Source organism: Faecalispora jeddahensis (assembly GCF_000577335.1).
Classification (GTDB): Bacteria; Bacillota; Clostridia; order Oscillospirales; family Acutalibacteraceae; genus Faecalispora; species Faecalispora jeddahensis.
Genome location: NZ_CBYL010000032.1, coordinates 1 through 42578 on the forward strand (window position 1 = coordinate 1; position 42578 = coordinate 42578).

The following is a 42578-nucleotide window of genomic DNA, read 5'->3' on the forward strand; positions in this document are numbered from 1 at the left end:
TGCGCGGCAGAAATACGCACGCCCTCGCGGCAGCCCTTTTTTCCGATGACCGCCAAAATAATGGATTTGCCCCTGTTATTGAAATACACCTTATCGCCGGGGTGATATACCGCATCGGAATCCAGCTCGCGGAAACCGCGTTTTTCAGCCTTTTCGATGGCGTACGTTACGCATTCGCGCTCTGTTTTGCACAGATCTAGAAATTCTTTATAGCCCTCACAGTATTCGTCGGCCTCTTTGATCTGCTCGTCGGTTACGGAGAAAAAGCCGTTCTTGCGGTTGATCAAAAGCTCCTCGCGCAGACGGTCTACCTCAGTTTTTTCCTCTGCGGCGGATTTTTTTTCAGGCTTTCCGTCTTCTTTTTTGCTCGTCTTTTTTTCTTCTTTCTTCGCCATATCAAAAACCTCCTTCGTCATATTAAGCCGTATCGCTTTTCAAATGGGATTGATTTTCCTCCCGCAACGGCGGAGAAGAAATCGCCTTTTTAGGCAACATGCTTATTTTGTCATTGGATTGCTGCATTTCAGGGGATCTATCTGAAACAGGACTAAAAATCATATAATTCCTGATAGATTTCATAATTCTTGATCACGGCATCGGTGTAATGTGCGGTTTCGGGATAAGGGATTTTACTGAGCGTGACCCCATCCGGAGAAACAGATCGGTCAGAAAGCCAGCGGTCTACCGTTCCCATTCCGGCATTATATGCACACAGTGCCGTCGTTCGGTCTGAATAAATCGAGCTGAGCATCGACAGCAGATAGCAGCCGTATTTGATGTTGGTTGCCGGGTCTAACAGCGAGGTCTCATCCATGGCGTCCTGCTCTGGGAGCTTTGTCTGCAGCCACTCAAACGTTGCGGGCGTCATCTGCATCAGCCCCACGGCTCCCGCGCGGGATTTGGCGTCCGGGTCGAAATTGCTTTCGGCCTTGACCACCGCGTACACCAAAGCAGGCTCCAGATGATAGTTTTCCGCTTCTTTCTCTATGATATCCTGATACCCCAGCGGATACTGGCGTTTCATAAAAATTTCGTAGCCGTTTGCCAGAAAAAAATATCCAACTGCCGTTAAAAAAAGCAGAATCAGCGAGGCACCCACTATTTTTTTAGCTCTGCCGCCCCGCTTCGTCCGCGTGGAAACGATTTTCATCTGCGCCACCTTTCCAGAAGAGCGGCTGCCTGCCGCCGCAGTTCCCCGGGATCTTCATCCCCTCTCAGACAGGCATCGGATCTCTCCGTATAATAGGCATCCTCCTGCTGGGCCCGGATGCGCGATAGAGCCATTTCATGGTCGATATTATCCCGCCGGATGATGCGTTCCAGCCGGACGGGCAGCGGCGTGATTACCGCCAGGATTTTATCGCAGAGCTTCTCGGCTCCGCTTTCGAACAGCAGCGGCGCGTCGACAATGATGAACTCCTTGCCCGCGGCTTTCCACTCGTCGATTTCCTTCTGCACCCGCCGCAGAATCCACGGGTGGGTGATTTCGTTGAGCCGGTGTGTTTTTTCATGAGAGGAAAAGGCGCGGCGCGCCAGAAGCGCTCTGTCTACGCTGCCGTTTTCCCCCACAATATCGTCGCCGAATTCCTGCCGCAGCTCCCGTACGCACGGTTCGCAGTCGACAAGCACCTGCCGGGCCGTTAGATCGCAGTCGATCACGGCGCAGCCAAGCTCGCCCAAAATACCCGCCACGGTGGATTTTCCCGCTCCGGTCGGGCCGGTCAAGCCGATAATCACAGATTCAGCCAAGCTCTACCACCTCGAATCCTGCCGCGCGAATCAGCCGGTTATACACGGCAAGACCCACGCCTTTCGGCTGCGGGCTGCGGGCATACACGACCCTCGCATCCATCTGGTCCAGCTTTCGCAGCGCATCGAACAGGTGTCGGGCCTGCCCGGCGGCGTCCTGTTTTGCGCCATAGGCGACCGCGGGCACGCGCAGCGCTTCCTGCTCGCCGTCATAGCACAGAGCGAACACACCCTCTTCCACGCGGCTGTTCACATACTCCAAATACGCCGAAAGATTTCCCTTTACCAAAATTACGTTGGCTTTCGGCGAATAATGCTTATACTTCATGCCTGGGGAAAGAACTTTTTCTCCCGCTGCCAGCGGATTCATCACGGCGGGGTCCACCTCGACCCTGCCCAGCACCTGCGAAAGCTGCTCCGGCGTAATTCCGCCTGGGCGCAGCAGGCGCGGAACCTCCTGCGCCAGCGTGACCACCGTCGACTCCACTCCCACGCGGCACGGGCCGCCATCCAGAACGGCGTCGATTCTGCCGTCGAGATCGGCCAGCACATGCTGCGCCTCGGTCGGGCTCGGACTGCCGGACAGATTCGCCGACGGCGCAGCCAGCGGCACACCCGCCGCATCGATGACCGCGCGGGCCACCGGATGGGATGGAAAGCGCACCGCAACCGTCGCCTGCCCGGCGCTCACCTCATCGGGAATGAGCGGCGACTTCGGCAGTATAATGGTCAGCGGCCCCGGCCAGAACCGGTTTGCCAGCTCCATCGCACGCGGCGGAATCTCGCTGACGAGCGCCGCCCACTGGTCGAGCTGTGAAATATGGACGATCAGGGGATTGTCCATCGGCCGCCCCTTGGCGGCAAAAATGGCGGCAACGGCCCGGCCGTCGAGCGCGTTGGCCGCAAGGCCATACACCGTTTCGGTCGGAATCGCCACAAGGCCGCCGTTTTTGAGCAAATTGCCCGCTGTTTGTATCTCTTCTGCCCTGTCCGCCGAAAGGCGCAGGGTTTTACTTTGCTGTTCCATGACTTTGCTTTGATTACTCCTGACGATCGATTGTTTCCTCCAGTTGTCTGGCACGGTCCGCAGTGATCAGCGCGTCGATCACTTCATCTAGATCGCCGCTGAGCATTTCCTCCAGCCGGTAAATGGTCAGACCGATTCGGTGATCGGTCAGCCGCCCCTGCGGGAAATTATAGGTGCGGATCCGCTCGGAGCGGTCGCCCGTGCCAACCTGGGATTTTCTCTGCTGTGCCACCTGTGCGTCCTGCTCCCGCTGCTTTGCCTCATACAGGCGCGAGCGCAGAACCTTCATGGCCTTGTCCTTATTTTTAAACTGGCTTCGTTCATCCTGGCATTCCACCACCGTGCCCGTGGGCAGGTGCGTAATGCGGATGGCCGACTCCGTCTTGTTGACGTGCTGGCCGCCCGCGCCGCTGGCCCTATAGGTATCGATCTGCAGATCGGTGGGGTTGATCTCGATTTCGACGTCGTCCACCTCGGGCAGAACGGCCACTGTTGCGGTAGAGGTATGGATGCGGCCCTGCGTTTCCGTTTCGGGCACGCGCTGTACCCGGTGAACGCCGCTTTCATATTTCAGGCGCGAATACGCTCCGTCGCCCGTAATTTGAAAGCTGATTTCCTTATACCCGCCCAGCTCGGTCTCGTTGACGTTCAAAAGCTCGGTTTTCCAGCCGCGCCGGGTCGCGTACATGCTGTACATGCGGAACAGCCGCGCCGAAAACAGCGCTGCTTCCTCGCCGCCCGCGCCGCCGCGGATTTCCATAATCACATTGCGCTCGTCGTTCGGGTCGCGCGGCAGAAGCAGAATTTTCAGCTCCTCTGCCGTTCTCTCCACCTGATCCTTGGCATCGTCCAGCTCCTGCTGGATCATTTCCTTCATCTCGCGCTCAAGGCCGGACTCGCCGAGCATTTCGGTGGAATCCTCCACCGTTTGCACCGCTTTCAAATATTCGCGGTATTTTTCCACGATCGGTTCCAGATTTTTATATTCCTTCATCAGCTCGGCATATCCTTTAGCATCCGCCGCGACGACGGGGTCAAACATGCGCTGATTCAGTTCCTCCAGCCGGTTGACAAACACGGTCAGATTTTCAAACATTTTGCTACCACCTTACCTAATATGGAATCAAACAGAGTGATCGGCAAGGCAGCTACAAGGTATCCTGCGTTTCTTCGCGCAGAATCTTCTTGATATTTTTTTCGCATTTCAGGCGCGGAACCATTACCTCATGCCCGCAGCCCTTGCACCGGATTTTAAAATCCATGCCGGCGCGCAGCACCACAAATTCTTTACTGCCGCAGGGATGCGGCTTTTTCATCTGTAAAATATCACCGGGCCGTACGTCCATACCGTATCCCTCCTCAGTTCATTATTTCAGAGCAAATTTTCTTTTGCGGAGAATCCCTGCAGGGATTCTCCTTACATAGGGCTTTCCACTCAAGCCGAGACATTCCCTCTTTTATTTTCAAAAAGAAAGAAAATCTTTTCATGCGGCTTTGCTGCGGGGAATTTCTTTTTTGTCGGTTTGCCCCTCTCGGTGGGGTAAGTCTTTTCTTTTTTTATCTTGATAGAAAGAGATAATTTTCAGCGGGTGCCCCCGCGTAGGGTTTCTGCTTGCGCAGGCCGCGCCTGCACACACATCACAAAAAACAGAAAAACAACCTATTCTGTCCCGAACACACCCCTGATGTTGGAAGGAGAAAACTCGCTGAGACATTCAAATACTCTCTATATTATAGCACGATAACAACCATAAGACTATTCTCTTTCCTAAAATGCAGTTCCTGAAAGCAGAGTCATCATACTTCGATGCTCTCTCGGACGCCCGAAGCTTTGGCTTCGTTTGGCTTGCGCCGTGAGGTTATTATAGCACTAATTGCAAAAAACTCCCATGCTTTTTCGAAAATTCTGCAGTTTGCCTTTCTGTGCTTGCCTATCCGGGGGAAAACAGTCTATAATGGAAACAGAACCGGATGAAAAAGGACGGAGAAAACGATATGAAAAAGGAAGACATTATCCTTCAATATTTAAAAGAGAGCAAAGATTACCTTTCCGGCGAGGAGTTGAGCCGGCGCTTGGGAATTTCGCGTTCCGCAATATGGAAGAACATCAACAGCCTGCGCGAGAGCGGCTATGTGATCGAATCGGTGACGAACCGCGGCTACCGCATTCTGAATTCCTCCGACGCGCTGACCCCCACCGAGATACAAAGCGGTCTTTCGACCGAAGCATTTGGACAAACCGTATCCGTTTTTACAGAAATCGACTCCACGAACGAGGAGGCAAAGCGCCAGGCACACAAGGGCGCTCCGCACGGAGCCGTGTTTGTGGCGGAACAGCAAAATGGCGGGAAAGGCCGGCTGGGCCGCCCGTGGCAGAGCCCGCCGAAATCGGGTCTATGGTTTACAATATTGCTGCGCCCCGATGCCGCGCCCCCGCAGGTTTCGAACCTGACGCTGCTGGCGGGGCTGGCCGTCAGCCGGGCAATTCATACTTTGACCGGATGCGAAGCGAAAATCAAGTGGCCGAACGACATCATCATCGGCAGCAAAAAGGTATGCGGCATTTTAACGGAAATGACTGCCGAAATCGACCGCGTTCATTTTGCGGTTGTCGGCATCGGCGTCAACGTCAACGACGAAGGATTCGCCGAGGAGCTGAAGATAAAAGCGACCTCACTGCATCTCGAAACCGGAGCGCCGGTTTCGCGCGTGACGCTGCTGCAGCAGATATTAAAGGAATTTGAGGCGCTCTATCTGGAATATTTTATTGAGGGAAGCAGCCGCTGGCTGCAGGCCTATAAAGAAAGCTGCGTTTCGCTGAACCGTACGGTAGGCGCGACTCGGGGACACGAGAAAATCATCGGCACGGCGGTGGATATTACCGATGGCGGCGAGCTGGTGGTGCAGACCAGCGACGGCGAGCGCATAGAGATCAATTCCGGCGAGGTCGTCGTACAGGGCATCTACGGGCAAACGCCGGAAGCATAAGGAACGGAGGCGCATCGCTTGGCGATCTACGATTACAAAAGCAAAGAGGAACTGCTCGACGCCATTCACAGTAAATACCTGCTGTTTGACGCCGAGTTTGAAGGAATTCCGGAAGAGGACAAAGACCTGCGCCTGCCGGAGGTGGACAAAACCCCAGCGGAGATGCTGGCTTACCAGATCGGCTGGCTGCCGCTGGTAAGGGGCTGGGACAAGACGGAGCTTTCGGGCCAGACCCCCGAGATGCCCGCGCCGGGTTACAAATGGAACCGGCTGGGCGAGCTGTATGCAGAATTTTACCGCAGCAGCGGCAGCCTTTCTCTGCGGGAGCTGCGAAACCGTCTGGCCGAAGAGGAAGCCGCCTTTGTGAGTTGGGTGACAAACCTGACGGAGCAGGAGCTTTTCGTGCAGGGCGCGCGCCGCTGGACGGGCGACAAGCTCAACTGGCCGATGGCGAGGTGGATTCACATCAATTCCGCTGCGCCGTTTCAAACCTTCCGCTCCAAAATCCGCAAATGGAAGCGCATGCGCGCGGCAGCAGCTGCACGGGCGGCGGAACGGGAATAACGCAGCGGCAATACAATCATAACGCATTTACAGCAGCACAGGATAAAAATCAAGACCGGCTCCGAGGCAGACGCTGACGCGCATGCTTCGGAGCCGGTCTTTTCCGCCCTAGCTGCCCAATCGGCAGCTAGGGACAGTATTAAGGAGGCTTATTGATCGACGACTTCGGGGAAGAACTTGTTGTGGATCGCCGCAACCGCCTTGTCGGCATCCTTGCGCTCGATCAGAACCGAAATCTTGATCTCGCTGGTGGAGATCATCTGGATATTGATGTTGGACTCAAACAGAGCCTCAAACATCATCGCGGCTACGCCGGGGTGTGTCTCCATACCTGCACCAACAATGGAAACCTTTGCGACGTCCTCGTCATATACAACACTGGAAGCACCAATCTGCTCCACATAGGGGGTGAGAACCTCCATAGTGGCCTGCAGGTGATCCTCAGAAACAGTAAAGCTGATGTCCTTTGTGCCGTTGCGGCCAATGGACTGCAGAATAATATCGACATTCACGTTCTTTGCAGAAAGCTTGGAAAATACCTTAAAGGCCAAACCGGGACGGTCCGGAACTCCGATAATCGCTACACGGGCTACCCCGTCATCCTTTGCAATGCCGCTGATCAACATTTTTTCCATTTTGGTTGCCTCCTTCACAATCGTACCCGGTACCCGGTTATAACTGGACAGAACTTCCAGCTCAATATTATATTTTTTCGCCATTTCCACAGAGCGATTGTTCAGCACCTGCGCGCCGAGCGTGGCCAGCTCCAGCATTTCGTCGTAAGAAATGACATCAATTTTCTTTGCGTTTTTGATTTTGCGCGGATCGGCGGTGTACACGCCCTCCACGTCGGTATAAATCTGGCACAGATCCGCGTGCATGACAGCCGCAATCGCAACGGCGCTGGTATCGGAGCCGCCGCGGCCCAAGGTAGTCATGTCGTTGTAGCGGTTGATTCCCTGAAAGCCCGTAACGATCACGATGTTGCGCTTATCCAGTTCTTTCTTGATACGGTCGGGCGTCACGCGCTTAATGCGGGCGGAACCGTAAGACGTATCTGTAAGAAAGCCTGCCTGCCAGCCGAGAAGCGAAACGACGGGGAACCCCATCCGCTCGATGGTCATGGCGAGAAGCGAAGCAGACATCTGCTCACCGGCGGTCAGAAGCATATCCATCTCCCGTTTGGAGGGGCGGGGATTCACCTCTTTGGCCTTGGCAATCAGGTCATCTGTTGTGTCGCCCTGTGCAGACACGACAACGACCACGTCGTTGTTTTGGGAATACGTTTTGGTGATGATGTCGGCGACGTTGCGCAAACGATCCGCGTTGGCCACGGAGCTGCCGCCGAATTTCTGAACGATCAAGCTCATAACGTTCTGTCCTCCATTATCAGATAAAAATTCATCAGGAATTTGTTTCTTCAAATACTCTGGCGCCGTGCGCTTCCGCGCTGCGGATCGAGATTTCCCAATCCTCCACGCCCCACTGTGCCATATGCGCCCGTGCCTGCTTCGCAAAGCCCTCCGCCTGCCCGGCCTCCACCATCGCGATGATGGTCGAACCCGCGCCGCTGATGTAGGTGCCGAGGGAGCCCAGCGCAGCGCACATTTCAAACACCTTGTCGCAGTGGTCGATCAGGCCCTTTCGGTATGGCTGGTGAATGCGATCCTGCACAGCCACACGCAGGTTTTCAAGATTGCCTGAAAAGAGCGAGGCCGTCATCAGCGCCGAACGCGACAGATTGTAAACCGCATCCTCCCGCGAATATTCCTTCGGTAGCACCGAGCGTGCCGTTTCGGTCTTCAGCTCAAAGGGGGGCACAAAAACAGCGAACCGGATTTTCTCGGATACCGGCACGCTGACGCTGTACACGCGCCCCTGCTCCATTGCCGAGGTGACAAGCCCGCCCAAAAGAGCCGGCGTGGTATTATCGGGGTGACCCTCAATCTCTGCCGCAAAATCGATCAGCTGCTGCTGGCCGAGCGGGTTACCCAGAAGATGATTGGCGCCCAGCAGGCCGGCCACAATGCAGGCCGAGCTACTGCCAAGACCGCGCGCCATGGGAATGTTATTTTCCTGCTCAATATGCAGCCCGCGCGGGCTGTGCCCGCAGCGTTCATACAGCAGCTTTGCCGCCCAGTAAACCAGGTTATGCTCATCCTGCGGCACCGGGGTCGCATCTCTGCTCACAATCTGAAGGGTATCGCTCTCCTCCATCCAAACCTGATTGTACAAGGTGAGGGCGATTCCCAGCGCATCGAAACCGGACCCCAAATTCGCGCTGGTCGCCGGCACTTGTATTCTGATCATATCGGGATATCCTCTTTCTATGCTGATTAAAATTCGCCGACGCGCAGAGTGGAAAGCACCTTTGCGCCTTCCTCCCTGAGCTGCTCCAGCTTTTCAAGGAAGTCCTCTTCCACCAAAGGCTCGGTGACAAAGGCAAACTCGTCTTTGTCCGCGCCCTTGCGCACCAGCTGGCGAACCGGCCCAAAGAGGCCTTCTGCCTGACCCAGCGCAAAAGCAGAGTCTTCGGATTTGGCACGGACATAAAACGCGATGGTATCCTTGCGGTAATCGCGCACATAGTCCGGCACGGCCTGATCCCAGAACAGGTACTTGCGGGCCTTGAAGTGCCGCACACAGTCGATCACATCCGCTACCACAGCACTGGCGGTGGGCAGCTTACCCGCGCCCTTACCGTAGAACACCACGTCGCCGATCGAATCGCCGCGTACCTGAATGCCGTTGAACACGTCGTCCACGGTGGCCAGCTGACTGCTGCGGGGAACAAACATCGGGCAGACTATAATATGAATCTGATCGTTTTCGAGAATCTTGACCCGGCCGATCAATTTGATCACGCCGCCCCATACCTCCGCGTATTCCACGTCGGCCAGGGTTACCTTGGTGATTCCCTCTGTATGCACCTGATCGGGGTACACATGCTTGCCAAACGCCAAAGACGCCAGAATGCAGATCTTGCGGCAGGCATCCATTCCCTCTACGTCCGCAGCGGGGTTGTGCTCCGCGTAGCCGAGCTTCTGCGCTAAGGCCAGCGCGTCGTCAAAATCCATCTGATCGCGGATCATCTTGGTCAGGATGAAGTTCGTTGTGCCGTTCAGGATACCGTCGATCTCGATCACGTCGTTTGCCGCCAGGCACTGGCTCATGGGGCGGATGATCGGGATACCGCCGCCGACGCTGGCTTCAAACAGAAAGTTCAGGTTCTGCTTCTGCGCCAGGGCCAGAAGGTCTGCGCCCTTGGCCGCCACCAGCTCTTTGTTCGAGGTAACGACGCTCTTGCCCGCCAAAAGGCAGCTGCGCACAAATTCATATGCCGGATGCAGGCCGCCCATTACCTCTACCACGATTTTGACTTCCGGATCATTCAAAATATCGTCAAAGGATTTCGTAAAGCGATCCGCCAGCGGATCCTCGGGGAACTCCTTTAAATCCAGAATATATTTGATTCTGATTTCCTCTTTTGCCCGTTTGGCAATATTTTCGGTATGGTTGCTCAGAACCTCCGCCACACCGGAGCCCACTACACCATACCCCATGATTGCGATTTCTACCATTTCTTCCACCCCTTATCCAATTTTCCCTGAAACAAGGCCGTTGATTCCCCCTCGCTGAAGGCAGGGTAAGGAATTGCCTTATTTGCTAAAGTCAATTTCAAAACGAAATTGACCCTATTCTCTACTGATCGGTAATATTATCGATGCTGCATACGCCGTCCACATTCCGAAGCAGGGCCAGCAGCTCGTCAATCGTACCCATCATGTTGTTGATTCGCGCGGAGATCGAAACCATCGCCTTGCCGCTGACAGGGATATTCTGATTGATCGTCAGAATATTGGCCCCGGCCCCGTAGAATTCAGACACCAGCGACATCAAAACGCCGGGGCGGTCGTACAGCACCGCCTGAACGGTCAGAATTCGGTTTGTGGCTTCCGGCTGGTAAGGATACACGGAATCCTTGTATTTGTAAAACACACTGCGGGAAATCCCCGCCATCCGCGCCGCCTCGGATGTGCTGGCGGCCTCAGAATTCATGATATACTGCTTGGCTTCCACAACCTTGGAATATACCTTTGGCAGAACCTTTTTATCCACCAGAAAGAAAGTTGGCTCTTTCATTGTCCACCACCCGCGAACTATTGTATTGTGTTAAGATACAGTTTATCATTTTCCACCGTGAAATTCAATAGCCAAAAGTGTGAAATTCTGCACCTTTGCCTTGAAAAACCCGTATGCTTTGACGAACCGGAGGGCAAACGGGCAGAAAAAAGCTCCCAAAAGAAAAATGATTCTTTCGGGAGCTTGTGCATTTTCTGTTCCTTTTGCGGGTTCAGCCTCAGGGACGGATTTCCGTATCCGGCGGAACCCAGAGGCCGTTTCCGTCCTGTCCGGGGCCATTTCCATTCCCGTTCCCATTCCCATTTCCGTTCCCCTGCGAATGAGAGGAGGACGGCCGGGAACTTGCGGGAGAGGAATTCTCCCAGTCCGGCTTTGAACTGGTTTCAGAAGTAGACGGGTGCGATGTCTCCCACTGGGAATTCTCGGGCTCCGACTGCTCCGGCTCCGAGAGAATGTCTGAAGCGGTGGAAGAACTCACGGGCGGGCTGGTATCCACCTCCGGCATATTGCCGCGCTCATACCACCCCGTTTTGGTGGGAACGCCGACATCCGCGCCGGACAGCTTTCCATTATCCGTACGGAAGGTGGCGGAAACAACATTGGAATCGTACTGGAAGTAAGTCTTCTTCTTTCCGTCCAGATATTTGGCCATAATGTTCCGCCAGATCTTAGCGGCCCACTTGGTGTAATTTTCCTTTTGCCCGTAAGACAGCGATTTGGGCGTTTCATACCCCGTCCAAATTCCGGCTACCGCGTAAGGCGTTCCGCCGACAAACCAGCTGTCCTTATCCTCATCGGTGGTACCGGTTTTGCCGAATACCTCCCAGCCGCTCACGGCCGCGCCGCCGCCGGTTCCCTCAGAACCATATACAACGTTGCGCAGCAGGCGGTTCATGATGGTGGAGGTGGTGGACTTGATGACCTGTGTGCCCGTGCTCTGCCGGTTGTCCAGAATCACGTTGCCGTCGTGGTCCTCCACATAGTAATAGGTATAAGGCTTATGATACTGGCCGCCGTTGCCAAATATCTGGTAGGCTGCCGTCATTTCTTTCACCGTAACGCCACCGTTCATGCCGCCGATCGCCATGGCCGCGATCTGCACGCTGTCCGTTTTCGGATTCAGATGGGTAAAGTGCAGCTGATCCGTCAAAAAGCGGTACGATGTGATGGGAGAAATCATTTTCACAAGCTGCGCCGCCGCGGCGTTGGAAGAAATTTCCAGCGCGCGCTGAACCGTAATATCGCCGTAAAACTTTTTATACCAGTTGTTCGGGCCGGGTTTTCCGCCGGCAAAATAATTGTCAACCGGCTCGTCGGGCAGAATCGAAGAATAATTGAGCACGCCCATATCGACCGCCGGGCCGTAGGACGCGATCGGCTTAATGGAAGAACCGGGCTGCCGCTGGCTGTCCGTTGCGTAGCTGAGCAGACGGTTGCCCGTCTTTTCGCCGCGCCGGCCCACGGTGGCAAGCACACGACCGTTGTAGTCCATCATAAAATAGCCCAGCTGAATTTTTTGATCCGCCGGCATGTTGTCGCTGGAAACAACCTCTTCCGCCGCATTCTGCGCCTTCTGATCCATGGCGCAGTAAATTTTCAGGCCGCCGTGGTACATCATGTAAACGGCCTTATCCTTCGAGATTCCCTGCGTCGTCTGCAGGTCCTCAACAATATCCTCGAACATGGCGTCGATATACCAATTCCACACCGGGGTATCGTTGACCACATTCTCGTTCTGATTGCCCACAAACACCATGTGGTTCGATTCCTCCATGGCGCTGTTGTATTCATCCTGGCTGATCATCTGCTGGTTGAGCATTTCACTCAGCACAAGCTGCTGGCGGGTCTTATTGTTTTCGGGAAAATTGAGCGGATTGTACTTATATGGATTCTGCGTGATGGCCGCGATGGAAGCACACTCGGCCAGAGAAGCCTGGCTGATTTCCTTGCCGAAATACAGATTCGCCGCCGCCTGCACACCCTGACACCCGCTGCCGTAGTTGACAACGTTCAGGTAAGCCTCCAGAATCTGTTCCTTGGAATAGCGGGAATCCAGATTGATGGCGCGGAAAATCTCTCTCACCTTACGGGTCAGGCTCACCTCGCCCTCACCGGTGATATTCTTGACCAGCTGCTGCGTAATGGTAGAGCCGCCGTAGCTGCCGCCCTTGGTAACCAGTGTGGTCACGGCGCCGGCCGTACGAATCCAGTCTACTCCGTTATGTTCCATAAACCGCTTATCTTCAATTGCGACCATCGCGTTTTTCATATTCTTGGGGATTTTGTCGTAGTCCACCCAGATGCGGTTTTCCGAGCTGTAAAGCCGCTGATATTCCACCGGCTGGCCCGAATCGTCGTTCACATAAATAAAGCTGGTATAATTGAGCTTCAGATTATTCAGATCCATTTTAATGGATTCATTCCGGAAGCTCAGGATAAAAGAAGTCATAAAAACCAGCACAATCACTCCGGCAACCGCCAGAACCGCTATGATGCTGTACAGCCCTTTCAAAGCAATCCTTGCGGTGATCGATGCGCTTGCGGCGCGGCCGGTTTCCGGCGCACCGACATATTTATTCAGATCGGTTTTCCTCATAGGCGGTCACCTCCTTTTTGCTGTTTTTCTGCTGTGTCCGGAATCTTCGTACCCATAGGATGGCACATTATACCGGTAATCTTGCAAAGATATGAATAATTTTCCAATCATAATCTAATACTATCGCTGAGGTGATTCCCTTTGAAAAAATTCGTCAGTCTTGCCGTGTGTACCGTACTGGTCCTGGTCGGCCTGATGCTGATCGCACATTTCAGTCCTCAGGTAAGCGGAAGTCCCGCTTCTTCTGCATCAGAAAATCAGATTCATTTTACCTCAAATGCCCCTTCAAGTCAAGAAAGCGGTAATCTGCCAGCCATGACCAGCCAGCAGGACAGCTACCTGGTGCGCACTTACGACGGTAAAATCGGCATCTTTAAAAACGAGGAAAAATCCCCGTTTGAAATTATAGACGTGGATGTTTCCTCCCTTCCCCAAACCGACCAGCTGCTGTTGGCCACCGGAATCGAGGCGGATTCTACCGCCGAGCTCCAGCGGATCCGTGAGGATTACGAAAGCTAAACCGAATCCCCCACGATTCGCAATTTCCCCCAAAAAAGTTTGGAGCCCCATACCCGATTGGGTATGGGGCTCCGCTATACGACAGAAGTTTATTTCATGTTCTGTTCGTAAGACTCGATCATTTTCTTGACCATCTGGCCGCCAACAGAACCGGCCTCACGAGAGGTCAAATCGCCGTTATAGCCCTGCTTCAGGTTTACGCCAACCTCGGAAGCGGCTTCCATCTTAAACTTGTTCAGTGCCTCACGAGCCTGAGGAACAACTGCCTGATTGCTACTTCTAGCCATAAATAATACACTCCTAATCTTTTTTTGAAATTGATTTGTAAAACTCTTTGTGCGTCTGCACCCTTATTGTGTGCGGGTGCACTTTTTTTATAACTGACAATTTTTTGAAATATTAAAAAACATTAAAATTGATATCCCGTCTCTGAATCGATGCCGCACAAAAGGCACACGGCACAGGCCGCCAGCAGAGAATACGTGCCTATTTCGCGCTGCAGCGCAACGGAAATATCTTTTGGCTCGAGGATTTCGCCAGTGAGGGTGCACAGGCTGCGCAGCAGACTGACGCACGCGCTGCCTTCCGCCAGGCTGGCGACGCTGAGCGTATCCTTGGAGGACGTGCCGCATGCCACCGGAATCACGGGCGCGCCCTTGAGCTGCTCGGCCGCTTTTTCACAGCGCGAGCTGAATACCGCAGGAATTCCGTGCGGCAGTCTGGCCGGTTCTGCGGACGGTGTAAAGCTGTTTTTAAAAACCAGAACGGAATTCGGCGTGTTTAAAATTGGCAGCCGCTCACAATCGTAAATACAAAAAACGCCTGGGTTTTCCCCAGGGATGCTGTTGAGCTGTATTCCATTATAATACTGCACCCGTCCATACCTGCGCAGCACGTCGATCATCGCCTGTGAAATAACCGTATCACTTTGTTTTCCGCATAATATAATGGTTTTCATGCTCTCCCTCTTTCCGCAAACTGCGAACCACTCATTCGAATCAAGCAGCCATAAACTTCCATAAGTTCAAATCCAATATCCGGCATCGCTTTTTACAATCCATATCACTTTAAAATAGTCTGATGCAGGTACAGCGCTTTCTTAAAGTGGTATTCCTAATACAGCGCATTTCCGGTACTGTTTAGTATAAATCGGTGCCGGTGGTTTATGTGGTTTGCTGCTAAAAAAGTATTTTGTGTCAGAATCAAAGTACAACCATATAATGTTGTTAAGGCAACTTTTCGCCAATTGTATCAAGCGAGGGATGAGCTTATATGCCCTATAATGAAAGAGAACTGCTGGCAAGGCTGATCAAATGCGAAGCCGGAGGCGAGGGCGACAACGGAATGAACGCCGTGGCCACCATCGTGCTAAACCGTGCCAATGTTCCTTACGGCGAATTTTTTCGGGTCAGTCAGGGCGGCAGCATCCGTAACATTATCGAACAGCCCGGCCAGTTTACCTGCATGATGACTACTGTCGGCGGGCAATACAATGCGCAGAACGTTTACAATATGGATCCGGAGGAGATTCACTACCAGATTGCCGATGCTGTAATGGCCGGCAATGTGTTCGCCGGCGTTGGAAACAGCCTGTTCTACTTCAATCCATACCGTCCTACCTGCCCGGATAACTTCCCACCCGGCGGCGTCGGCACATTTTACAGCCATATCTACCAGCACTGCTTTTACGCTCCCACAGAAAGATACCAACTCACATAAATGAGGTGACATCACCATGAATCAACCAAACATGGGCTACAGCGCGGTTTATTCCCAAACCGGACCATGCCCATCCTGCGGGATGCCAGCCTGGCAGCCCGCCGCACAAAGCACAACACAGACCATGAGCGCACAGAGTCAAATGGCAGCACAAATTCCCCCACAGCCCATGCCGTCCATGACTCCCACCATTTCCCCTACGCCATACCAGCAGGTCAGCTTTCAGCAGCCGGCCGGTGCATCTCCCTCCACGGCGCTGACACAGGTTCCCCCCGTTTCCGGCTCGACTGGCTTTGTGCCCAACACGCCGCCGGAAACCTTCAGCGGCGCGATCACCGACCTGAACCAGCCGATGCCCATGACGGTAGAAAGCCTGCAATACCTGAACGGCTTCCTGCGCACCCAGATCGGACGGCGCGTGCGGGTGGAATTCCTGCTGGGCACCAACACCATGACCGATCGCTCCGGCACATTGCTGGGCGTTGGCGCAAACTATATCCTGATCAACGAATCCGACAGTGACGATCTTTTGGCCTGCGATTTTTACAACATCAAATTTATCCGTTTCTATTATTGAACCGCGAGTACGCTTCTCCGCCCCGCACCTCTGCCCCGCCCGGCTGTATGGTCAGCCTTGGGAACAGAGGTGCTTTTTGCTGTTCCTTTCATTTCCGACTGCCCGAAGGCTATAATAAATTCAAATGATTTTGAAATGTTATAAAATTTTTTTTATTTAGAAGTAACTTTTCCCTTTCGGCAATCGTTTTATTTGTGAAAGGAGTGATGAAATGCGGGATCAAGATGAGTCCTTACTTGCACAAAAGTTTGACGACTACGGCGCCATGCTGTTCCGGATGTGCATGGTTCTGCTGGGAAACCAACAGGACGCCGAGGACGCGGTACAGGACACCTTTGTGGGCTATTGGAAAACGCGTCCTGATTTTCAAAGCGCTGAACACGAAAAAGCCTGGCTGATCCGTGTCGCGACCAACAAAAGCAAGGACAGGCTCCGCAGCTGGTTCCGCCGGTCTACCACCGGGATGGAGGCGCTTGAGGGGATCGCAGAATACCCGAACGACCTCTTTGTGCTGGAACAGCTGGCCGCCCTTCCCTATAAAGACAAAACGATCTTATATCTGCATTATGTGGAAGGATACCGGCTTCGGGAGATTGGCGATTTGCTTGGCATGAAGGAAAACGCAGTAAAGGCTGCCGCACGGCGCGGCAGGGAAAAATTAAAATTGCAGATAAAGGAGGCTTCGGCAGAATGAACGAACAAGATCTCAAACGAGCCGTGGAGCGAATCCAGATGAATCCTGCACTGAAAGACAAGGTCATGGCTGCCGCCATTTCTCCCCGGCAGAAGCACACCGCGCACCGCCTGCAGAAAGCGGCTCTGTGCTTTGGGGCGATTCTGGTTCTGGTGCTGGGCGGTCTTTGGGGCAGGCTGAATCCATTTCCTTCCCCCGACAAAAACCAGTTTTCGCTGGTGGTCGCGGCGGCTGAACAAAAAGAAAGTACAATGAAAAAGGGAGAACCCATCAAACTGCAAACATACAGCGCCAACTACTATGCCCCGCGGACTCTTGATCTGCCGGACGGATCTCAGGAATGGAAGATTTATAATGTGTTCGCACTAAACTGCAGGGGAGAAAACATTAAAAGCATTACCTATGAATCCGACCGCATTGATTTTGCGAAGATCGTTATTTTAAATAAAAAGCAAGCAGACGATCTTGCGAAAGAGTTTATGGAAATCGATAATAAAAAGGGAGATTACTACGCCAAAGACTATGCAATTGATCCCTGGGCGCTTGACATGACGGGGACAAACCCCGAAAACTGGAATATCCCCCAATATTTTAATTTGGAAAAGTATTCCAAGGAAGACCCGACACAAGTGAATTGGGGCTACAAAACGGTAGGAAAAAGCTACACCATCACCTATGAAGATCAGAATGATTTCGGAAAACAGTATGGCTATAAGCTGTCCAGCCATGTTTCTGCCGAAGCGCTGGCAAAAGTAAAAGCCGAATGGGCCAAGATCACAGCCGGTTTAAGTGACAAACAACTGGAAAAATTGAGAGAAGACCCTTCTTTTAAAGACCCATGGATCGAATTTGAGACCAGCATATTGTCGGGTATGACTTCGCAGATCAATGGCAGTATATTACGCATTACCGTAACCTTCAACGACGGTTCCACGCAGACGCGTAACGTCAGGCTGAATGCCGATGAAAACGGCTTTAATCTTACGGCCACACTGCTGGATTAAAACACTCGTTATCATTCTTTGCCGACAAAATTCCATCATAAAATAAGCAGAGGGCGGATTCCAAATGGAATCCGCCCTCTTTGAATCGTAATCTTTGCGTATGTGTGACAAAAGGGTGCTGCTTTCCTGCAAAGCAGAAAATCATTCGCCCCAGTACTGCAAAGCGATTTTTTGACCCTGATCGATTTTTGCCCACTGTTCGTCTTCCGTCAGTTCATTGCCGCCGTCGCAGGAGGCAAAACCGCACTGATGCGAAAGGAGCAGGCGCTCTTTCGGGATAATCTGAGACGCCTCGTCCAGCAGTCTGAGCACGCGGGCCTCGTCATCCAGCGTGTTCGTTTTGCTCGAAAGCAGGCCGAGCACGATTTCCGTGTTGGGTTTCTCCTGGAACACGGCAAGTGCTTCCAGCGAGCCCGCTCTGTCGTCGTCCCACTCCAGGAAGAAACGGTCGTATTTCAGCTGCTTCAGGAACAGGTTGGCGATCTTCAGGTACGAGCCGCCGCCCATGTTGCGGGAATCGTAGTTTCCGCGGCAATTGTGTGTCCACACTCTCAGCCCGAGGCTGTGGCCGAAGTCAATAATCGTGTTGTTGATGTCAATAAATTCCGATGCCAAGGCCCGAACCGTATCCTGATCGATATTCTCGCCCGTATACGGGGAATTGGGGTTATCATCGGCAAAAATCTCCCACAGGCAGTCATCGAACTGCAGAATCTTTCCTCCTGCTGTGGCGTATTCCTCAACAAATTCCTGATATGCCTGAACAAGCCCTGCTTTTAACTCCTGGGTGGTGGAATAGACGGAATCCTTGCCGCCGATATTGTCAGACCACGAAAGCTCGCCGAAGATATGCGACGGCGACGGAACGCAAATTTTTGTTTCTTTGTCGCCCACGATGGACTGAAGGCGCTTGAAAACCTGAATAAAATGGTGGTTCCGTCCGCTCAGGGGTCCGGTAATGCGCAGACCGATATCGCGGCGTGTTTCGTATTTCTGGGTTTCGTCCTTGTCGCGGAAGAAATAACCGTGATCGGCAATATAACGGCTGATGCCCTTCAGGCCCCAGACAAAATCCAGGTGCCACATCGACTTTGAGTATTCTCCGTCTGTAATAATTTCAAAACCGTGCTGAATCTGCTGATTCACCACGTCTTTGGTTGCTTCAAACTCGCATTCCTCATACCCTTCAAAATCATTATAGAACGGGTAAGTAATATCGTCGCGCTGTTCAATCTGATGTTTATAGCTCAGCAGTTTTTGGGGGCGCAGTAAACTGCCGACTGTTTGAAATCTCTTGCTCATTGAGAAGCCCTCCTAAGTGTTTGATGAGGTTATTATAACTCATAATAAAACATATATGGTAACTCCATTATCCTATATTCCGTTATAGTTATTGCCTATACCCCGCACCTCTCCACCTAAATACAGCAGTTCAAAGAGGAGCCGCCCCGTAAAGGGCAGCTCCTCTTTCAAAATTTACGATATGCAGGGTATACACGATTTGCCATACAATCGCGTTTTCCTGATCGCACTCTCGTTTTCATTACAAATGAAGCAGCTTTTTCACCTGTGCCATTTCAGAGGTGGTCTGGCTGTTTTCCAGGAATGCGGCGGAATACAGCATAAACCCGTTTGAGCCGAGACTCCTGCTTTTCTGAATCTGATATGCCATCACAGAGCCGGGGGTCATCCAGGTGCCGCCATCCACATTGGAATCGGCCTTATACAATGCCAGGCCGAAATACAGCTTCACGTTCGGATTCGTTACCAGCTTTCGCCAGGTGACCGCCGTTGCGTCGAAGGGCATCACCGCGTTGCTGGAATTGACATACAGCTGCGGGCAAAGATAATCGACATACCCAGCCTGACTGCCCCACGTGGCAACATCGGCGCCCATGTTCCGGTTGTTCTGAAGATTGGCCTGCGGAGAAATGCCGAACAAAACAGCCGGCTTTGTCTGCTTGACTGCCGCGTATACCTGAGAGACCAGCGTATTGATGTTCTGACGCCGCCAATCGGCTACAGACAATGACGTTCCGCTGGCAAGGTACGATACGCTGTCGATTGTGGAGGCCGTAGTAGGATAAAAATAATCGTCGAACTGAACGCCGTCTACATCATAATTCTGAACGATCTCGCGCACGCCGGACACAATCCGGTCGCGTACCTCCGAAATACCGGGGTTATAATACCACTCGCCGTTCCATTCCATCGTCCAGTTCTGCTTCGAGGCATCGTTCTTCCAAATCACCGCCGGGTTATCGGAAGAAAAGGTCTTTGGCAGGCCTTTTAAGGAAACGCGTAGCGGGTTCACCCAGGCGTGGAATTTCAGCCCGGCCTGATGCGTGGCCTGAATCATATAGGCCAGCGGATCGTACCCCGGCGACGTTCCCTGTGTGCCGGTGAGCAGGTGTGACCACGGATAGTAGGCCGAAGGATACAGGGAATCCCCGAACGGGCGCACATGAGCGATCAGGGTATTCATGCCGCTGTTCTTCGCCTGTGCGACAAGGGTATCAAATTTCTTGCGGAAAGCCGCTTCGCTCCGATCGGCCTGCCCGCTCATGTCAAGGCTCATATACGGTATCCACACAGCGCGCATCTCGCTTTGTGAAGACGCCGTGCCGATCACTGTGACGGAACGGTTGGCCTCGCCCTGCTTTTGCACACCTTTTTTCACCGTAATACGAACAGAGGCGTGAACACCGTACACCTCAGAAGTAACGTAGGTGGTTCCTTCTTTCAAGGCTGTGACACGGTACTTGTCTGTTCCGGCAATTCGGCTGACCTTAGCAACGGAATCGCGTGAGGAATACACCACAACATCAGAGGAACTGACGTTTGCGCCGCTCACCGACACCTTAATGTCGTAAAGATTTCCGGGTGCCATCTGGTAGCTTCTGGTATCCATCACCAGCGTGCGCGCTGCCGTACTCTGCTGCGCCCCCACCTGTATCCCCGACAGCACCAGTATTACGGCGGTCATCAGGACAGCGAGGCATCTTCCCCATACAGATCGCTTTTTCATCGTTGTTCTCCTTTTGCTGTTCGGGCCTGACTCTCTGCAAAACGCACCGGGCGTTTGACAAGGTCATATCCGTCTTTTTCCAATGGATTATTTTTCATTGGTTTTATTTTCATTATAAAGATAGTCGGAACCCTGCACAATAGGGAACCTGCAATTACTAAATATTCCCTGTGTTTCAAAAATATTGCAGTTTTCCTTTCCAAAGCTTTACTCTGCTGGCTGATGTTCCCGCCAGCGCGATGGCTATATGGATTTTATTTTCTCTCTGGAAAGCAAAAAGGGAGAACTGACAGATACTCTTCCGAGGGATGGAATGTAAAGCATTATCGATCAAAAAGGTGGACAGCTTCGGCTGCCCGCCTTTTGATTATACCTTGCAAAGCGTTTTTTCTTCTTCTAAAAGAAAAACATCTACAAAACAGAAAAGCAATTCCTGTTTATAAAAACTCTATCGCAAAAAATCGACCTTATTTTCGATTGAAAATTTAAATCAATATAATCAAATTTATTCGTTTTACAAATCCATAAGCAGCAAATATAATGAATCCGAAATGAAATTCTAAATTATTTTTCATTATTTTTGTTATATTTGATCAATTCAACCTTCGGCAGATGTAAATGAGATATCCAGAAGAATTGCATATCCTTTTCCATCCATAAAGGGTGAGCTCCCTTGCCCCACGTTCCTGAGACAGGAAGTCACTCAGCCGTACGCGGATTCCGCACAAAGAACCGTATGCGTTTACGTTACATACTGTGCGCCCCGCCGGCTGAGTCTATCATAATTTTAATTGCAGGAGGTATGAATCATGTTCGAATTGAAGCTTGATATGTATCAAGCGGCAGGCATCGCGGCAATTATGTTCTGGATCGGCAGTTATCTGCAAAGGAAAATCGCTCCGCTACATAAATATTGTATTCCTGCTCCGCTCATCGGCGGTGTGGTCTTCGCGGCAATGAATACAATTTTAAGTGGAATGGGAGCCATGCGCCTCACATTTGATGGTACGCTGCAATCCTTTTTTATGGTTCTGTTTTTTACCACAGTAGGTTTTACCGCCAGCTTTGACATTCTAAAAAGAGGCGGTAAGCAAATCATCGTCGTCACGCTGCTATCCATTGCCATCATCGTCTGCCAGGATCTCATCGGCTACAGTATTGCGGGTGGGTTCGGGCTGGATTCCCGCCTTGGCCTGACCGCCGGTTCCATCTCGCTTCTGGGCGGCCCCGGAACAGCGGCTGCTTTTGGCAAAACCATGGAGGATATGGGAATCGCCGGAAGTACCACGCTGGGGTTGGCAGCAGCGACGTTCGGGCTTGTGATGGGTTCTTTGATGGGCGGTCCGATTGCCCACAGAAGAATCGCAAGGCACAATCTGCACTCTGAGGAAATAGCCGCAGAAGCCACGGCAGAAAATGTAGAAATTCCGGAAGAGGACGGAGAATTTAAGACCGCCTCCTCCAAGTTGGTATACGCCTGGATGCTGATGGCCATCGCCATGGGGCTTGGGACGATCATGTCCATTCTGCTGAGCAAAACAGGCATCACCTTCCCGGCCTATATTGGCGCCATGCTGGGCGCCGCCCTTATCCGCAATGTTCTCGACATGAGCGGAAAAGCGTTCCCCGAGCCCGAAAATGATACCATCGCGAACGTTTCTCTGTCTCTCTTCTTAACCATGGCTCTGATGGGATTAAAGCTATGGGAATTGGTTGATCTGGCACTGCCGATGCTTGTCATCCTTGTAGCACAAATGATCTTTATGTTCCTGTTTGCCTATTGGGTCATTTTCTACACCACCGGCCGGAACTATGAATCCACCCTGCTCATGGCCGGAATTGTCGGATACGGTATGGGGGGCACCTCCAACGCCATGGCGAACATGCAAACTATTACAAAGCAGTATGGCCCCGCAAAAACCGCATATTTTGTCATCCCGCTTGGCGGAATGTTTTCCGATTTCTTCAACGCAATGATTATTACCGCGTTCCTGAATTTCTAAAACTGATACCAGCCAATATGCCTTTCAACTACACACCACAAATTTCTCCTCTTACGCAAAGGGAGGCTGATCGTAAGATCAGCCTCCCTTTGCGTATTCGATTTCAAACTCATCTCTGCAAAAACCTGTCCTGAAAAACCCGATCCTGAATCAGCTGGATCAGGCTGTCCATGGGCGGGGTCACCCATTTGCTCTTGTGGTAAAACACCTGGCTCCAAAGCTGAACGGAGCAGTCCTCTGCAGGCAAAATCACCAGTTCCCCTTCTTGAACACTGCTCCTCACCACATATTCCGGCAGAAAGGAAATTCCCAGCTTCTGCTTTAGCAGAGAAACAATGCTTACGCTGTTGTCTATCTCTAAAAACGGCGCGATATACAGATTCTTCTGCGCGGCCTCTTCCTCCAGGGCCCGGCGGTAAACCGCCTTTCGCTCCGGCAGGATCATCGGCTGCCGCACTACATCGGCCAGGCCGACCGGCCCGCGCCCCGCCAGGGGATGCTCCGGATAAGTAACAAACACGATGTTGATCAGGTGCGCGCAGGCACGGATAAAATCCCTTTCCGTGGTCTTTTTGCCCAGAAAGAAAATCATATCCAGCTCGTTGTGCTTGAGCATCTGAAGCAAATCATCCCCTGAGGTCATGCGCGTCTCGAGGATGATTTTGGGAAAGTCCCGGTGATATTGCGGAATCTGATCGCACAGCACCCAATTGAACAGCGATTCCAGAATTCCCAGCCGCAGCACACCGCCCATTTCTTTAGGCGGCTTGCCCAACAGCAGCGAACACTCGGCAATCTGCATCATCTGTGTGGCATACCCCATAAATTCCTGTCCGCTGGACGTCAGCGACACATGCTTGCCGATCCGGTCAAACAAAGGGACGCCAATTTCTGCTTCGAGCTGTTGAATCTGAATCGTGACAGTAGACTGAACATACCCCAGCTGCTCCGCTGCCTTTGTAAAGCTCTCACATTCCGCTACGCGTAAAAAGGTAGCCACATTTCTCAGTTCCATACTGACAACCCCATTAAAATTTAAAATAGATATCATTGAAACTATTCGTTTTACAAATCCAATTAGAATTGTTATAGTAGAGTTGCAAAGCGTTGTGGAATTATTTTATTTAAAATGATTATAACATACGCTCTAATATTTGTAAAAGGCATTTCCACAGAACCGTTTCCTCTTTCTGAGGATTCAAAAACAGATGCCTGTTCAAAAGGCAAAGGAGGACAATAACTATGGGAAAGATGGACTATTTAAAAGACCTGCCGGTCGCCGTTATCGGCGGCGGAGCGGTGGGAAAAACCTGTGCGGCCGACATCAAGCTGGCCGGACGCGAGGTGCGCCTGTACGATGCCGTGCCCTTTGCGGAGACTTCTCTGCGCGGCCTGGAAAAAACCGGCATTCTGCTGGACGGAGTACAGCGTAACCGCGACGGTTTTGAGCGCTCCGGCCGCGCGTATCCGGACCTGGTGACCACCGATATCGCTGCCGCCGTCAAGGGTGCAGGACACATCGTGGTGGCCTGCGGATCCTGGGGTCACGAGCCCATGTTCCGCGCTCTGATTCCCCATCTGGAGGACGGTCAGGTCATCAACATCTTCACAGACAACTTCGGCACGCTGCTGCTGCGCAGACTGATGCGGGAAACGGGCTGCACCAAGAAGGTCATTATCGGCGGCTGGTCCTCCGCGCCCTACGGTACTCGTATTGAGAGCGTCAACGGCTTCCAGTTCCCGCATGTGGGTGTAAAATACCGCGCCATCACCCTGCGGGGCGCTGCCCTGCCCACAAAGGATACCGACGCCTTCCTGGAGGCTTCTCAGTATCTGCCCTGCCTGGACGCCGTAACTCAGGGCGAGGGCCCTGCCAAGGCCAACACTGTCCTGGACGTCAACTTTGCCAATGTCAACCCTGTCATCCACGTTCCCGCCACTATTTTGGGCGTGTCCACCATGGAGAACTGGGGCGTCATTTTCTGCGGACATGATAAGACAACATACTCGATGTACTCTCACGGTCTGTCCCCCTCCATCTGCGAGGTTCAATATCAGTTCTATAACGAGGAGCTCGCCCTGGCAGAGGCCATCGGCGTAGGCGCTCCTACATACAAGCACGAAATGTTCTTCTCCCGCCGCAGCGTGCTGACCCAGGAGTACATGGGCCTGGATGAGAACGGCAACGACAACGTGGTCTTCCCGCTGGATCAGCCGTCGAATGAGGGCAACACCGGCCCCAACAGCATCAACCACCGCTATTTGACCGAGGACGTGCCGATCGGCTGCAAGATTTACCACGACCTGGGCGTGCAGTACGGCGTGTCCACCCCCATCATCGACGCCATGATCACTCTGGCCGGCGCCATGCACAAGAAGAGCTTCTTCGAGACCAGCCGGTATACCCTGGCTTACCTCGGTATCGACAATATGCCGAAGCAGGAGCTGCTGGCCTATTTGAACGAGGGAGTCTACAACCGATGACTTTGAAAGAGTCTATCCGTATGGAAGGAGAATAGAGATGCAGTTTCATACCGATTATCGGGTAGAAAACTACATTCTGAACACCACGTGGGAAGATTTGCCCAAAGAAATTCAGGATCGCGCGGTGGTCTGCGGAATCGATTTGACGACCGCCTTACTCCTGGGCAGCCACGGACGGCAGTTCGCCGCGGGGGAAAAGCTGGCGCAGTCGGTCTGCGGAGATGGGGAAATCCCGGTAGTAGGCTCGCAGCATACCTACAATCTTTTGGGGGCGGTCATTGCCATGTCCCACGCCTCCAATTCCTTTGACATCGACGACGGCCACAACATGATCAAAGGCCACCCCGGCACCTCTTTTGTGGCGGGCATATTGGCGGCGGCGCTGGAGCAGGGGATCTCTTACCGGGAATATCTGACCGCCTTGGTGGTGGCTTATGAGGTGACGATCCGGTTCGCCCTAGCGGAGCAGGAGCATTACAAATATCTGCACAGCACCGGATGCTACGGCGCTTTCGGCACTGCCGCCGGCATGGGCCGACTGTGCCGAATGGACAAAGAGAAGCTGAACACCGCTCTTTCCATCGCGGATTTCCACGCGCCGGTCGTGCCTGTCATGCGGTCGGTGACCACTCCCTCCATGAACAAGGACGGCGTGCCGTTCGGCGCTTTGGTTGGGGCGATGGCCGTGCTCGAGACCCTATCGGGCAGCAGCGGGCGGGGGCATCTTCTGGAAGCGGAAGAGTATCAGCATCTGGCACAGACGCTGGGCAGTAGCTACGAGATCATGAACCTGTACTTTAAGCCCTATACCTGTTGCCGCTGGGCGCACCAGCCCATTGCCGCCGGATTGTCCCTGATGCGCAAATACGGCTTCGGGCCGGATCAGATCAAAGAAGCTGTCGTTTATACCTTTGATGCCGCCGCCCGGCTGAGCCAGCAGATTCCCACCGAAACGGACGAAGCCCAGTATAACATCGCTTACCCTGTGGCCGCCGCGCTGGTCCATGGAGACTTGGGTTATCTTCAGGTCAGGGAAGAAGCACTTCAGAACCCCGCGGTACTGGATATGATGAAGCGCCTGAAGTTTATCGTAGACCCTGTTCTGGAAGCGCAGTTCCCGCAGAAGCGCCTGGCCCGGATCGAGGTTACTTTGAAGGACGGCACTTTGTTTCGCTCTGAAACCTTTTCCGCTCCCGGAGAAGCCACCGATCACGTGGACCTTGCGTGGATCACGGAAAAATTCCGGAGGATCACCTCCCCCGTTCTGGAAACGGAAAAACAGGAAAAGCTGCTGGAGCTGCTCACCAGTAACCTGGAGATTCCGGTGCGCCGGATTGTGGATTTTATCAATCAGCAGTAATTCACCCACCGTTTTCTGAAACCCTGAAAACGGAAAGTCCGAATAAAACAGCATTATAAATGAAAAACGGCCCCGCTGAAAAAGCGGGGCCGTTCGTTATTCTTCTGTTTCTTCTTCTTCCTCTGCCTGTGCCAGGGCATCGCTCTTTTCCGCGTGGCCGCTGTACGTCGGCACCAAATGATGAATGATCTCCATCATCCTGACGTTGTTGATACCCGCGCAATGGCGCAGTGTATCGAGTTCGCTGAGGAAGGTCTCTTCATTGAACGGAATCGGCGTGCCGATGTAGATCAACTCGTGAGAGGTTTTGGCGCAGCCGCCCTCGCTGTCGAGTAACAGCTCTTCATACAGCTTCTCGCCGGGGCGCAGACCCGTGTAGACGATTTTAATATCGACGTCCGGCTCATACCCGGAAAGACGGATCAGGTTGCGCGCCAGATCGGCAATTTTGACCGGCTGGCCCATGTCCAGCACAAAGATTTCGCCGCCCCTTGCCATACCGCCCGCCTGCAGCACCAGACGCGCCGCTTCGGGGATCGTCATGAAATAGCGGATGATATCCGGGTGGGTGACCGTCACCGGCCCGCCGGACGCAATCTGCTTTTTGAACAGCGGAATCACGCTGCCGTTGCTGCCCAGCACATTGCCGAAGCGCACCGCCACAAAATCCGTTTTGCTGTGACGGCTGAAATACTGGATAATCAGCTCGCAGATACGCTTTGTAGCCCCCATGACGTTCGTGGGGTTCACGGCCTTATCGGTAGAAATCAGCACCATGCGCTTCACGCCGTATTTGTCCGCGGCTTTCGCCACATTCAGCGTGCCGAACACATTGTTCTTTACCGCTTCGCCGGGGCTCAGTTCCATCAAAGGCACATGCTTATGCGCCGCCGCGTGGAACACGACGTCGGGGCGGCAGACCTCAAATACGTGGTTGATGCGGCTGGCGTCGCGCACCGAGCCGATCAGAACCTCCAGATTCAAGCGCTTGAAGCGCATGAGCAGTTCATTCTGCAGGTCATAGGCATTATTTTCGTAAATATCAAAAATGATGATTTTCTTCGGATTAAACAGCGCGATCTGCCGGCACAGCTCAGAGCCGATCGAACCGCCGCCGCCCGTTACCAGTACGGTTTTATCCTTCAGGTAGCCGCAGATTTCGTCTACGTCGAGCGTAATTTCGTCACGGCCCAAAAGGTCGGTGATCTCCACATCGCGGATCGACTGCGTATCGACGCCGTTTTCCAGCACCTCGCTGTACTCAGGTACGGTTTTCAGCTGACAGCCGGTTTTGGAGCAAATCTGCAGAATTTCCTGCAAATCCTTTTTCTTGGAGGTAGGGATCGCCAGAAGAATCTGGTCTACATTATAGCGCACCGCAGCACGGGTGATGCTTTCACGGCCGCCCACTACCTTTACGCCATGGATACGGCTGCCGCGCTTAGCGCGATTGTCATCGATCGCGACAACGGGAATCCCGCTGGTTTCAGGCGCGCTTTTCATCTCTTTGATGATCATGGAGCCGGTCTCACCCGCGCCAATGATCATCACCCGGTGGAACTCTTCTTTATCCTTGCGTCTGGACAGCTCGTTCTTTTTTCTGGCCCGGCGCATCAGACGGAAGCTGAAGCGCGAAAAGCCCACAAACAGCAGCATGAGGATGCCGCCCATCACATACACGGTAAACGGAAAACGCTCGGGGTTAAAGACCGTATACCCCAGCACCAGCAGCAACACGCTGGCAAAGCCCGTCCCAAAACAGATCTGGATCAGCTCGTCCAGGCTGGCGAATTGCCACATGGTGTTATAAAATCTGGAAAGTGCAAATATCGCCAGACAAATGATCGTCGCCCACGGCATAAAGCGCTGGAAAGCATCGACGTAATTAGAGGGAACCTTGTTATCCAGCCGCAGAATAAAGGCGATCCAATAGCTGGCGTAAATACACACGATGTCCAGCAAAATCTGCGGCAGCGTGTAAAACATACTAACCCTTTTATTCTTCATGTAAACTACTCCCGAAAGCCATTGTGAAATATTAACTTATAGAGTATATCACAACTGCACAACAAAAGAAATACGAAAATCGTTAATTTTGATAGGACGGAACGTCGAATCGACACTCAATCCCACATAATACCGCTCAAAATGAAATTTGCATTTCTTCTCCAGGCCTTGAAGGAACTAAAATCACTGCATTTCATTTTATTATTCCGGAATCGAACCATATTATTGCACCTTGCGTTCCAGGCAGGAAACAACGTGAAGCGGCGGGCCCTCCAGAAAATAAATGCGGTCGGAAAGCTGCTCGGCTTCCTCGCGGTTGTGGGTGACAAGGATTTTCAGCGATTCGGGAAACGACTGCTGCAAAAGCGCCGCCATTTCCTGTGCCGCCGCCTGGTCTAGTGCGTGAAACGGCTCGTCGAGCAGAAATACGTCTCCACCGTAAGCGAGCGCCCGCGCAAAGGACACTCTCTGCCGCTGGCCGCCGGAAAGCTCCCGCGGGTATTGCCCGGCATACGGCAGAAGCCCCACGCACGAAATCCACTCCCGCGCCGCTTGGGTGTGGTCCGGCGGGAGCACAAGCTCCACGTTTTCCTGCACGGTCGCCCAGGGCAACAGGCGGCTTTCCTGAAACACATACGAAATCCGTTTTTCGGAAAGGCCCGTAATCGTCCCGTCACTAGGCGTCAAAATCCCCGCAAGGCAGTTTAAAAGCGTTGTTTTGCCGCACCCGGAGGGGCCGAACAGGCAGACTGTGCCGGAATCGGGCAGCTCCAGAGAAAAATCCTGAAGTACGACGCGTTCCCCATACGCCTGATTCAGATGCTCGATCTTCAAGACTTTCCCTCCCCCCACGGTATCCGGCGGAAACAGGCCAGCAGCAGCCTCTCCAATACCACGCTCAGCACAATGACCACCGCTGTCCACGCGAACAGGTCGGCGGTATCCAGATAGATTTTCGCGCCGTAAATCCGGCCGCCGATGGAGTTCCTCGCGTTGGCCAGAACCTCTGCCGACACGCCCGCTTTCCACGCCAGGCCGATGCCGGTGGTAAAGGCCGCCGCAAGATACGGCGCCACCGTCGGCAGATAAATGTACCGCAGCGTTTTCCACCGGCCAAGACGGAATACGCGTGCCATTTCCAGCAGCTCGCGATCGGCCGCCGCCACGCCCTGGCAGACGTTGCCGAACACGATGGGCAGAACGATCAGCCCCGCGATAAACGCCGGGACTCTGACCGATTGCAGCCACACGAGCGCCAGAATAATAAAAGAGGCCACCGGGGTCGCCTTTACCGCGCTGAGCAGCGGGTAAATGAGCTGATACAAAAAGCGGAACCGACAGCAGAGCGCCCCCAGCACGATACCCAAAAAGGAGGCACACACGAACCCGGCCGCCACATTGTACAGAGATACCCCCGCAGAAATCCAGAAATCCGCCTGCCCCGACAGCTCAAAAACACGGGATAAAGTTTGGGCAGGAGATACCAGAAGAATCTCCTGTCCTACACTTTGATATAACAACTGCCAAACCGCAAGCCAGAACGCCGCTACGCCAAGTACGCGCGCAGCACGGCTGATCGCACCCCGGCTCATCCGGCTGTGTTCAGGTAATAAAAGTCATCCTTCGGGAACGCGCCGCCGATGGATTTGGGATTATACTCGTAAAGCACTTTGAGGAAGTCCTCTGTCTTGACGCGCATGTCGTCCCCGGCGATAAAAACGATATTGCAGTTCGGGATCGCTTTCTGCGCGACTGCCGCGGGCATGATGTCGTATTTTTCAGACAGAGTGCCCGCCGGCTGCGGATTCTGATTGACATAATTCACAGACTGCTGGTATTCGGACAGGAAGCTGTCAAAAGCGCCCTGATTCTGCTTCACAAATTCACTGCGCACAACCAGCGCACCCATGGTAAGAACGCTCGAGCCCTGATCGGCCTTCTGTACCGCGCGCTCCCATTCGTCAGTCAGGTCCAGCGCGGATTTCAGCTTTGCATCCTTGGTGGTCACCTGAGTTACAAAGGGCTCCGGCAGAACCGCTGTGGCGATTTTACCCGCCAGAAGCTGCGACGCAACCTCGCTGTGCTCGGCAAGGTACTCTACCTTTACATCGTCTTTCAGGCCGTTCGCCGTCAAGATATAATCCAGCGCGTATTCCGGCACGGCGCCCTGGCCGGAAGAATAGACGGTTTTGCCTTTCAGGTCCGCAATGCTTTTGATGCTCTCATCGCTGGTGACCAGATATAAAATTCCCAGCGTGTTGATTGCCGCAAGCTGCACACCGCCCTTTGTTTTGTTGTAAAGGGTGGCCGCCAGATTGGTGGGAACGGCAGCCGCGTCCAGCTCACCGGAAACAAGCTTGGCCACAACTTCATCGGGGCTGCCCGCCACGGTAAAGGTATACTCATTCGCGGCGGTCTTCTGGTCGTTATTCTCCATCACCTGGAGCATTCCAAGCCCAGTGGGTCCTTTCAGCACGCCGACGCGCATCTGCGTTTTTTCTGCGGCAGACGCGGTACTGCTCTGCGGCGCTTCGGCCGCGGAGGAAGAAGCGGCAGGCTGACCGGCACACCCGGCAGACGCTGCCAGAAGCGCTGCAGACAGCACCAGACCTGCAATTTTTTTCGTGAGTTTCATAAAATCCCTCTTTCCATCTTTGGGTTCCGTGCAGCGCCGGCTCTTTGCCAGCCGGGCCGAAAACAGACCTTTGGGAACCCTACAGTAAATGCAGACTAACCGGATTTCCGCGAAAAAACCGGTGCACACGGCACCGGTTTCTCCAAAAAGCAGGAATTTCCCGCCGAATATCAGTGATGCTCACAGCCGCAGCTGCATCCCTCTTCGTCTTCATCCGCCAGGCTTTCGAGATCGAACTCCAGGTTTTCGCCGCAGTTCGGGCAGTCGATGTGGCCTTCGTTGATGATGTCCTCTGTCAGGCACAGCGTTTCATTACAAGCCGGGCAGGTTACCTCATAATAGCAGTCATCGTCATCAGCATCATAATCCTCGTCGTCATCCTCGTCGCCGTAGAAATCATCCTCCAGCGTACCCAGATCCTCGTCAACAGCATCGAGCTGATCCGCCAGCTCTTCGTGATCTGCCTCGATATCCGCCAATGTCAGCGCAATATCATCCAGCAAATCAATAATCGCATTGATTACCTTAACCTCTTTCTTGTCCGTATCCAGCTCAAGCCCCTCGGTCAGGCCGCGGATGTAAGCTACTTTCTCTGTATTGGTCATAATGATGCCCCCTTTTCACATTAATATATCATAAACTTCTATTCAGAAAGATTATGCGTTACGCACGCTCCATATATTCACCGGTTCTGGTATCGATGCGAATCATTTCACCCTCGTCGATAAACAGCGGCACACGAATGACGGCGCCGGTTTCCAGTGTAGCAGGCTTGGTGGCGTTGGTAGCGGTATCGCCTTTAAAGCCGGGGTCTGTCTCGGTAATCTGCAGCTCAACAAAGTTGGGCGGCTCTACCCCGAACACATTGCCCTTGTAAGACAGTACCTTACATTCCATATTTTCTTTTACAAAGCGGAAGTTATCACCCAAAACAGACTTATTGATCGGGATCTGCTCGTATGTTTCATTATCCATGAAATAATACAGATCGCCGTCGCTGTACAGGTACTGCATGTCCTTGCGCTCCACAAAGGCAGTGGGATATTTATCATTGGGGTTAAAGGTTCTTTCTGTCACAGCGCCGGTGATTACATTTCTGATCTTGGTACGGACAAACGCCGCGCCTTTTCCGGGCTTGACGTGCTGGAATTCTATAATGGACACAACGTTGCCGTCCATTTCAAAGGTCACGCCATTGCGAAAATCGCCTGCTGATATCATGGGTTTGATTCCTCCAAATTATTATTTACTACCCCATAGTTTATAATATTTTTTCCCGTTTTTCAAGCATTATCTGATAAAGTTTAGAAATCGCGCGGATTGTGGGAATTTTTGAAAATGAAATTTTAATGAAAATTTTCTTTTGGTTTTTTCAAATTAGATAGTGTGTTTTTATAGAACATGGTATAATATGTAAAAAACAGAATTAGAGGCATTCTGAAAATTGCCCGGCTTGCATTCCCATAAAATATGGGAAAGGAGAACTTTCATGAGATCATCCTATATCAACCCCGGTGATAAAGTGAGCATCAGTGTAAAAGTCAGCGACGGCCCCAGACGTTCTTACATGAGCTACATCGACACCCTTGTGGACGAACAGACTCTCCTGATCTATACCCCCATCTTCAAAGGGCAGGTGATTCGACTCTCCACATTCGAGGACTACGAATTTGTTTTTTACGCGCAGACCGGCCTGTACCGCACAGACGGCAAGGTTCTGGCCAATTTTGTGGAAAACAACGTGGCAATCGTAAAAATCCAGATCGGTCGTCTGGAATCGATTCAGCGCCGCGAATTCTACCGGGTAAATACTACATTCGAATTTACATATACACGCCCCATGCTTGGAGCCGACGAGACGGGGGATCTGCCCCTCTACCCCGCAACGGGGGAAAACATCAGCGGGGGCGGAATGTGCTTTCTTTCCCCCACGCTGCTTTCAGAGGAAGAGCCGATTTACTGCACCCTGCCGATGAAAGACCAAATGATCACCATTGAGGCCATTGTGCTGCATACCGAATCGCCGGAGGATTCCAGAGAGCTGTACGGGATGTACGAATACCGGGCCCGGTTCTATTTTCGCGAAAAACGCGATCAGGAGGCCGTGATGCAGTATGTGTTCGCCAAGCAGCGCGAAATTCTGCTCCGGCGCAAAATGCAGTTTGAAGCCGTGGATTCCGACGACAAGAACCAAGGCACTCCCCGCCGGCGATAATGCCGGCGCACTGTCTTACATAACAGCAACAACGAAGCCGCCGCACCGGAAGATCCGGTACGGCGGCTTTTTGCCGGGATACGATTCACCCTTTGGCAGAAATTACTTCTGCGCGGCGGTGATGATCGCCATTTTATATACTTCCTCAGCGTTGCAGCCTCTGGAAAGATCGTTGATCGGAGCGTTCAGACCCTGCAGCAGCGGGCCGTAAGCCTCAAAGCCGCCCAGGCGCTGGCCGATTTTGTAGCCGATGTTGCCGGCGTCCACGTCGGGGAAAATGAAGGTGTTGGCCTGACCTGCAACGGGGCTGCCCTTTGCCTTGGTCTTTGCAACCTCGGGGGAGAATGCGGCATCAAACTGCAGCTCGCCGTCCACCGGGAAATCGGGGCTGAGCGCCTTTACCTTCGCAGTCGCGTTTTGCATCAGGGTAACAGAATCGCCCTTGCCGGAACCAAGGGAGCTGTAAGAGAGCAAAGCAACCTTCGGGTCGATGCCAAACATACGGGCGGTACGGGCGGTTTCGACCGTGATCTCAACCAGCTCATCCTCATTGGGAGCAATGTTGATCGCGCAGTCACCCATCGCGTATTTTTCCTCTTTGCCGTCTTTTTCTCTGTACATAATAAAGCAGCTGGAAACGATCTTGTTGCCGGGCTTTGTCTTAATCAGCTGCAAAGCGGGGCGAACCGTGTCCGCTGTGGAGTAGGTGGCGCCGCCGAGGAGGCAGTCCACATATCCGATCTTTACGAGCATGGTGCCGAAATAGTTGGACTTGGAAAGCGCGGCGCGGCATGCTTCGGCATCCATTTTGCCCTTTCTCAGCTCAACCATCTTGTCTACCATTTCGTCGAATTTCTCAAAATGGGTGGGGTCTACAATCTCGATCCCCTCAATGTCAAATCCGCCTTCTTTTGCGGCGGCCTGAATCTCCGCCGGATCGCCGAGCAGCACCGGCACAAGAATCCCCTGCTGATGAAGACGAACGGCCGCACTCAGGATCCTGGGTTCCGAACCCTCGGTAAACACAAGCCTTCTGTTCTTGCCCTTCAGCTGTGCAATCAGCTCTTCAAACATCTCACTTTTCCTCCGTTACTTACATATTACAGCCTATATCCGTAGACTTCTGCGTGTTTATTATACACCCCGCCCGTTGACAATATCAACACTCTTTTGACATTTTTGAGACGGAAAAGCAGATTATGACTGTTTTTTCACTGCTCTTCAATCCAAAAGGAACCCGGACATTTCTCTTCCGCTTTCGGCAGGGGAGAAATGTCCGGGTTCCGGATTCTGATGGGAGAATAGAATAACGTGTCCTCACAAAATCAGCAGAGATTTGTCGGAGGCAGTCAGATTTTCGCAGCCATCCTCCGTAATGGCGATCATATCTTCGATGCGCACACCGAATTTTCCGGGCAGGTAAATACCCGGCTCTGCGGTAACCACCATACCGGGGCGAAGCACCTCTTTGCAGTTGGGCGCGAAGTTCGGCCATTCGTGGATTTCGACACCGACCCCGTGTCCGGTGCTGTGGCCGAACGTGCCGGGATAATCCTGATCGATGATATCGCGCGCGGCGCGGTCGACCTCGCTGCACACCACACCGGGCGCCGCCTTCTCGATGGCGGCCATCTGGGCCGAAAGCACCGTGTGGTACACGCGCTCCTGCTCCTGAGACAGATGCCCCATGCCGACGGTGCGCGTCATATCGGAATGATACCCGTCCAATAACGCGCCGATGTCCATGGTGACCAAATCGCCCTTCTCGATTTTCTTTTCGGAGGGAACGCCGTGGCACAGCGAACCGTTTGCGCCGGAAACGACGATCAGATCAAACGCCACGCCCTGGGCTCCGCTGCGGCGCATGAAGAATTCGATCTCGAGCGCAACCTCGCGCTCTGTCAGGCCGGGGCGCAGCATTGTGAGAATATGTGAAAACGCTGCATCTGTAATCGCCTGCGAATCGCGGATCTTCTGGAGCTCCTGCGGTGTCTTGATCGCCCGCAGGCCGCGCAGCAAACGGTCGAGCGTGTTGTCCTCCACTGTCTTCACGCCCATGAAGCCAAACATTTCGCGGTAGGTTTTCGCATCCGCAAGGTTCAGCCCGACGTTTTCCACCAGAACCCGGTTGATGCCGTGGCGCTGCGCGATCTCGCAGAAGTTCTGCGAAAGGTTGTTCAACAGCACAACCTCGCAGGATTTCACCTGCCGTTCGGCTGCCTCAAAATACCGGAAATCCGTCAGAAAATAGGATTTCTCCGGCGTAATGAGCACCCAGCCGGCCGACGAAGGAAAGCCGGTGAGATACAGACGATTCTGCGGCGACGTCACCAGCGCGGCGTCCGCCTCCTGTTCCAGCACATGATCCCGCAGCACCTGCTGCAGCTCTTCCACAGCCGTTTTCATGAAATAAGTCTCCCTTCCGATTACATCAGGCTTTTCAGCGCCTGCAGCGCCAAAAAGTAGCTGTGCTTGCCAAAGCCGCAGATGACCCCGGCGCACACTTCCGACAAAACAGAATGAGCGCGGAACGGCTCTCTGGCAAACACATTTGACATGTGAGTTTCAATGAATGGAATCCGCAGGCAGGTGACCGCGTCCCGCAGTGCGTAGCTGTAATGAGCCAGCGCACCGGCGTTGAGCACGACGCCGTCGAACACGCCCTTGGCTCCATGGATTTTATCGATCAGCGCACCCTCCCAGTTGGACTGGAAAATTTCGCATTCAAAGCCCAGGCTCTCGGCGTATTCGTGAATCTGCATCTCGATGCTTTGGGAAGTCTCGTCGCCGTACACGCCCTTTTCACGGATTCCTATCATATTTAAGTTAGGCCCCAATAACACCAGTACCCTTTTTTTGCTCATGCTTTTCCACTCCTGTCTGTTTTTTCTCGCTCTGCCTGCCGCCGCTCCATTTTGCGGCGGATCGGTTCCTCCAAGCGTCTGCGCACCCGGAACGACACGCTGGTTTCCGGGTCGCTGGGCCGCAGCAGAATCGATTTGACCCCGGCCACGTTCGCGCCCATGACATCCGTAAAAACCTGGTCGCCCACCGCCACAGCCTGGCCGCGTGAAACCCCCAGAAAGCGCGCCGCACGCCAGTAGGCAAACGGCAGCGGCTTCATCGCCACGCACAAAAAGGGAAGATCATATTTTTCCGCGAACGGTGCAACCCGATCTTTAAAATTATTGGATACAATAACAACCGCGAGCCCCGCCTGCCGCATGGCGTGGGCCCATTCCACGGTCCCCACAAGGGGAACCGGCGAACCGTGGGTCGCCAGCGTATTATCCACGTCCAGAATAATCGCGCTCGCACCCATCTCTCTGATCATCTCCGGCGTGATGTCGGTAACTCTGTCCACCGCCGCCGTAGGCAAGAACAACGACATACCGTCTCTCCTCTTTTCAAAACAAATCTGCCCCACAAACCCCAGAAATGGTTAAAAAAGCGGGCTGAATCAGCCCGCTTTTCATCCATTCAACTTACTTAAACTTGCGCTTACGTGCGGCTTCAGACTTCTTCTTCCGCTTTACCGAAGGCTTCTCGTAAGCTTCTCTCTTACGAACCTCGGCAATCACTCCGGCTCTGGCGCACTGCTTCTTAAAACGTCTCAGAGCGCTGTCCAAAGATTCATTGTCTTTGATTCTGATTTCAGCCATTTATTTTCCCTCCCCTCCGCCACCAGGCAGGGGTATTAGTTATCCCGTATAACATAAAAATAATTATACTGGCTGATGGGAAAGATGTCAAGTGCTAAGAAAGAATCTTTGCCGGGGAAAAAATGCAAAGGGATATTGACAGAACCCCTATAAAATGATACTATAATACCCGCACTAGTCGTTTTTTACAGCACGATACAGGGGTATAGCTCAGTTGGTAGAGCAGTGGTCTCCAAAACCACGTGCCGAGGGTTCAAGTCCTTCTGCCCCTGCCATAAAAGAATCCGCATATTCGTTGATTTTCAGCGTGTATGCGGATTCTTTTATACTTATAATTCTATTTATTTTGATTAAAATTTGAATTTCCATAGCAAAATTGAGTCATTTTTAAACCGATGCAACACGAAATGCAACACAAATTATAGCTGTAAACGTGTCTATATATAATGAAAAGGAAACCGCCCTCATCCATGGCCGGGAGATGAGGGCGTTTTCGTTTGACTTTAATCAGCCCATAAATTCTTCATCATACCCTCAATTTTCTTCCGCCGTTCAGCGGGGATCGCTTTATCTGTATGCAAATTTAAAGAAGCCACAACAGCACTATGAACGGTATTGCAAATCCAGCTGTTAGGCAAACAATTGTGACTTTATGGCCCAGGTATTGCCCAATAAATGCTGAAACGATATTAAATAATCCTACGCCAAAAATAAAGGCCCCCAAAAATCCTAAAAGAGCCCAAGGATTCTCAATATCTTTCCCTATAAAAACACTTAGAAATATACATAAGAATACAGGAATAAACAAAGCACAAATCCCCACTACCGTATAAATTCGGTAGGCAACTTTATGTTCTCTCTTGAACTCGTTATCAAATTCTGGATCAAAATAGCTTTTCCAATTTGCAGGTAGTTCCTTATTGAATTTTGGATGAATTTTTCCCATGTTTTTTCCTCCTTGCTTGATATGATAATACCACAAAAACAAAGGCGGCGCACCGGAAAATCATTCCAGTACGCCGCCTTTTCATTTTTATTCGGTTTTTTCAGCCTTTTGTTTGATCGCTGCAAAAGCGTTTTTAATCGCCGGCGGCATTGGCACGCCCATAATACCAGCGTTTTCTACGATGGAAAATCCCTCATTTGCAATGAAGAACAAAATCACCGCCGTACGCAGGTACCCTCCAGTACCAGACACGGTATCGAGCTGCACCGCGACATATACGACCAGTAGCACGCTGAACTTGCGGAGCAGGCCTTTCAGCGAGGCATTGCTCTCGAACGTACCATCAGCAGTTTTCTGCGACTTATGCCATACCAGGGCGATCAGGATGCCCAGAAGATAATCCACAGCCATGATGCCGATCAAAAACTGCAAACTGGTATCCCAGCCACCAAGCGCGGAAAGAATAGCGGCGCCGGCCGCGGAAAAAACGGTCAGCGCCGAAATGTACATCGATTTTGCAGATAAAGCCATTATGTTACCCTCCTCAAGTTACATTAAAATTGCACTGCTGCGTCACACCGTCTGCAGTGACGTTGATGTGTCCATGCCTTACAACCGGCTCCGGCGGCAGACCCTGCACGTCGATCAGCCAGCCGCGCCCTTTCGGGTCAAGGCGCGGCTCCGATACGGCGATCACGTCGCGACCGGTGGTGGTAACGGCGGGCTTGTCCTTACATTTGGCCAAGACGGTGTACCGCTCGCCTACAGTCAAATCCTTGCCGTTGGGAGTGTCGAGGGTTAGGCCGGTGATCGCCGTCATGGGGATTCCCAGCGCGGCAAAATCCTTGTAGCAGTAATTGAGATCGACCTTGTCAGCGATGCCCGGCATGGTCCCGCTGCTGCTGTACTGCCACATATCATATTTGCCGGTGTAGGTCACCTTGTCGTTATACTGTGCCAGCCAGAACGTCCACTTGGAGAGCTGCGCCATATCAAGCCGGTTGACGGCCCAATCCTTGTTAGCGTATACCCCAGCAGTATACCCGGCGGCAGTGACGCGCTCGCAGAAGATGCGGCAAATGTCAGTTGCCATCTGTTTGCTGATGCCGCCGCGCTTTGTCTTGTAGCCGTCCGCGTCCTCCATATCGATGTAGACCGGGTAGGCAGGTTTCAGCCCTTTCAGCAACCTCAGGGCATGCGCCGCCTCGCTCTCGGCTTCGGTTACAGATGTGGCATAGCTATAAAGATAGGCACCCCAAGGGATGCCTATCCGATTGCATTCAGCCACATTCCGCGCCCACTGTTTATCATCCTGGCTGGCCATATCGCTGCCGTAGCCGCAGCGCAGAATAGCAAAATCAATGTTGCCCTTGAGCTTGTCCCAGTCAATCCGGCCATTAGCGTTGCTGACATCGATACCTTTAAGCATTGCTTCCCTCCGTTCCTGCCGCGTCCAGCGCTGTGATAATCTCCGCCTTTTCTGCGTCCGTGAGCAGGTTGTAGTTGGCAATCACCGTGTCCCTGTTCTCGCCTGCCTGTACCCGGCGTTGTATTACCTTAAACAATATTTTCAAGCGTCCTGTCATGCGTGATCACTCCTTTACTCACTGTAAAATGTATCCGCGATTTTGGTTGCCAACTCGTCCGGCAGATTTTCCCCGGCAACGTCCACCAGCTCATCAACAATCTCAGTCACGGTATTCTGCTTGCGAATATAGCCGAGCTGCCGCAGCACGTCGATCTGCTCTTGCAGTTCCTCAAGGGAGTCTACAAAAAGCAGAAGCGCTACATTCGGCGAGGCTCGCATCGGCAGAACCTCCGCGCACGGGTGAGGATCGCGGAAATTGATAAGTACGGTTTCGGCGTCGATCTGCGCCGCGAGCTGTTCGGCGTAGGTTTTACTAGCGTCAACCTCATTGTGAAATATTGCTACTCGAATTTGTTTGCTCATAAGCTGTACCTCTCCGCAAATCCGCTGCCACCGTAGCAATCTGTTTGATCGATAACAACATGAGGTTTGCTATTACATTTTTTGGTGTGACCGTGGCCACCTAAATTATATCCTTTACCGTTAATGACAAATGGTTCATGTCCATTGCCAGAGCCTCCGTCTAAAACTTCTGTTTTATGCATAAAACATCCTCCTTATGCTAATTACGCTGCTTGCTGAATTACTGTGATAGAGCCAACGCCTCCGGCAATACCGTTTGTAGCGCCCGTTCCTCCAGCACCGCCATTTACTTGTAACACACCTGCGTTTACATACTCCCCTTTGTGGTAAATATAGATGGCGCCGCCGCCTCCGCCGCCGCCGCCTGAACCGTCTCTAGCGTTAGAGGCGGCGGTTATTTTCCCTCCTGCGCCACCGGGCAGCCCGTTACATAAAATAGACCCGTCTATAATCAGACGCCCCATCACAAATAACATAATTACGCCACCGCCATAGTTACCCGCCCCGCCGCCACCGCCAGAAGCCCAATCAGTCGCGTTTCCTCCGTTACCTCCAGGGCCAGAACCTCCACGCCCCTGCGTTCCACTTCTGCCCTCTGCGGAATTTCCTGGCCCGCCGCCGCCGTAAGTACCAACCCTGTCGGTGTATCCGTTAAATATGCTCGAAATCTCAATAGTTATGTTTGTGCTGTCTCCCCCAGCATATCCATTATAGGCGTCACTTCGGCCACCGGCTGCACCGGCACCATACCCTCCGCCATAAGGGCGCTTTAGCATTGCAACACCGCCCTTAATTGTTAAATTACCATTTTTGTCAAGAGCGTCCCCGCCATTGCCCCCGTTGCCGCAAACAAGTTGCGCGGGGTACGGGTAATTATTTTGAGGATTAGTCTTAGGTGCAAGTCCACTCTGATCTATCGTGCCGTGAATAATGCAGTCACCCTGAACGCGGATAATCAGGCCAGCATTAAATGTGGCGCATTTGAGGATTGCTCCGGCATTGATGGTAAGGGATTTATACTGCTTTTCTACGATGCTCTGGTGCGCTACCGGCACAGGAAGTGTTACCGTGCCGCTGATAACTGCGTCACCGTCGCTACCGTTTCCAAAGATGGAGGGGACGGTAGACGCCCCGGCCCTAAAAAAAAGTTGCGTCCCGTCGTCGCTCAGCCTTACCCCAGTCACCCAGCAACCCGCCTTAAACAGATCGCCCGGCAGCGGCTCCCCGTTTTGCAGCACTGCGGTTACAGCGCTGCCGTTGACCGTCCATGTGTCGCCGTCTGCGAGGTCAGCCGTGGCCAAAAAGGTGAGGTTTTTTGCGCCGTCGGGGATGTCGAGGTTGTTTGTCGTGCCGGTGCGGGTGTGGAGGGCGGTTGTGATGTGGGCAGCGGTGTCATTTCCATGCGCGTTGACGTCAGACAGCTTCTGATTAAAATTTTCTCTCGTAGCTCCGTCAGTTCCTTCAAATAATGTGGTAATATCAGGCAATCCACTCGCCCCTTTCAAATTCTGTCATTGTCAGATCTTTTGCATCCAGCTGGTCAAAGGTGATCGCCTGCGCGTCCAGCTCATCCCAAGTCAGATAGAGATAGGCGATATCCATCAGCAGGTTTGCTGGAATCATTTCATATGCCGTTGCGTACAGCGGTGCAATGTCTGCAATCCTGCTTTCTCCGCGATATTTTACGGTGATGATAAAATCCTGAACCGATATATCAACGCTCAGCCCCATATACGCCTCTATCACCGCTTGCAAGGTTCTAAGATTGATAGGTGGCTTGGTCATTAGTTTAGCTTTCAAGGCATCCCTACGGGCTTGCAAGGTGGAGTTCAGCGGAGAGGATACACCAAGCAAACGCTCCCAGCGTTGGGCCCCTGATTCGTCGCAGGTAAATACCGATTTATTCAGTACTATCTGCTTGACCACGTCTTGCAGCTTATCAATCTGGATGTTTACCGCTGTGGCGATTGCGTCGATCTCCACCACGTCCTGCAGCTTGTCGATCAGGTAGCTTTTGTAATCTGCCTTGTTGTCGTAAAACATCAGCCGGTCACCTCGCTTACCGTGATCGTACCGATTACAGGTACCTGATAGCTGTCAAAGGTCTTTTCCAGCGTCAGGTTTTGCTCCGCGCCGTTGATGGTTACCGCGCCGACGTCAACGATACTCTCGTGCGCATTGAGGATATCAGCGACCAGCTTGGCAAAGTACACCGTGGGGGATTTAAAATCGATGCCGTCGATGTATCCGGTGATTGCCTGCTCAACCGACGGCTGCACAACGGAAAGCGACGCGCCGGATGTCAGCACAAGCGGAGCGTCTACGTTGATCTGCAAAGGCGTCGACGTGCGTACAATCGGCGTGTGACCAATCGGCGCCACTCCGTCGCCGTCCGTGCCCATGGTTTCCGCCACAAGATCAATCAAGGCTTGCGTGGCGGTTTCGTGGTTTTCATCACCGATGATAATACCGACGCTGCCGGGCGCATTGAGTTCGCTCGCCTTAAAGATTTTGACAGAGCCGACACCCTCGATCGCCAGCACCTTTTCCTCGTAATCCGCCACGTTGCCACCGTATGGGGTTCGGCGGGCAGCAGCCATAAACCGGGCACGCAGTTCATCGTCGGTTTCGGCGTCCCGCGCGGGAATCAGCGCCGGGGATACGAGTTCCGCTGCGGCAAGGCCGTTGATGTTGTCCACCGGCAGGA

General features: G+C 52.8%; 46 protein-coding genes, 1 tRNA gene and 1 pseudogene. 12 read left to right on the plus strand and 36 right to left on the minus strand.

Features of this window, described 5'->3' with window-relative positions:
• The 6 genes and pseudogenes from TY09_RS12190 to TY09_RS12215 form a co-directional block, all read right to left on the minus strand.
• Positions 1-395: pseudogene (locus TY09_RS12190) on the minus strand (aminopeptidase); the annotation flags it as partial.
• 152 nt (positions 396-547) lie between these two features.
• Complete coding sequence (locus TY09_RS12195; protein WP_042434820.1) at positions 548-1150, minus strand: lytic transglycosylase domain-containing protein; 603 nt, start codon at positions 1148-1150, stop codon at positions 548-550.
• Positions 1147-1749: a dephospho-CoA kinase gene (coaE, locus tag TY09_RS12200; RefSeq protein ID WP_042434822.1), complete on the minus strand. Its 603-nt coding sequence runs from the start codon at positions 1747-1749 to the stop codon at positions 1147-1149. Before coaE ends, TY09_RS12195 begins: the two co-directional genes overlap by 4 nt.
• Positions 1742-2776, minus strand: coding sequence for an L-threonylcarbamoyladenylate synthase (locus tag TY09_RS12205; protein WP_042434825.1), 1035 nt, complete (start codon positions 2774-2776; stop codon positions 1742-1744). Before TY09_RS12205 ends, coaE begins: the two co-directional genes overlap by 8 nt.
• 13 nt (positions 2777-2789) lie before the next feature.
• On the minus strand, positions 2790-3872 hold the full coding sequence (prfA, locus tag TY09_RS12210; protein ID WP_009059911.1) for a peptide chain release factor 1: 1083 nt from the start codon (positions 3870-3872) through the stop codon (positions 2790-2792).
• Between the two features lie 52 nt (positions 3873-3924).
• Complete coding sequence (locus TY09_RS12215; RefSeq protein WP_042434828.1) at positions 3925-4122, minus strand: DUF951 domain-containing protein; 198 nt, start codon at positions 4120-4122, stop codon at positions 3925-3927.
• 649 nt (positions 4123-4771) lie between these two features.
• Here TY09_RS12215 and TY09_RS12220 point away from each other — a divergent pair.
• Entirely contained in the window at positions 4772-5764 is a 993-nt protein-coding gene (locus TY09_RS12220) for a biotin--[acetyl-CoA-carboxylase] ligase (RefSeq protein ID WP_042434899.1), read from the plus strand.
• Between the two features lie 18 nt (positions 5765-5782).
• Positions 5783-6328, plus strand: a complete 546-nt coding sequence (locus TY09_RS12225; RefSeq protein WP_042434831.1) for a ClbS/DfsB family four-helix bundle protein — start codon at positions 5783-5785, stop codon at positions 6326-6328.
• A gap of 149 nt (positions 6329-6477) precedes the next feature.
• Here the strand turns inward: TY09_RS12225 and TY09_RS12230 are convergent, their stop codons facing one another.
• The 5 genes from TY09_RS12230 to TY09_RS12250 form a co-directional block, all read right to left on the minus strand.
• Positions 6478-7698: an aspartate kinase gene (locus TY09_RS12230; RefSeq protein WP_009059901.1), complete on the minus strand. Its 1221-nt coding sequence runs from the start codon at positions 7696-7698 to the stop codon at positions 6478-6480.
• Positions 7699-7732: 34 nt separating this feature from the next.
• Complete coding sequence (gene thrB, locus TY09_RS12235) at positions 7733-8638, minus strand: homoserine kinase (RefSeq protein WP_042434834.1); 906 nt, start codon at positions 8636-8638, stop codon at positions 7733-7735.
• Positions 8639-8664: 26 nt separating this feature from the next.
• On the minus strand, positions 8665-9909 hold the full coding sequence (locus TY09_RS12240; RefSeq protein ID WP_042434837.1) for a homoserine dehydrogenase: 1245 nt from the start codon (positions 9907-9909) through the stop codon (positions 8665-8667).
• Between the two features lie 121 nt (positions 9910-10030).
• Complete coding sequence (locus TY09_RS12245; protein WP_042434840.1) at positions 10031-10471, minus strand: ACT domain-containing protein; 441 nt, start codon at positions 10469-10471, stop codon at positions 10031-10033.
• Between the two features lie 217 nt (positions 10472-10688).
• Positions 10689-13067: a transglycosylase domain-containing protein gene (locus tag TY09_RS12250; RefSeq protein WP_042434842.1), complete on the minus strand. Its 2379-nt coding sequence runs from the start codon at positions 13065-13067 to the stop codon at positions 10689-10691.
• 141 nt (positions 13068-13208) lie between these two features.
• Between TY09_RS12250 and TY09_RS12255 the strand changes: the two genes are divergently transcribed.
• On the plus strand, positions 13209-13586 hold the full coding sequence (locus TY09_RS12255) for a hypothetical protein (RefSeq protein ID WP_035316330.1): 378 nt from the start codon (positions 13209-13211) through the stop codon (positions 13584-13586).
• An 89-nt stretch (positions 13587-13675) separates the two neighbouring features.
• On the opposite strand, the gene TY09_RS12260 is transcribed toward TY09_RS12255, so the two are convergent.
• Together TY09_RS12260 and TY09_RS12265 are read right to left on the minus strand one after the other, a co-directional pair.
• Entirely contained in the window at positions 13676-13873 is a 198-nt protein-coding gene (locus TY09_RS12260; RefSeq protein ID WP_020074171.1) for an alpha/beta-type small acid-soluble spore protein, read from the minus strand.
• Between the two features lie 122 nt (positions 13874-13995).
• Complete coding sequence (locus TY09_RS12265; RefSeq protein ID WP_009059921.1) at positions 13996-14544, minus strand: hypothetical protein; 549 nt, start codon at positions 14542-14544, stop codon at positions 13996-13998.
• Positions 14545-14858: 314 nt separating this feature from the next.
• On the opposite strand from TY09_RS12265, the gene TY09_RS12270 reads away from it, so the two are divergent.
• From TY09_RS12270 to TY09_RS12285, 4 genes are all read left to right on the plus strand, one after another.
• Complete coding sequence (locus TY09_RS12270; RefSeq protein ID WP_009059955.1) at positions 14859-15305, plus strand: cell wall hydrolase; 447 nt, start codon at positions 14859-14861, stop codon at positions 15303-15305.
• A gap of 16 nt (positions 15306-15321) precedes the next feature.
• On the plus strand, positions 15322-15882 hold the full coding sequence (locus tag TY09_RS12275; protein WP_009059944.1) for a hypothetical protein: 561 nt from the start codon (positions 15322-15324) through the stop codon (positions 15880-15882).
• Between the two features lie 211 nt (positions 15883-16093).
• On the plus strand, positions 16094-16576 hold the full coding sequence (locus TY09_RS12280; RefSeq protein WP_009059936.1) for an RNA polymerase sigma factor: 483 nt from the start codon (positions 16094-16096) through the stop codon (positions 16574-16576).
• A complete protein-coding gene (locus TY09_RS12285) occupies positions 16573-17580 on the plus strand; it encodes a hypothetical protein (protein WP_042434846.1) in 1008 nt (335 codons plus the stop codon). Before TY09_RS12280 ends, TY09_RS12285 begins: the two co-directional genes overlap by 4 nt.
• A 141-nt stretch (positions 17581-17721) precedes the next feature.
• On the opposite strand, the gene TY09_RS12290 is transcribed toward TY09_RS12285, so the two are convergent.
• Positions 17722-18882, minus strand: a complete 1161-nt coding sequence (locus tag TY09_RS12290) for a cobalamin-independent methionine synthase II family protein (protein WP_042434849.1) — start codon at positions 18880-18882, stop codon at positions 17722-17724.
• A 241-nt stretch (positions 18883-19123) separates the two neighbouring features.
• Complete coding sequence (locus TY09_RS12295; protein WP_009059895.1) at positions 19124-20608, minus strand: glycoside hydrolase family 10 protein; 1485 nt, start codon at positions 20606-20608, stop codon at positions 19124-19126.
• Between the two features lie 809 nt (positions 20609-21417).
• Between TY09_RS12295 and gltS the strand changes: the two genes are divergently transcribed.
• Entirely contained in the window at positions 21418-22611 is a 1194-nt protein-coding gene (gene gltS / locus TY09_RS12300; protein ID WP_042434852.1) for a sodium/glutamate symporter, read from the plus strand.
• 109 nt (positions 22612-22720) lie between these two features.
• Here gltS and TY09_RS12305 read toward each other — a convergent pair whose 3' ends face one another.
• On the minus strand, positions 22721-23626 hold the full coding sequence (locus TY09_RS12305; RefSeq protein WP_042434855.1) for a LysR family transcriptional regulator: 906 nt from the start codon (positions 23624-23626) through the stop codon (positions 22721-22723).
• A 227-nt stretch (positions 23627-23853) separates the two neighbouring features.
• Between TY09_RS12305 and TY09_RS12310 the strand changes: the two genes are divergently transcribed.
• Together TY09_RS12310 and TY09_RS12315 are read left to right on the plus strand one after the other, a co-directional pair.
• Entirely contained in the window at positions 23854-25095 is a 1242-nt protein-coding gene (locus TY09_RS12310; protein ID WP_042434858.1) for an NAD/NADP octopine/nopaline dehydrogenase family protein, read from the plus strand.
• A gap of 37 nt (positions 25096-25132) precedes the next feature.
• On the plus strand, positions 25133-26455 hold the full coding sequence (locus tag TY09_RS12315) for an MmgE/PrpD family protein (RefSeq protein WP_042434861.1): 1323 nt from the start codon (positions 25133-25135) through the stop codon (positions 26453-26455).
• Positions 26456-26551: 96 nt separating this feature from the next.
• On the opposite strand, the gene TY09_RS12320 is transcribed toward TY09_RS12315, so the two are convergent.
• The 6 genes from TY09_RS12320 to efp all read right to left on the minus strand — a co-directional run bounded on the left by TY09_RS12320 (position 26552) and on the right by efp (position 32318).
• Complete coding sequence (locus TY09_RS12320) at positions 26552-28462, minus strand: nucleoside-diphosphate sugar epimerase/dehydratase (protein WP_042434864.1); 1911 nt, start codon at positions 28460-28462, stop codon at positions 26552-26554.
• Between the two features lie 222 nt (positions 28463-28684).
• Positions 28685-29296 carry an ABC transporter ATP-binding protein gene (locus tag TY09_RS12325; protein ID WP_042434867.1) on the minus strand — a complete coding sequence of 204 codons (612 nt, stop codon included), beginning with the start codon at positions 29294-29296 and terminating at the stop codon, positions 28685-28687.
• Positions 29293-30054 (minus strand): ABC transporter permease, encoded by a 762-nt coding sequence (locus tag TY09_RS12330; RefSeq protein ID WP_042434868.1) that lies wholly within the window; start codon positions 30052-30054, stop codon positions 29293-29295. The genes TY09_RS12325 and TY09_RS12330 overlap by 4 nt, the downstream gene beginning before the upstream one ends.
• Positions 30051-31097, minus strand: coding sequence for an ABC transporter substrate-binding protein (locus TY09_RS12335; RefSeq protein ID WP_042434902.1), 1047 nt, complete (start codon positions 31095-31097; stop codon positions 30051-30053). Before TY09_RS12335 ends, TY09_RS12330 begins: the two co-directional genes overlap by 4 nt.
• 170 nt (positions 31098-31267) lie before the next feature.
• Positions 31268-31702, minus strand: a complete 435-nt coding sequence (locus tag TY09_RS12340; protein WP_009060609.1) for a CD1247 N-terminal domain-containing protein — start codon at positions 31700-31702, stop codon at positions 31268-31270.
• A gap of 58 nt (positions 31703-31760) precedes the next feature.
• Positions 31761-32318: an elongation factor P gene (efp, locus tag TY09_RS12345; protein WP_009060496.1), complete on the minus strand. Its 558-nt coding sequence runs from the start codon at positions 32316-32318 to the stop codon at positions 31761-31763.
• A 268-nt stretch (positions 32319-32586) separates the two neighbouring features.
• Between efp and TY09_RS12350 the strand changes: the two genes are divergently transcribed.
• Positions 32587-33312, plus strand: a complete 726-nt coding sequence (locus tag TY09_RS12350) for a flagellar brake protein (protein ID WP_042434872.1) — start codon at positions 32587-32589, stop codon at positions 33310-33312.
• 102 nt (positions 33313-33414) lie between these two features.
• Here the strand turns inward: TY09_RS12350 and pta are convergent, their stop codons facing one another.
• From pta to rpsU, 5 genes are all read right to left on the minus strand, one after another.
• On the minus strand, positions 33415-34386 hold the full coding sequence (gene pta / locus TY09_RS12355; protein WP_009060589.1) for a phosphate acetyltransferase: 972 nt from the start codon (positions 34384-34386) through the stop codon (positions 33415-33417).
• Positions 34387-34629: 243 nt separating this feature from the next.
• Positions 34630-35718: a M24 family metallopeptidase gene (locus TY09_RS12360; protein ID WP_009060513.1), complete on the minus strand. Its 1089-nt coding sequence runs from the start codon at positions 35716-35718 to the stop codon at positions 34630-34632.
• Positions 35719-35738: 20 nt separating this feature from the next.
• The gene (aroQ, locus tag TY09_RS12365) at positions 35739-36176 is read right to left on the minus strand and encodes a type II 3-dehydroquinate dehydratase (RefSeq protein WP_009060610.1); all 438 of its coding nucleotides are present in this window, start codon (positions 36174-36176) and stop codon (positions 35739-35741) included.
• Positions 36173-36703, minus strand: coding sequence for a YqeG family HAD IIIA-type phosphatase (locus TY09_RS12370; protein ID WP_042434876.1), 531 nt, complete (start codon positions 36701-36703; stop codon positions 36173-36175). Before TY09_RS12370 ends, aroQ begins: the two co-directional genes overlap by 4 nt.
• 94 nt (positions 36704-36797) lie before the next feature.
• Positions 36798-36974, minus strand: coding sequence for a 30S ribosomal protein S21 (rpsU, locus tag TY09_RS12375; RefSeq protein ID WP_009060718.1), 177 nt, complete (start codon positions 36972-36974; stop codon positions 36798-36800).
• A 199-nt stretch (positions 36975-37173) separates the two neighbouring features.
• On the opposite strand from rpsU, the gene TY09_RS12380 reads away from it, so the two are divergent.
• Positions 37174-37249, plus strand: a tRNA-Trp gene (locus tag TY09_RS12380).
• A gap of 308 nt (positions 37250-37557) precedes the next feature.
• On the opposite strand, the gene TY09_RS12385 is transcribed toward TY09_RS12380, so the two are convergent.
• The 9 genes from TY09_RS12385 to TY09_RS12420 form a co-directional block, all read right to left on the minus strand.
• Complete coding sequence (locus TY09_RS12385; RefSeq protein ID WP_042434879.1) at positions 37558-37920, minus strand: hypothetical protein; 363 nt, start codon at positions 37918-37920, stop codon at positions 37558-37560.
• 87 nt (positions 37921-38007) lie between these two features.
• Entirely contained in the window at positions 38008-38451 is a 444-nt protein-coding gene (locus tag TY09_RS12390; RefSeq protein WP_052335638.1) for a phage holin family protein, read from the minus strand.
• A 13-nt stretch (positions 38452-38464) separates the two neighbouring features.
• A complete protein-coding gene (locus TY09_RS12395; RefSeq protein WP_042434881.1) occupies positions 38465-39349 on the minus strand; it encodes a glycoside hydrolase family 25 protein in 885 nt (294 codons plus the stop codon).
• Positions 39342-39506, minus strand: coding sequence for a hypothetical protein (locus TY09_RS18365; RefSeq protein WP_157037051.1), 165 nt, complete (start codon positions 39504-39506; stop codon positions 39342-39344). Before TY09_RS18365 ends, TY09_RS12395 begins: the two co-directional genes overlap by 8 nt.
• Positions 39507-39520: 14 nt before the next feature.
• The gene (locus TY09_RS12400) at positions 39521-39871 is read right to left on the minus strand and encodes a hypothetical protein (protein WP_042434884.1); all 351 of its coding nucleotides are present in this window, start codon (positions 39869-39871) and stop codon (positions 39521-39523) included.
• Positions 39868-40053, minus strand: coding sequence for a hypothetical protein (locus TY09_RS12405; protein ID WP_042434887.1), 186 nt, complete (start codon positions 40051-40053; stop codon positions 39868-39870). The genes TY09_RS12400 and TY09_RS12405 overlap by 4 nt, the downstream gene beginning before the upstream one ends.
• Positions 40054-40074: 21 nt before the next feature.
• Positions 40075-41358, minus strand: coding sequence for a hypothetical protein (locus TY09_RS18370; RefSeq protein WP_042434890.1), 1284 nt, complete (start codon positions 41356-41358; stop codon positions 40075-40077).
• Positions 41351-41914: a putative phage tail protein gene (locus TY09_RS12415; RefSeq protein ID WP_042434893.1), complete on the minus strand. Its 564-nt coding sequence runs from the start codon at positions 41912-41914 to the stop codon at positions 41351-41353. Before TY09_RS12415 ends, TY09_RS18370 begins: the two co-directional genes overlap by 8 nt.
• Positions 41914-42578, minus strand: a 665-nt coding sequence (locus tag TY09_RS12420; protein WP_042434896.1) for a baseplate J/gp47 family protein, incomplete at its 5' end; no start/stop codon positions are given. The genes TY09_RS12420 and TY09_RS12415, both read right to left, overlap by 1 nt.

Coding starts and splice junctions, on each gene's coding strand:
- TY09_RS12195 (WP_042434820.1), bottom strand. CDS start 1,150: ATGAAAATCGTTTCCACGCGGACGAAGCGGGGCGGCAGAGCTAAAAAA.
- TY09_RS12205 (WP_042434825.1), bottom strand. CDS start 2,776: ATGGAACAGCAAAGTAAAACCCTGCGCCTTTCGGCGGACAGGGCAGAA.
- prfA (WP_009059911.1), bottom strand. CDS start 3,872: ATGTTTGAAAATCTGACCGTGTTTGTCAACCGGCTGGAGGAACTGAAT.
- TY09_RS12215 (WP_042434828.1), bottom strand. CDS start 4,122: ATGGACGTACGGCCCGGTGATATTTTACAGATGAAAAAGCCGCATCCC.
- TY09_RS12220 (WP_042434899.1), top strand. CDS start 4,772: ATGAAAAAGGAAGACATTATCCTTCAATATTTAAAAGAGAGCAAAGAT.
- TY09_RS12230 (WP_009059901.1), bottom strand. CDS start 7,698: ATGAGCTTGATCGTTCAGAAATTCGGCGGCAGCTCCGTGGCCAACGCG.
- thrB (WP_042434834.1), bottom strand. CDS start 8,638: ATGATCAGAATACAAGTGCCGGCGACCAGCGCGAATTTGGGGTCCGGT.
- TY09_RS12240 (WP_042434837.1), bottom strand. CDS start 9,909: ATGGTAGAAATCGCAATCATGGGGTATGGTGTAGTGGGCTCCGGTGTG.
- TY09_RS12245 (WP_042434840.1), bottom strand. CDS start 10,471: ATGAAAGAGCCAACTTTCTTTCTGGTGGATAAAAAGGTTCTGCCAAAG.
- TY09_RS12250 (WP_042434842.1), bottom strand. CDS start 13,067: ATGAGGAAAACCGATCTGAATAAATATGTCGGTGCGCCGGAAACCGGC.
- TY09_RS12260 (WP_020074171.1), bottom strand. CDS start 13,873: ATGGCTAGAAGTAGCAATCAGGCAGTTGTTCCTCAGGCTCGTGAGGCA.
- TY09_RS12265 (WP_009059921.1), bottom strand. CDS start 14,544: ATGAAAACCATTATATTATGCGGAAAACAAAGTGATACGGTTATTTCA.
- TY09_RS12270 (WP_009059955.1), top strand. CDS start 14,859: ATGCCCTATAATGAAAGAGAACTGCTGGCAAGGCTGATCAAATGCGAA.
- TY09_RS12275 (WP_009059944.1), top strand. CDS start 15,322: ATGAATCAACCAAACATGGGCTACAGCGCGGTTTATTCCCAAACCGGA.
- TY09_RS12280 (WP_009059936.1), top strand. CDS start 16,094: ATGCGGGATCAAGATGAGTCCTTACTTGCACAAAAGTTTGACGACTAC.
- TY09_RS12285 (WP_042434846.1), top strand. CDS start 16,573: ATGAACGAACAAGATCTCAAACGAGCCGTGGAGCGAATCCAGATGAAT.
- TY09_RS12290 (WP_042434849.1), bottom strand. CDS start 18,882: ATGAGCAAGAGATTTCAAACAGTCGGCAGTTTACTGCGCCCCCAAAAA.
- TY09_RS12295 (WP_009059895.1), bottom strand. CDS start 20,608: ATGAAAAAGCGATCTGTATGGGGAAGATGCCTCGCTGTCCTGATGACC.
- gltS (WP_042434852.1), top strand. CDS start 21,418: ATGTTCGAATTGAAGCTTGATATGTATCAAGCGGCAGGCATCGCGGCA.
- TY09_RS12305 (WP_042434855.1), bottom strand. CDS start 23,626: ATGGAACTGAGAAATGTGGCTACCTTTTTACGCGTAGCGGAATGTGAG.
- TY09_RS12310 (WP_042434858.1), top strand. CDS start 23,854: ATGGGAAAGATGGACTATTTAAAAGACCTGCCGGTCGCCGTTATCGGC.
- TY09_RS12315 (WP_042434861.1), top strand. CDS start 25,133: ATGCAGTTTCATACCGATTATCGGGTAGAAAACTACATTCTGAACACC.
- TY09_RS12320 (WP_042434864.1), bottom strand. CDS start 28,462: ATGAAGAATAAAAGGGTTAGTATGTTTTACACGCTGCCGCAGATTTTG.
- TY09_RS12330 (WP_042434868.1), bottom strand. CDS start 30,054: ATGAGCCGGGGTGCGATCAGCCGTGCTGCGCGCGTACTTGGCGTAGCG.
- TY09_RS12335 (WP_042434902.1), bottom strand. CDS start 31,097: ATGAAACTCACGAAAAAAATTGCAGGTCTGGTGCTGTCTGCAGCGCTT.
- TY09_RS12340 (WP_009060609.1), bottom strand. CDS start 31,702: ATGACCAATACAGAGAAAGTAGCTTACATCCGCGGCCTGACCGAGGGG.
- efp (WP_009060496.1), bottom strand. CDS start 32,318: ATGATATCAGCAGGCGATTTTCGCAATGGCGTGACCTTTGAAATGGAC.
- TY09_RS12350 (WP_042434872.1), top strand. CDS start 32,587: ATGAGATCATCCTATATCAACCCCGGTGATAAAGTGAGCATCAGTGTA.
- pta (WP_009060589.1), bottom strand. CDS start 34,386: ATGTTTGAAGAGCTGATTGCACAGCTGAAGGGCAAGAACAGAAGGCTT.
- TY09_RS12360 (WP_009060513.1), bottom strand. CDS start 35,718: ATGAAAACGGCTGTGGAAGAGCTGCAGCAGGTGCTGCGGGATCATGTG.
- aroQ (WP_009060610.1), bottom strand. CDS start 36,176: ATGAGCAAAAAAAGGGTACTGGTGTTATTGGGGCCTAACTTAAATATG.
- TY09_RS12370 (WP_042434876.1), bottom strand. CDS start 36,703: ATGTCGTTGTTCTTGCCTACGGCGGCGGTGGACAGAGTTACCGACATC.
- rpsU (WP_009060718.1), bottom strand. CDS start 36,974: ATGGCTGAAATCAGAATCAAAGACAATGAATCTTTGGACAGCGCTCTG.
- TY09_RS12385 (WP_042434879.1), bottom strand. CDS start 37,920: ATGGGAAAAATTCATCCAAAATTCAATAAGGAACTACCTGCAAATTGG.
- TY09_RS12390 (WP_052335638.1), bottom strand. CDS start 38,451: ATGGCTTTATCTGCAAAATCGATGTACATTTCGGCGCTGACCGTTTTT.
- TY09_RS12395 (WP_042434881.1), bottom strand. CDS start 39,349: ATGCTTAAAGGTATCGATGTCAGCAACGCTAATGGCCGGATTGACTGG.
- TY09_RS18365 (WP_157037051.1), bottom strand. CDS start 39,506: ATGACAGGACGCTTGAAAATATTGTTTAAGGTAATACAACGCCGGGTA.
- TY09_RS12400 (WP_042434884.1), bottom strand. CDS start 39,871: ATGAGCAAACAAATTCGAGTAGCAATATTTCACAATGAGGTTGACGCT.
- TY09_RS12405 (WP_042434887.1), bottom strand. CDS start 40,053: ATGCATAAAACAGAAGTTTTAGACGGAGGCTCTGGCAATGGACATGAA.
- TY09_RS12415 (WP_042434893.1), bottom strand. CDS start 41,914: ATGTTTTACGACAACAAGGCAGATTACAAAAGCTACCTGATCGACAAG.